The 57671-nt window shown below is 31.3% G+C and carries 55 protein-coding genes and 5 tRNA genes (2 of these 60 running past the window's edge); 28 read left to right on the top strand and 32 right to left on the bottom strand.

The window, feature by feature from the left end; all coding sequences use genetic code 11:
* The 3 genes in view from E4J94_RS04900 to E4J94_RS04890 are tightly spaced (at most 7 nt apart) and all read right to left on the bottom strand, a layout consistent with a single transcriptional unit that may run on beyond the window.
* Positions 1-616: the 5' portion of a Gfo/Idh/MocA family protein gene (locus tag E4J94_RS04900; protein ID WP_135834745.1), read on the bottom strand. It extends 389 nt beyond the left edge of the window; only the first 616 of its 1005 coding nucleotides appear in the window; the start codon lies at positions 614-616; the stop codon falls past the left edge of the window.
* Positions 617-621: 5 nt separating this feature from the next.
* Positions 622-2283, bottom strand: a complete 1662-nt coding sequence (locus E4J94_RS04895) for a DUF6909 family protein (protein ID WP_135834744.1) — start codon at positions 2281-2283, stop codon at positions 622-624.
* 7 nt (positions 2284-2290) lie between these two features.
* Entirely contained in the window at positions 2291-2869 is a 579-nt protein-coding gene (locus E4J94_RS04890; protein ID WP_135834743.1) for a DUF3109 family protein, read from the bottom strand.
* Positions 2870-2940: 71 nt separating this feature from the next.
* Here E4J94_RS04890 and E4J94_RS04885 point away from each other — a divergent pair, with 71 nt between their 5' ends.
* The 4 genes from E4J94_RS04885 to rsmI all read left to right on the top strand — a co-directional run bounded on the left by E4J94_RS04885 (position 2941) and on the right by rsmI (position 6240).
* On the top strand, positions 2941-4677 hold the full coding sequence (locus tag E4J94_RS04885; protein ID WP_135834742.1) for a 1-deoxy-D-xylulose-5-phosphate synthase: 1737 nt from the start codon (positions 2941-2943) through the stop codon (positions 4675-4677).
* Positions 4677-4949 (top strand): hypothetical protein, encoded by a 273-nt coding sequence (locus E4J94_RS04880; RefSeq protein ID WP_135834741.1) that lies wholly within the window; start codon positions 4677-4679, stop codon positions 4947-4949. Before E4J94_RS04885 ends, E4J94_RS04880 begins: the two co-directional genes overlap by 1 nt.
* Positions 4950-5010: 61 nt before the next feature.
* Complete coding sequence (locus E4J94_RS04875) at positions 5011-5505, top strand: DUF4252 domain-containing protein (protein ID WP_135834740.1); 495 nt, start codon at positions 5011-5013, stop codon at positions 5503-5505.
* Between the two features lie 60 nt (positions 5506-5565).
* Positions 5566-6240, top strand: a complete 675-nt coding sequence (gene rsmI / locus E4J94_RS04870; protein WP_135834739.1) for a 16S rRNA (cytidine(1402)-2'-O)-methyltransferase — start codon at positions 5566-5568, stop codon at positions 6238-6240.
* Here rsmI and recJ read toward each other — a convergent pair.
* From recJ to E4J94_RS04855, 3 genes are read right to left on the bottom strand one after another with little or no spacing between them, the layout of a single operon-like run.
* Positions 6237-7937: a single-stranded-DNA-specific exonuclease RecJ gene (gene recJ, locus E4J94_RS04865; protein ID WP_135834738.1), complete on the bottom strand. Its 1701-nt coding sequence runs from the start codon at positions 7935-7937 to the stop codon at positions 6237-6239. The two genes, rsmI and recJ, sit on opposite strands and share 4 nt — an antisense overlap.
* Positions 7938-7985: 48 nt before the next feature.
* Entirely contained in the window at positions 7986-8735 is a 750-nt protein-coding gene (locus E4J94_RS04860) for a uroporphyrinogen-III synthase (protein ID WP_135834737.1), read from the bottom strand.
* 7 nt (positions 8736-8742) lie between these two features.
* Complete coding sequence (locus E4J94_RS04855; RefSeq protein ID WP_135834736.1) at positions 8743-9417, bottom strand: DUF4271 domain-containing protein; 675 nt, start codon at positions 9415-9417, stop codon at positions 8743-8745.
* A 66-nt stretch (positions 9418-9483) separates the two neighbouring features.
* Here E4J94_RS04855 and E4J94_RS04850 point away from each other — a divergent pair, with 66 nt between their 5' ends.
* Together E4J94_RS04850 and E4J94_RS04845 are read left to right on the top strand one after the other, a co-directional pair.
* Entirely contained in the window at positions 9484-10206 is a 723-nt protein-coding gene (locus tag E4J94_RS04850; RefSeq protein WP_135834735.1) for a polyprenol monophosphomannose synthase, read from the top strand.
* Positions 10203-10595: a DUF4296 domain-containing protein gene (locus tag E4J94_RS04845; protein ID WP_135834734.1), complete on the top strand. Its 393-nt coding sequence runs from the start codon at positions 10203-10205 to the stop codon at positions 10593-10595. Before E4J94_RS04850 ends, E4J94_RS04845 begins: the two co-directional genes overlap by 4 nt.
* 78 nt (positions 10596-10673) lie before the next feature.
* Here the strand turns inward: E4J94_RS04845 and E4J94_RS04840 are convergent.
* The 3 genes from E4J94_RS04840 to E4J94_RS04830 form a co-directional block, all read right to left on the bottom strand.
* Positions 10674-10744 (bottom strand) — tRNA-Cys (locus E4J94_RS04840).
* 52 nt (positions 10745-10796) lie between these two features.
* Positions 10797-11153: a dihydroneopterin aldolase gene (gene folB / locus E4J94_RS04835; RefSeq protein WP_135834733.1), complete on the bottom strand. Its 357-nt coding sequence runs from the start codon at positions 11151-11153 to the stop codon at positions 10797-10799.
* A 70-nt stretch (positions 11154-11223) separates the two neighbouring features.
* Positions 11224-11826, bottom strand: coding sequence for a superoxide dismutase (locus E4J94_RS04830; RefSeq protein WP_038334988.1), 603 nt, complete (start codon positions 11824-11826; stop codon positions 11224-11226).
* Positions 11827-11959: 133 nt separating this feature from the next.
* Between E4J94_RS04830 and E4J94_RS04825 the strand changes: the two genes are divergently transcribed.
* Positions 11960-13165, top strand: coding sequence for a serine hydrolase domain-containing protein (locus E4J94_RS04825; protein WP_135834732.1), 1206 nt, complete (start codon positions 11960-11962; stop codon positions 13163-13165).
* Complete coding sequence (locus E4J94_RS04820; RefSeq protein ID WP_135834731.1) at positions 13140-13847, top strand: 3'-5' exonuclease; 708 nt, start codon at positions 13140-13142, stop codon at positions 13845-13847. Before E4J94_RS04825 ends, E4J94_RS04820 begins: the two co-directional genes overlap by 26 nt.
* Before the next feature lie 51 nt (positions 13848-13898).
* Here the strand turns inward: E4J94_RS04820 and E4J94_RS04815 are convergent, their stop codons facing one another.
* Entirely contained in the window at positions 13899-15320 is a 1422-nt protein-coding gene (locus tag E4J94_RS04815; protein ID WP_135834730.1) for a hemolysin family protein, read from the bottom strand.
* A gap of 210 nt (positions 15321-15530) precedes the next feature.
* Here E4J94_RS04815 and E4J94_RS04810 point away from each other — a divergent pair, with 210 nt between their 5' ends.
* Positions 15531-17234: an ABC transporter ATP-binding protein gene (locus tag E4J94_RS04810; RefSeq protein WP_135834729.1), complete on the top strand. Its 1704-nt coding sequence runs from the start codon at positions 15531-15533 to the stop codon at positions 17232-17234.
* Between the two features lie 132 nt (positions 17235-17366).
* On the opposite strand, the gene E4J94_RS04805 is transcribed toward E4J94_RS04810, so the two are convergent.
* From E4J94_RS04805 to E4J94_RS04785, 5 genes are all read right to left on the bottom strand, one after another.
* Positions 17367-17438 (bottom strand) — tRNA-Glu (locus tag E4J94_RS04805).
* A gap of 96 nt (positions 17439-17534) precedes the next feature.
* Positions 17535-17606 (bottom strand) — tRNA-Glu (locus E4J94_RS04800).
* A 290-nt stretch (positions 17607-17896) separates the two neighbouring features.
* Positions 17897-17968 (bottom strand) — tRNA-Glu (locus E4J94_RS04795).
* Positions 17969-17979: 11 nt separating this feature from the next.
* On the bottom strand, positions 17980-18234 hold the full coding sequence (gene rpsT, locus E4J94_RS04790) for a 30S ribosomal protein S20 (protein WP_038334974.1): 255 nt from the start codon (positions 18232-18234) through the stop codon (positions 17980-17982).
* Between the two features lie 94 nt (positions 18235-18328).
* Positions 18329-18400 (bottom strand) — tRNA-Glu (locus E4J94_RS04785).
* Positions 18401-18618: 218 nt separating this feature from the next.
* Between E4J94_RS04785 and E4J94_RS04780 the strand changes: the two genes are divergently transcribed.
* Positions 18619-19251 carry a C40 family peptidase gene (locus tag E4J94_RS04780; protein WP_246034257.1) on the top strand — a complete coding sequence of 211 codons (633 nt, stop codon included), beginning with the start codon at positions 18619-18621 and terminating at the stop codon, positions 19249-19251.
* Positions 19252-19326: 75 nt separating this feature from the next.
* Here E4J94_RS04780 and E4J94_RS04775 read toward each other — a convergent pair whose 3' ends face one another.
* From E4J94_RS04775 to E4J94_RS04760, 4 genes are read right to left on the bottom strand one after another with little or no spacing between them, the layout of a single operon-like run.
* A complete protein-coding gene (locus E4J94_RS04775) occupies positions 19327-20034 on the bottom strand; it encodes a rhomboid family intramembrane serine protease (RefSeq protein ID WP_135834727.1) in 708 nt (235 codons plus the stop codon).
* Entirely contained in the window at positions 20034-22595 is a 2562-nt protein-coding gene (locus E4J94_RS04770) for a DNA gyrase/topoisomerase IV subunit A (RefSeq protein ID WP_135834931.1), read from the bottom strand. Before E4J94_RS04770 ends, E4J94_RS04775 begins: the two co-directional genes overlap by 1 nt.
* A 4-nt stretch (positions 22596-22599) precedes the next feature.
* Positions 22600-23106, bottom strand: a complete 507-nt coding sequence (locus tag E4J94_RS04765) for a hypothetical protein (RefSeq protein ID WP_135834726.1) — start codon at positions 23104-23106, stop codon at positions 22600-22602.
* A 38-nt stretch (positions 23107-23144) separates the two neighbouring features.
* Entirely contained in the window at positions 23145-24995 is a 1851-nt protein-coding gene (locus tag E4J94_RS04760; RefSeq protein WP_135834725.1) for a DNA topoisomerase IV subunit B, read from the bottom strand.
* Between the two features lie 107 nt (positions 24996-25102).
* On the opposite strand from E4J94_RS04760, the gene E4J94_RS04755 reads away from it, so the two are divergent.
* Positions 25103-26242: a methionine aminotransferase gene (locus tag E4J94_RS04755; protein ID WP_135834724.1), complete on the top strand. Its 1140-nt coding sequence runs from the start codon at positions 25103-25105 to the stop codon at positions 26240-26242.
* 41 nt (positions 26243-26283) lie between these two features.
* On the opposite strand, the gene E4J94_RS04750 is transcribed toward E4J94_RS04755, so the two are convergent.
* From E4J94_RS04750 to E4J94_RS04740, 3 genes are all read right to left on the bottom strand, one after another.
* The gene (locus E4J94_RS04750) at positions 26284-27081 is read right to left on the bottom strand and encodes a T9SS-dependent choice-of-anchor J family protein (protein WP_135834723.1); all 798 of its coding nucleotides are present in this window, start codon (positions 27079-27081) and stop codon (positions 26284-26286) included.
* Between the two features lie 218 nt (positions 27082-27299).
* A complete protein-coding gene (ychF, locus tag E4J94_RS04745) occupies positions 27300-28391 on the bottom strand; it encodes a redox-regulated ATPase YchF (protein WP_135834722.1) in 1092 nt (363 codons plus the stop codon).
* Positions 28392-28473: 82 nt separating this feature from the next.
* Positions 28474-28875, bottom strand: coding sequence for a hypothetical protein (locus E4J94_RS04740; RefSeq protein ID WP_135834721.1), 402 nt, complete (start codon positions 28873-28875; stop codon positions 28474-28476).
* A 62-nt stretch (positions 28876-28937) separates the two neighbouring features.
* On the opposite strand from E4J94_RS04740, the gene E4J94_RS04735 reads away from it, so the two are divergent.
* Entirely contained in the window at positions 28938-29450 is a 513-nt protein-coding gene (locus tag E4J94_RS04735) for a thioredoxin family protein (protein WP_135834720.1), read from the top strand.
* Positions 29451-29483: 33 nt separating this feature from the next.
* Here the strand turns inward: E4J94_RS04735 and E4J94_RS04730 are convergent, their stop codons facing one another.
* Entirely contained in the window at positions 29484-30179 is a 696-nt protein-coding gene (locus E4J94_RS04730; protein WP_135834719.1) for an ABC transporter ATP-binding protein, read from the bottom strand.
* 243 nt (positions 30180-30422) lie between these two features.
* Between E4J94_RS04730 and E4J94_RS04725 the strand changes: the two genes are divergently transcribed.
* The 11 genes from E4J94_RS04725 to E4J94_RS04675 all read left to right on the top strand — a co-directional run bounded on the left by E4J94_RS04725 (position 30423) and on the right by E4J94_RS04675 (position 41863).
* Complete coding sequence (locus tag E4J94_RS04725; RefSeq protein ID WP_135834718.1) at positions 30423-31244, top strand: prephenate dehydratase; 822 nt, start codon at positions 30423-30425, stop codon at positions 31242-31244.
* The gene (locus tag E4J94_RS04720) at positions 31241-32383 is read left to right on the top strand and encodes a pyridoxal phosphate-dependent aminotransferase (protein ID WP_135834717.1); all 1143 of its coding nucleotides are present in this window, start codon (positions 31241-31243) and stop codon (positions 32381-32383) included. The genes E4J94_RS04725 and E4J94_RS04720 overlap by 4 nt, the downstream gene beginning before the upstream one ends.
* Complete coding sequence (locus E4J94_RS04715) at positions 32380-33228, top strand: prephenate dehydrogenase (protein ID WP_135834716.1); 849 nt, start codon at positions 32380-32382, stop codon at positions 33226-33228. The genes E4J94_RS04720 and E4J94_RS04715 overlap by 4 nt, the downstream gene beginning before the upstream one ends.
* Positions 33229-33314: 86 nt before the next feature.
* On the top strand, positions 33315-34394 hold the full coding sequence (locus tag E4J94_RS04710) for a bifunctional 3-deoxy-7-phosphoheptulonate synthase/chorismate mutase type II (protein WP_135834715.1): 1080 nt from the start codon (positions 33315-33317) through the stop codon (positions 34392-34394).
* A gap of 6 nt (positions 34395-34400) precedes the next feature.
* A complete protein-coding gene (gene rsgA / locus E4J94_RS04705; RefSeq protein WP_135834714.1) occupies positions 34401-35321 on the top strand; it encodes a ribosome small subunit-dependent GTPase A in 921 nt (306 codons plus the stop codon).
* A 111-nt stretch (positions 35322-35432) separates the two neighbouring features.
* Complete coding sequence (locus E4J94_RS04700; RefSeq protein WP_135834713.1) at positions 35433-35705, top strand: hypothetical protein; 273 nt, start codon at positions 35433-35435, stop codon at positions 35703-35705.
* A 133-nt stretch (positions 35706-35838) separates the two neighbouring features.
* Positions 35839-36288, top strand: coding sequence for a D-aminoacyl-tRNA deacylase (gene dtd, locus E4J94_RS04695; protein ID WP_135834712.1), 450 nt, complete (start codon positions 35839-35841; stop codon positions 36286-36288).
* A 20-nt stretch (positions 36289-36308) separates the two neighbouring features.
* Entirely contained in the window at positions 36309-38201 is a 1893-nt protein-coding gene (locus E4J94_RS04690; RefSeq protein ID WP_135834711.1) for a DUF3857 domain-containing protein, read from the top strand.
* 7 nt (positions 38202-38208) lie between these two features.
* Positions 38209-40215 carry a DUF3857 domain-containing protein gene (locus E4J94_RS04685; protein WP_135834710.1) on the top strand — a complete coding sequence of 669 codons (2007 nt, stop codon included), beginning with the start codon at positions 38209-38211 and terminating at the stop codon, positions 40213-40215.
* Positions 40216-40304: 89 nt separating this feature from the next.
* On the top strand, positions 40305-40631 hold the full coding sequence (locus tag E4J94_RS04680; protein ID WP_135834709.1) for a nucleotide pyrophosphohydrolase: 327 nt from the start codon (positions 40305-40307) through the stop codon (positions 40629-40631).
* A gap of 2 nt (positions 40632-40633) precedes the next feature.
* On the top strand, positions 40634-41863 hold the full coding sequence (locus E4J94_RS04675) for a 3-phosphoshikimate 1-carboxyvinyltransferase (protein WP_135834708.1): 1230 nt from the start codon (positions 40634-40636) through the stop codon (positions 41861-41863).
* 60 nt (positions 41864-41923) lie between these two features.
* On the opposite strand, the gene E4J94_RS04670 is transcribed toward E4J94_RS04675, so the two are convergent.
* The 3 genes from E4J94_RS04670 to era all read right to left on the bottom strand — a co-directional run bounded on the left by E4J94_RS04670 (position 41924) and on the right by era (position 45038).
* Positions 41924-43168, bottom strand: a complete 1245-nt coding sequence (locus tag E4J94_RS04670; protein ID WP_135834707.1) for a DUF445 domain-containing protein — start codon at positions 43166-43168, stop codon at positions 41924-41926.
* A gap of 84 nt (positions 43169-43252) precedes the next feature.
* A complete protein-coding gene (locus E4J94_RS04665) occupies positions 43253-44041 on the bottom strand; it encodes a universal stress protein (protein WP_135834706.1) in 789 nt (262 codons plus the stop codon).
* Positions 44042-44150: 109 nt separating this feature from the next.
* The gene (gene era, locus E4J94_RS04660; protein ID WP_135834705.1) at positions 44151-45038 is read right to left on the bottom strand and encodes a GTPase Era; all 888 of its coding nucleotides are present in this window, start codon (positions 45036-45038) and stop codon (positions 44151-44153) included.
* 221 nt (positions 45039-45259) lie between these two features.
* On the opposite strand from era, the gene E4J94_RS04655 reads away from it, so the two are divergent.
* A complete protein-coding gene (locus tag E4J94_RS04655) occupies positions 45260-45529 on the top strand; it encodes a hypothetical protein (RefSeq protein ID WP_135834704.1) in 270 nt (89 codons plus the stop codon).
* A gap of 58 nt (positions 45530-45587) precedes the next feature.
* Here the strand turns inward: E4J94_RS04655 and E4J94_RS04650 are convergent, their stop codons facing one another.
* Entirely contained in the window at positions 45588-46631 is a 1044-nt protein-coding gene (locus E4J94_RS04650; protein ID WP_135834703.1) for a hypothetical protein, read from the bottom strand.
* Between the two features lie 174 nt (positions 46632-46805).
* Between E4J94_RS04650 and scpA the strand changes: the two genes are divergently transcribed.
* From scpA to E4J94_RS04635, 3 genes are all read left to right on the top strand, one after another.
* Complete coding sequence (gene scpA, locus E4J94_RS04645; protein ID WP_135834702.1) at positions 46806-48938, top strand: methylmalonyl-CoA mutase; 2133 nt, start codon at positions 46806-46808, stop codon at positions 48936-48938.
* 76 nt (positions 48939-49014) lie between these two features.
* Positions 49015-49524 carry a hypothetical protein gene (locus E4J94_RS04640; RefSeq protein WP_135834701.1) on the top strand — a complete coding sequence of 170 codons (510 nt, stop codon included), beginning with the start codon at positions 49015-49017 and terminating at the stop codon, positions 49522-49524.
* A gap of 59 nt (positions 49525-49583) precedes the next feature.
* Positions 49584-52334, top strand: coding sequence for a TonB-dependent receptor (locus E4J94_RS04635; RefSeq protein ID WP_135834700.1), 2751 nt, complete (start codon positions 49584-49586; stop codon positions 52332-52334).
* A 47-nt stretch (positions 52335-52381) separates the two neighbouring features.
* Here E4J94_RS04635 and E4J94_RS04630 read toward each other — a convergent pair whose 3' ends face one another.
* Positions 52382-53104 (bottom strand): GLPGLI family protein, encoded by a 723-nt coding sequence (locus E4J94_RS04630; protein WP_135834699.1) that lies wholly within the window; start codon positions 53102-53104, stop codon positions 52382-52384.
* 84 nt (positions 53105-53188) lie between these two features.
* Positions 53189-54031 carry a siderophore-interacting protein gene (locus tag E4J94_RS04625; RefSeq protein ID WP_135834698.1) on the bottom strand — a complete coding sequence of 281 codons (843 nt, stop codon included), beginning with the start codon at positions 54029-54031 and terminating at the stop codon, positions 53189-53191.
* 177 nt (positions 54032-54208) lie between these two features.
* Here E4J94_RS04625 and E4J94_RS04620 point away from each other — a divergent pair, with 177 nt between their 5' ends.
* The gene (locus tag E4J94_RS04620) at positions 54209-54964 is read left to right on the top strand and encodes a tyrosine-protein phosphatase (protein WP_135834697.1); all 756 of its coding nucleotides are present in this window, start codon (positions 54209-54211) and stop codon (positions 54962-54964) included.
* A 28-nt stretch (positions 54965-54992) separates the two neighbouring features.
* Here the strand turns inward: E4J94_RS04620 and E4J94_RS04615 are convergent, their stop codons facing one another.
* The 3 genes from E4J94_RS04615 to E4J94_RS04605 form a co-directional block, all read right to left on the bottom strand.
* Complete coding sequence (locus tag E4J94_RS04615; protein ID WP_135834696.1) at positions 54993-56927, bottom strand: heavy metal translocating P-type ATPase; 1935 nt, start codon at positions 56925-56927, stop codon at positions 54993-54995.
* A 58-nt stretch (positions 56928-56985) separates the two neighbouring features.
* Positions 56986-57402 carry a Fur family transcriptional regulator gene (locus tag E4J94_RS04610; RefSeq protein WP_135834695.1) on the bottom strand — a complete coding sequence of 139 codons (417 nt, stop codon included), beginning with the start codon at positions 57400-57402 and terminating at the stop codon, positions 56986-56988.
* Positions 57403-57484: 82 nt separating this feature from the next.
* A protein-coding gene (locus tag E4J94_RS04605; protein ID WP_135834694.1) for a GH92 family glycosyl hydrolase crosses the window boundary here: on the bottom strand, positions 57485-57671 show its final stretch. Its footprint extends 2612 nt past the window's final position; 187 of the gene's 2799 nt are visible here — the last part of the coding sequence; the start codon falls outside the window, past its right edge; its stop codon occupies positions 57485-57487.

Here is a 57671-nt window from a genome sequence, read left to right as displayed (position 1 = left end):
ATTCTGTCACTTCTTGATGCGTAAAATTGAAACTTTTTGAATTTGTACAAATCACCTCATCAAACCAAAAATTCATGATATCAACAAAATGTGAAAATTGAGTGAATAATACTCCTCCATCCATCTCTTGATTTCCATGCCATTCTCGCAACTTATAATAATTCTTGTTACGGTTCCAATAGCAATTAATATTCACCATAAAAATATTTCCTAAAGAATTATTGTCAATCAAATTCTTTACATATTGCACAACTGGAGAAAACCGAAGTTGCATTGAAGTAAATACTCTAAGTTTTTTTTCTTCAGCAACTTTCAATATTTCTTTTGCATCCTCTACTGTTAATGCAATTGGTTTTTCAATCAAAACATTTTTTCCAGCTTTTAAGCAACGAATCGCATGTTCGCGGTGCAAACCATTTGGCGTAGCAATCACAACAACATCCGTTTCTTGATCTTCGTTCAGAAAACTTTCGAGTGTAGAATAACCTTTAATTGGTAAATCTTCTGGTAAATTAAAATCTATTACCGAAATTAACTGTGCATTTTCAGCTTCTTCTATCGCTTGTTGATGTACACGCCCAATATGACCGTAGCCTAAAATGGAAAAATTCTTCATTGAATTTATTTAATAATTTTTTCTAATATCTTTTGCGTGATTAGATATGTTGGTTTTACACCTGTTAATCCTAAACCTCCAGAAGCCAATGTACTTCCTGTTTCTAACGGATTATCAGAAGCGTAATATGCATACATTACTTTAACATCTTTATCGATGTGATGTCTAATTTTTGACGCAACTTGAATTGCTTTTTGATAATGCGCTCCTTCCATTTCTAATCCAATTGCTTGGAAAGACGAATTTTTAAAATACTCTAAAACGTCTTTATTTTGTAAAGATGTTCCTAAAACCGAAATCATTGGTCCTTCATAAACACCTAAACCTTGTCCTTCGAAATCTGCAGCAGTTAATTCGTTATCAAAAACATAATTATCTGTAGTTCCTTCGAAAACATGTGCTGTAGCAATCATAATATCACCTTTTATTCCTTCTAAGATTCCAGCTTTACCCATAATTGCAACAGATTTTACATTCATTTTGAATTTTACATCTCCAACTTTGTATGGTTTCAACAACTCATCCATCGCCTCAAATGCTTGCTCTCCAAAAGCATAATCCATCACTATAATCACTTCATTGTTCTTATCTTTTGCATAAGAAAACGCAGAATTTGCAACATTTACTTTAGATAAATCAATGATTTGAACATCGATATTTGTTCCTGATTGATCTTTGATATAAACTAAACCATTTTGTTGAGTGTATTCATTTAACGAATCGCGCAACATTTTGTTGTTTGCAGCACTTAAATCTTCATAAATTTCTACACCATCATTTTTATATTTTCTTTTCAATCCATCATATGCATACAACATGTTTGAAACACTATGCATATTAGCAGAAATGATATGGATATTTTTATCTTGAAGATTATTTTCGAACAATACACGTTTGATTTCATTCGCCCATTTTTCTCCAATCATATGATGACCAATCGATTCACGTAAAGTTGATGTAAATGTAATTTCACGTTTCTTAGTTCCGATACGATCTTGTTGACTTGTGTATCCCATCCAATAAACTACACGGAAAAAATAATCTTTATCGTCTGCTTTACTGAAATAATGATGAATTTCTTGTGTTTCTTCAAACGTTCTTCCTAAAATCGTAGATAAATGCATCAAAGCAACTTCACGTTCTTTTCGAGAAATTTCAACTTCATTGAATACAACATTTTCGATAAATTCCCACGCTCTACTTTTAGAAAGTGTTTCGTTACTAAATGCTCTATTTCTGATTTTATCCGCCTCATTGTATAAAAACGTTAAGTGCGTCAACACATCATAGATATCAGAACGACCGCGAGATATTTCGATATTCATTTGATCATCATCAATTCTATAGCAAAAACGACGACGTTTTGCAGGAATAATTGGTGTAAAAATAGAACGATCATAGCCTTCGTCAGATGTAAAAGACACATAAGGTGTTTCTACAATTCCTTCTGGTAAACGATCTAAAACGTACATCAATCCGCTTAATTCTACCTTGTTTGGATCTGTCATTGATCCGTAGATTTCGGGATTAATTTCAAATAATAAATTTCTTAATATTTTTCCAGGTGCACCTGACGGACGATACACTCCTCTATGAAATAAATGACGCATTGATATATACAATCTTTCAATAGCGTCCGTAGATCTTCTTGCTCTTGTTATTGACATAAATTTTTTACTTTTTTTGGTTGTTTAATTCTTGTTGAATGGCCATTAATTCATCATACCATTCTTGTCCAAATTTGCGAACTAATGAATCTTTTGCAAATGTTGCTACATTCACTTTCAATTCCTTTCCTAAGGTACAAGCATCTGCACAAATATCCCATACATCGTAGTTAACTGAAGTGAAATTTGAATATTCCTTAACACGAACTGGATATAAATGACACGAAATTGGTTTTTTGTAATCTACCTTTCCGTCTTCGTAAGCCTTTTCAATTCCACATTTTGAAAAACCATTTTCTTCGAAAACTAAATAAGCACATTCACGATTATTGACTAATGGAGTTACCCAATCTCCGTCAGTATCCATTGTGTACTTACCTTCTTGTTCAATCACCGCAATTCCTTCGGGACGCAAATAAGGTTTTACATCTTCATAAATATCGTCTAATACAGTTAGTTCGTCTTCATTCAAAGGAGCGCCAGCGTCACCTTCTACACAACAAATCCCTTTACATTTGTTTAGATTACAAACAAAATCTTCATTTAGTAGTTCTTCAGATACAAGGGTTTTTCCTATTTGGAACATGTTACATTAAATTTTGTAACATGCAAAGGTACGGAAAATTCCTCAGAAAAATGTAATTTTGTAAAAGAATAATGGATAATCTACTTTTAAAAATCAATCATCCTAAGGAACTTAGGACTTTTGAAGCGTCTCAATTAACTGCTTTAGCTCACGAGATGCGCGAGTTTATTTTGGATACTTTGAGTGTAAAACCAGGACATTTAGGTGCTAGTTTGGGTGTGATTGAATTAACGATTGCATTACATTATCACTACAATACACCTAAAGATTTGTTGATTTGGGATGTAGGTCATCAATGTTATCCACATAAAATTTTGACAGGTCGTCAACAAATTTTCAATTCACTTCGTCAAAAAGATGGTATTTCTGGTTTTCCAAATCGCGAAGAAAGTGAATTTGATACATTTGGAACGGGACATTCTTCTACATCTATTTCAGCAATTGTTGGGATGGCAACTGCGGATAAGATTAATCAGATCAATAGAAAACACATTGCAATTATTGGTGATGCATCAATTACTTCTGGAATGAGTTTCGAAGCATTGAATCATCTTGGATCAACAGATTTGGATGTTCTAGTTATTTTGAATGATAATGATATCGGAATTGATCCTTCGGTTGGTGGATTGAAAAAACATTTTAAATCTTTAGAAAATCAATCCGAAAATATTTTCTCCAATTTCGGTTTAAATTTTATTGGAACGATTGACGGACATAACTTTGCTGACTTACTGAATGCTTTCAATAAAGCTGATTCAATAAAAGGTCCAAAAGTTTTACACATCAAAACAATAAAAGGAAAGGGTTACGAAAAAGCAGAAATCGATCAAGTAAAATGGCATGCTCCAGGTTTGTTTGACAAAGAAACCGGTGAAATAAAATCGAAGAAAAAAGAAAAATCGTATCAAGATGTTTTTGGTGAAACCATGCTTCAATTACTCGAAAACAATCCACAAATTGTAGCGATAACACCTGCGATGTTAACAGGAAGTAATTTGGTAAAGTGTCATCAAGATTTCCCCGAACGTGTTTTTGATGTCGGAATTGCAGAGCAACATGCGGTGACGTTTGCAGCTGGTTTGGCGACGCAAAACACCATTCCGTATTGTGTGATTTATTCCACATTTTTACAACGTGCGTACGACCAAGTGATTCACGATGTAGCGTTACAGAATCTACCCGTTGTGTTTTGTATTGATCGTGCAGGATTTGTTGGTACAGACGGCGCGACGCATCATGGTTATTTTGATATTGCATATTTACGTGAAATTCCAAATATGATTATATCTTCGCCTCGAAACGAAAAAGATTTCAAAAATCTATTGTACACAGCGCAGTTTACAACTCAACCTTTTGCGATTCGTTATCCAAAAAATAATATCCAAACAAGTTATTCTAAAGTCGAAAAAATAGAAATCGGTAAATCTGAAATTATTTTTGAAGGAAAACAATTAGCAATTCTTTCAACTGGATTAATTAGTTCTCGAATTGAGGAAATTATCATTCAAAATAATCTTCAAGATAAAGTTGCTTTGATTGATTTTCCATTTATCAAACCTTTAGATGAATCTAGCTTAAAAGCTATTTCACTAAAATATTCTACCATTCTAACTTTTGAGGATGGAATAAAAAAAGGAGGTTTTGGAAGTGGAATTTTAGAATTTCTAAATTCTATTCATTACAAAGGAAATATCACAATTAACGGATATCCAGACAAGTTTATCGAACATGCTTCAATTTCTGAATTAGAACAAATGGTTGGTTTAGATAATTCATCAATATTGGAAATGATAAAAAGTTATTTGTAATGGAACACGAATATTTCAAAAATGCTTTAGATCTTTTTTTATTTGGTTTAGGTGTGCTGATTATAGCTATCATTTTAAACACCCCCTTTAAAAAGAAGAAGGTTAAACAAAATTTAAGTTTTGGATTAGAACAGAAAGACAAATTAGAGTATATTAATGATGGTCTCAGAATTATTAATACTACGAGATTAAAAAGTATATATTTATTTGCAACTGTTTTTATCATTGCATCAATTATTTATTTGATTTTAGGAATTATTGAATATTTTTAAACTTCATAATTTTCGGTACGAGAGTTGTTATAGCTTTCTCTAATTTATAAACACAACAACAATGAAAAAAATAATCGGTTTATCTTTTATAGCAGTATTGTTAACATTGCAATCTTGCGGCACGACAAGAAATATGCAAGAATTCTACACAAAATATGACAATCAATCTACTATAATTCCTTTACCTTCTTTTGCGTTGAAATTAGCTGGAAAAGCTGGTGGAACAGATTTATTTAATTATTTGAAATCGGCAAAAGTTTTTGTTGTTTCAGATGCTGGACAAGGAAAACAAAAAAGAATCATGAACGATTTGCAATCGTCTATGCGTGGGGAAAAATATGAAAACTTGGTAAAATTCAAAGCGAAAGATAGCCGTTTGAACATTTCATTACAAGAAGATGGCGGGCGAGTTAAGAAAATGATTTTTGGAATTAACGGTTTGCGAAATGTATTGGTTATCGATTCTAAATTAGATATTCCAAGAACAGATTTAGACAAAGTTTTGGACAAAGTTTCAGCTGAAGATATTGCAGATTTAGCAGATATTTTGAAATAATATAAGAAGCCAGCTAATTAGCTGGCTTCTTATTTTGAAATTACTTTGTAACTTTGTCGCATGAGTGGAAAATTATATTTGGTTCCGACGCCAATCGGAAATTTGGGAGATATGACATTTAGAGCGGTTGATGTGCTAAAAGAATCGGATGTGATTTTAGCAGAAGACACGCGAAATAGTGGTATTTTACTGAAACATTTCGAAATTTCTACTCCAATGCGTAGCTATCATATGCACAACGAACATCAAGCAACTGAAGATATAATTCGTCAGTTAAAAGATGGTCAAATCATTTCGATTATTACAGATGCCGGAACTCCAGGTATTTCTGATCCAGGTTATTTATTAGCAAAAGAATGTGTAGCAAATAATATCGTAATCGAATGTTTACCAGGCGCAACAGCTTTTGTTCCTGCATTAGTTGTTTCTGGATTACCAAATAACGAATTTACTTTTGTTGGATTTTTACCTGTAAAAAAAGGACGAAAATCTAAATTAGATTCATTAATAGAAGAAAAGAAAACGATGATTTTCTACGAATCTCCACATAAAATTGGACGCACTTTGAAGGATTTAGCCGAATCTTTTGGAGCTGAACGCAAAGCAAGTTTATCACGTGAAATCTCGAAAAAATTCGAAGAAACTTTACGCGGAACATTAACTGAATTAGCCGAAATAACCGAAAAAAGAAATTTGAAAGGTGAAATGGTTTTAATTGTAGAAGGAAATCATTAATCGTTGAAGCGAATATCTTTGATATTCAATTGCCAAGTTCCTTTTCCTTGCCAGTAATTCATTCCGATTGTGTACACCATATCAAATGATTGTCCTTTCTCTAATTTTGGTCCAAATTTCCCTAATTTGAAACCAATTGCAGGAAACGTAATACGTGTATCTCGCTGATGTACGTACAAACGTGCGTGTTCTTTACCAACTAATCGGAAATCGGTGGCTAATAAATCTTTCGAAATAAAAACAGGATTCATATTATCTGGTCCAAAAGGCGCCATTCGCATCACCGATTCCAAGAAAGAACGTGTCATATCATTAAAAGAAATCTCTTTATCGATCAAAATTGATGGCGTAAAATGTTTTCCATTCGACATTTCCTTCACTGTTTGATCGAATCTAATTTTGAATTCTTCAAAGTTTTCTTCTTTCATTGCTAAACCAGCAGCAGCCATATGTCCACCAAACTGTGTTAACAAATCTTTGTTTTTTTCGATTGCCGAATGTATGTCAAACTCTTGAATAGAGCGAGCTGACCCTACAATTTCGCCTTCATTATTCTTCGTGCAAACAATGGTTGGCTTATAATACAAATCAACTAATCGAGAAGCTACAATTCCTATTACTCCTTTGTTCCAAGATGCATCGTAAACAATTGTTGAATATTTTTCTTTGGTATTAATTTGATCCAATTGAAAGAGTGCATCATTCGTCATATCAATATCCAACGTTTTACGTTCGTTATTTAATGAATTAATATCATTCAAATATTTACGACAATCCTCCTCATCTGTACTTAACATAAAACGAACCGCTTCCGAACCATGTTTTATACGACCTGCAGCATTAATTTTTGGTGCAATAGAAAAAACAACATTCGAAATATTGACATTATTTTTAATATTGGTCGGAATTAATTGCTGAAAAGCCAAACGAGGTTCTGAATTTAATCGTTTCAAGCCAACATAAGCTAATACACGATTTTCTCCTGTAATCGGAACAATATCAGCCGCAATACTTACAGCAACTAAATCTAAAAGAGGTAAAAGATTTTCTTTTGGAAGATTGAATTTCTCCGTATAAGCTTGTACTAATTTAAAACCAACACCACAACCGCTCAAATCTTTGTAAGGATATCGACAACCTTTTTGTTTCGGATCTAAAACAGCGTACGCTTTAGGCACAGAACGATCTGGTAAATGGTGATCACAAATAATATAATCAATGCCTTTTGATTGGGCATATTTTATTTCTTCGTGAGCTTTAATTCCACAATCTAAAGCAATTACAAGTGAAATATTGTTTTGTATAGCGAATTCTATACTTTGTTGAGAAATTCCATAACCTTCATTATTTCGGTCTGGAATATAAAAAAAGACTTTCGAGTAGATAGAAGTCAGAAATTCGTAAAACAAAGTTACGGCTGTCGTTCCATCTACATCGTAGTCTCCAAATATTAAGATATTTTCTTCGTCATCAATTGCATTTTTGATACGTGAAACCGCATCAGACATTCCTTTCATCAAAAAAGGATCATGCAATTCGTCTAAGGATGGATTAAAATACGATTTGGCTTGAGCAAAATTCGTAATTCCACGTTGGGCTAATAAAATAGCAAGCACCTCTGATACGTTAAGGGATTTTCTTAAATCCTTAACAACTTCAGTATTGGGCTGTTCTTTTATTTCCCATCTTTTTTCCATCTCTTTAATTTACATATTTTTTAATTAGAGAGAAGGGTAAAGCGAATATTATTTTGATTTATTTGCTTCTTTCACGTATTTATCTAACGCCATTGTCATTGAAGGCGTTTGCGGTGTTGGCACCTCAATGTCTACACGTAATCCCATCTCTTTTGCTTGATCTACTGTCGATTTTCCGAAAACGGCAATTCTTGTATTTTCTTGCACGAAATCTGGAAAGTTTTCGAATAATGATTTGATTCCTGAAGGTGTAAAGAATACTAAAATATCGTATTTTACATCAGACAAATCAGATAAATCACTTGAAACAGTTCTAAACAAAGTTGCTTTTTGCCACGTTAATCCTAAACTATCTAATAAAGAAGGAACATTTGGTTTTAAAACATCAGATGCTGGTAACAAAAAGTTTTCGTCTTTGTGCTTTTTAAATAAAGGCACCATATCAGCAAAAACTTTTTCTCCAATATATATCTTACGTTTTCTATAAACAATATATTTCTGTAAATAGAATGCAATTGCTTCTGATTCACAAAAATACTTCATAGAGTCTGGAACAGTAAATCGCATTTCTTCTGCTAGACGAAAGAAATGATCAATAGCGTTTCTACTTGTAAAAATAACAGCAGTAACTTTACTAAAGTCGATCTTTTGTTGTCTTACTTCTTTAGCGTCTATTCCGACAACTTGGATAAATGGTCTAAAATCAATTTTGATTTTATTTCTTTTTTCAATCTCGTAGTACGGCGAGTTTTCTGCCTGAGGCTTAGGTTGTGATACTAATATTGATTTAACTTTCATAGTAATTTTAGATTACTTTACCTACAATTAATAGTTTTGCTAAAACCATTATAGGTAAAATTTCTAGGGTGCAAAGGTACAAAATATTATAATACCAAATTGATTTATTGTCACTTATTTGTTTGGCGTAAATGTGATAAATTTCGAATATTCTATTCAAAAACAACAAAATGAAGCCAATAATCATCAAATAATCTTTATTAACTTTTGTATAAAAAAACAGAAAACAAATAACCAATAAAAGCAAAACATTTTTTGCATTTACAAAACTTGAACTCTTCATAAAATAAGACACCGTACTTGATTCGTAAAAAACACGATAAAATACAACCTCAATAAACAATCTAAAAAGCATAATTATACTAATAACACCAAATGTAATTCCTACTTTAGATAAATAATTAAATTTAAAGTCTGGAACATGATTATAATTGATATCAAAATAAGATACTAATAATAAACTTATCAATAAAACCGTTACTCCATTCACAATAAAACTAAACAATGTTGTATTATCATCTGTAAAGCTCATATACTCGGTCTTATTATCAAGCGTCTTAAAATTCTTTACGAATAAGTATTTTGCTATGCACACTAATAACAAACATACTATCAAAACAATAAGTACTGTATCGTTACCTAGTGTATTTTTTCCTATTGAGATTAAATCGTTTGTTTTCATAATTTTTTCAAAAATACAAAACACTAACAATCTTATAACTATCTTTATGCCCACAAAATTATATTTATGTCGGACAAATTAGTTATTATCCCGACCTACAACGAAAAAGAAAACATAGAAGCCATTATTCGTACAGTTTTAGCTGTAGACGAAGCATTTGATGTGCTTATTGTTGACGATAGTTCTCCAGACGGAACAAATGATATTGTAAAACGATTAATTCCTGAATTTAATGGACGTTTGCATTTAGAAATTCGCACTACAAAAGATGGTTTAGGGCGCGCTTATGTGCATGGATTTAAGTGGGCTTTGGTAAATAATTACGAATATATTTTCGAAATGGATGCCGATTTTTCGCACAATCCAAATGACTTACCTCGTTTATACCAAGCTTTAGTGGATGGAGCTGATTTAGCAATTGGTTCTCGTTATTCTAATGGTGTAAATGTTGTAAACTGGCCAATGAACAGGGTTTTATTGTCTTATTTCGCATCAAAATATGTCCGCATTATTACACGTTTGCCTGTTCATGATGCAACTGCTGGATTTGTCGGTTATCGATCTAAAGTTTTAAAAACTCTAGATTTAGATAAAATTAAATTTAAAGGGTATGGATTTCAAATTGAAATGAAATACAAAACGTGGATTAAGAAATTTAAACTAAAAGAAGTTCCTATTATTTTTACAGACAGAACTTTAGGCGAATCAAAAATTAGTTCTGATATTATTGGCGAAGCCGTTTTTGGTGTAATTTCATTACGATTAAGAAATATATTTGGTAAATTATGAAAAACTTAATCTTTTTATCACTGATCATTTTAAGTGTCTTTAGTTGCGCACCAAAAAATTACGACAAACCCGAAGATCTTATCAATAAATCTGAAATGATTGATATTCTTACTGATTTATACATTAGTCAACAAGGATTACAAATGTTTCCGACTCAACAACAAGATCAAAGTATCGATTTAGCAAAAGATGCGGTAGATATTATGAACAGTTATAATATCACATTTCATCAATTTTCTGAAAGCTACAAATATTATATGATGCAGCCCGAAAAATTCAAAGAAATGCTGAATGATGTGAAAAAAAATCTTGAAGATAAATTGTCTGACGAAGAAAAAGAACGTCAAAAAAATCAGAAGAATAATTTGATTGACCTCAAAAAAGAATAACAAAAAACTCAAGTGATACACTTGAGTTTTTTTGAATATAAAATAAAAAAGCTCTAATCAATTTGATTAGAGCTTTTGAGGTTCCTAGCGGATTCGAACCGCTGTGGACGGTTTTGCAGACCGCTACCTAGCCTCTCGGTCAAGGAACCATTCCCGTTGTTTTGGATTGCAAATATAGCAATAATTTCAGAAAAAAAAAGTTTAATACGATTTTTCTAAAATAAGACTTACTTTTTCTACATGCCCACCAATAGGAGGATTCAGCTTAGATAATTTTACTTTTGCATATGTAACATTCGTAAGTTCTTGACCTATACGATCTAACACTCTTTTACAAACATGTTCCAAAAGTTTTGAACGAATACCTACTTCTTCCTTCACAATTTTATTTAATGAAACATAATCCAACGCATCTATCAACTCATCCGATTCTGTTGCTTTCGTAAAGTCTGCATGCGCTTCCAAATCAACCAAATAATCAGAACCAATACGTGATTCTTCATCTAAACATCCGTGATTCGAATATATTTTTATATTTTCTAAAATAATTACTCCCATAGTCCAAAGATAAAAAAAGACTTGCGTATTTCTACACAAGTCTTGTATTGTTTAATTTTTTTAAACCTTATTATTTTGCAGATGCAAATCTTTCCGCAACTTTATCCCAGTTAATTACAGAGAAGAAAGCCTCGATATAATCAGGACGACGGTTTTGGTAATTTAAGTAATAAGCATGTTCCCAAACATCTAATCCTAAAACTGGAAATCCTTGTACATCAGCAACTGGCATCAAAGTAGAATCTTGATTTGGAGTTGATGTTACAACTAATTTTCCATCTTTTACGATTAACCAAGCCCATCCAGAACCAAAGCGTGTTGCAGCAGCTTTAGAAAACTCATCTTTAAAAGCTTCAAAAGATCCAAAAGCAGCGTTAATTGCATCAGCAACTTCTGCAGTTGGTTGATTAGCACCACCTGGAGTTAAAATTTCCCAGAATAAATTGTGATTGTAGAAACCACCACCATTGTTACGAACAGCTGGTTTGTCAGTTCCTTTTGCTAAAATTTCTTCGATTGTAGCGTTTGCTAAATCCGTTCCTTCAATAGCAGCATTCAAGTTATTTGTGTACGCAGCATGGTGTTTGTCATGGTGAATTTCCATTGTTTTTGCGTCAATATGAGGTTCTAATGCATCAAATGCATAAGGTAATTTTGCTAATTCAAAAGCCATAATATTATAATTTTTAGATTTATTCTTGTATAAAGATATACAATAACTCAACAAATATGATTCCGAAATGATAGAATTTTAATATTATTTAATAGTAAAAGCTTATTTTAGTAAAAGATTCTAAATTTTTGAAATGAAAATACTTTGGAAAATAATAAAGTGGTTTATCATAATCATTTGTATTTTAATCTTAACTCTTTATGCAACAGGAAATGACTACATTTTTCGTGGTATAAAATTAACTTACATGAAAGGTGAAAAGACAGCAAATATCAACGATTACAAAGATTTTGACAACAATGTAATTTTGGCAGGTGCACCGCGAGTTTGGCATCAACATTTAGATTATAATCAATTTCCGTTGTCAGCTAACTTCGAAAAAGAGATGAACGATTTCGGAACTGCTGGATTAGTTATTATAAAAGATAATCAAATTTTGAGCGAATATTATTTTAATGGATATGCGCAAAATGATATTACCAATTCTTTTTCTATGGCAAAAACGTTTACAACAATGATGTTAGGGAAAGCAATTGAACAAGGTTATATCAAAGGTTTAGATCAAAAAATAACAGATTTCATTCCCGAATTCAAAAACGATAAATTTGGAGCTGAATGTACAGTTGGTGATTTATCTGCGATGACATCTGGTTATGATTGGGATGAAGATTATTATTTCCCACTCAATCCTACTGCTAAAGCGTATTATGGTGATGATATTGTTAAACAAATGTTGAGCAGAAAATTTGTTTCTCTACCTGGCGGACATTTCAAATATCAATCGAGTGACACACAATTATTAGGAATTGTGATTGAACGTGCGCTGAAAAATAAATCGTTATCACAATATTTTCAAGAAGAATTTTGGCAACCGATGGGTATGGAATTAGATGCACAATGGTCGAAAGATAATCCGAAAGGAATGGAAAAAACTTATTGTTGTTTCAATGCAACAACGCGAGATTTTGCCAAACTTGGACAATTATTATTGAATGATGGAAAGTGGTACGGAAAACAAATTTTGGATTCAGCATTTGTTCAGAAAATGGTTTTACCAAACAAAAAAGCATTCGAACCAAATGAACCACAAATTTATGGTTATTCAGTTTGGATGGATTACAATTACAAAACTCCTTTTTATTCAATGTTAGGACATTTGGGACAACGTATAATTGTGATTCCTTCAGAAAAATTGGTTGTTGTTCGAACAGGAAAAACACATAATGATCAGCCAAATAATCGTCCAATTGCAGATGGTGATGTTTATCGATTGGTAGATGAAGCGATGCGAATTAATCAAAAAGTGAAAGAAAATGATCCAACGAATTCCTTACAGTAAGATATTATTTTTAGATATCGAAACGGTTCCACAAACCGATGATTGGAACCTTTTATCCGAAAGAACACAAGCTCTTTGGGAAAAGAAAACAGCTTATCAACGCAATAATAATGAAATTTCTTCAGAAGAATTTTACCACGAACGTGCTGGAATTATGGCTGAATTTGGGAAAATAGTTTGTATTTCGGTCGGAATTGTTGTCAAAGATTCTTTTATTCACATCAAAAGTTTTTATGGACATGATGAAAAAAAATTGTTAGAAGATTTTAATTCAATGTTGATTGAAAACTTTTTCAAGCCTGATCATATTTTATGTGCGCACAATGGAAAAGAGTTTGATTTTCCGTATATCGCTCGCCGAATGATGATTAATCAAATAGAAATTCCAGCTATTCTACAATTATTTGGTAAAAAACCATGGGAAGTTCAACATTTGGATACAATGGAGTTATGGAAATTTGGCGATTACAAAAATTTTACATCGTTGGATTTATTGGCTAATGTTTTCGAAATTCCAACACCTAAAGATGATATCGACGGTTCTCAAGTCGCGCGCGTGTATTATGATGAAAACAATGTGGAACGCATCAAAGATTATTGTGAAAAAGATGTCGTAACTTTAATTAACGTTTTCCGTAAAATGCGTTACGACCAATCTTTACAACGAAAAGAAGATTTATAAAACAGAAAAAATCCGCTACAAAGCGGATTTTTTTTCTATATTTTTAAAAGATTAATTTTCATCATCTTCGGCTGAATCTGGCTCATCACGGAAGTTTTCAATCAATTCATCTTTTACTTTCAATTGAACTTGCTCAACAGAATTTCGATACATTTTGATAATTGTCCCTGTATATTCCTCCAAATCAACTAAATCTCCTTCGGCCAATTCTTTATCAGGATAACATTCAGAAATCAATCCAGCCAACGTATCATAATGTTCACTTTCCTCAAATCTAAACGGCATTAAACGGTTAATATCGCTTATCGCATTGTGAGCATTTACATTGTAAACTCCTTCTGAAACACGAGAAACAATAGGATCTTCGTTATCGTATTCATCTTGAATTTCTCCAACTAATTCCTCCAAAATATCTTCCATCGAAACAATCCCTGCAACTTCACCAACTTCGTTTGTTACAATGGCAATTTGCATATGTTTTTTCTGAAATTGTTTCATTACATTCTTAATCAACGCATTTTCTGAAATAAAAATTGGCTCACGCAACAATCCTTCAATTTCAGTTTGATTTGGATTTTCCAACAATTGCTTGATTAAGTCCTTAGCATAAATGATACCTTTTATATTATCAAATTCTTCTTCGTAAACAGGATAACGCGAATAACCTTCATTAATCGCATAATCCAATGCTTCTTTAACTGATGTATTAATATTAATTGCAGAAACATTTTTACGCAACGTTTGAATATTCATCACACGACGATCATCAAAATCAAAAACATTCTGAATTAAATTTCTCTCAGATTCCTCTATTGCTCCACCTTCAGAACTTTCAGTAATAATCATTTTCAATTCTTCTTCTGTGTGAATCTCTCCTCCATGAATAGGATGAATTCCTACCGCACGAAGAATCACATTTGCTAAACCATTCATTAATACAATAAGTGGTTTAAATACAAAATAAAATGCACGAAGTGGCCAAGCTACTGTAAACGTAGTTTTAGTTGGATACTGAATCGCGATAGATTTCGGCGCTAACTCACCAAAAACAATATGTAAAATTGTAATGATAACAAAAGCTGCTGGAAACGCAACATTATGCGCAATCGCTGTCCAAGAAGGAGAAGTTAATCCAACTACTTCAAAAAGTTTTACAATTACAGGCGTTAAGGAACTTTCTCCAACCCAACCCAAACCAAGCGAAGCTAAAGTGATACCTAATTGAGTTGCTGCAAGATAAGAATCTAAATGTGTAACGATTCGTTTTGCTGCATTTGAAGTTCTTTCGTTAATATCTTGATTAACTTCAATTTGTGACGAACGTACTTTTACGATTGCAAACTCGGCTGCAACGAAAAAACCATTTAATAAAACAAGGAAAATTGTAAGCAAAAGTTTTGCTACAGAAATTTCATCGGCGACATTGTGATTAGCGACTAAAAACAATGTCGAAATCTGGGAGTATGTATCCATTCTTCGAATTTAAAAAACTGACTTGTTATAAGTTTTTATAAGTCAGTAAATCAATACATCTAAATTAATAAAAAAAATTAAAAATCACAACGTTTTGATTCGTAGCAAAATTACAAAATTTATAAATATAAAATCTTAGAAATTATTGATTCAAGAAAATGACTAAAAAATCACTAAATTTCCACTTCATTTACCAAGCAATAATTTGCCATGCAAAAGCAAGATTTACATTATATTATCGAGGTCAAAAATTTATCGATTTCTTTTGGAGATAAACAAGTTTTGAATAACATCAATTTCAAAGTAGAGCAAGGTGACACATTAGGAATTGTTGGAGAATCTGGTTCTGGAAAATCATTAACATCATTGGCAATTATGGGTTTATTGTCACCAAATGCAACAATTCATCCCGAAAGTGAAATTCTTTTTCGTCAAGATGATAAAATGATCGATTTACTCAAGCTCTCGTCTAAAGAACTGGAAAAAATAAGAGGAAATGAAATAGGAATGATTTTTCAAGAACCAATGACTTCTCTAAATCCAAGTTTACGTTGCGGGGAACAAGTGGAGGAAGCGATTCGTTTGCATCAAAATTTATCGAAAGAAGAAGCTAAAAAGAAAGTTCTTCATTTTTTTGAACAAGTAAAATTACCAAATCCCGAACGTATTTATAAAGCCTATCCGCACGAATTATCTGGTGGACAAAAGCAACGTGTAATGATTGCAATGGCGATTTCTTGCGAACCAAAATTATTGATTGCCGATGAACCAACAACTGCTTTGGACGTTACAGTACAAAAAGCGACGTTAGATTTATTGAAAGAATTACAAGAAAAAAATAACATGAGCATGTTGTTTATTTCTCACGATTTGGGCGTGATTGCTAATGTTTGTGAAGAAGTTTTGGTGATGTTTCGTGGTGATGTTGTGGAACAAGGAAATGTAGAAACAATTTTTAATCATCCGAAAGAAAATTATACAAAAGGCTTAATCGCTTGTCGACCTCGATTGGATGAACGCGCGAAACGTTTACCTACGGTGAAAGACTTCTTAGAAAATCCAAATTTCGAAACTGAAATCTATACAGAAGAAGAACGCGAAGCTTTTCACGAAAAAGTTTATTCAAATCCTCCAATTTTAGAGGTTAAGAATTTGAAGAAATATTTCTATCCATCAACTTTATTTGGAAATGCAACAATCCCGAATGTAAAAGCTGTAGATAATATTTCATTCAAAGTTTATCCTGGTGAAACAATGGGCTTGGTTGGTGAATCGGGTTCTGGAAAAACAACTTTGAGTAGAACGGTTTTGCTATTGGAAAAACCAACTGCTGGTGAAATTTATTATAATGGTTTAGATATCACGAAACTGAAAAAAGAGGAAATTCGTAAATTAAGAAGAGAAATTCAGATTATTTTCCAAGATCCATATTCAAGTTTGAATCCTCGTCAAACTATTGCGCAAATTATTACGGAGCCAATGCAAGTGCATAAAATTGGTCAGAATAAAACTGAACGATTACAAACAGCTTCGTCTCTTTTACAAAAAGTAGGTTTATCAGATCAAGATTTGAACAAATATCCGCACGAATTTTCTGGCGGACAACGTCAACGCATTGGGATCGCTCGTGCTTTGGCTTTAAATCCAAAATTTATCATTTGTGACGAATCTGTTTCTGCATTGGATGTTTCTGTTCAAGCACAAGTTTTGAATTTATTAAATGATTTAAAAACGGAGTTTAGTTTTACTTATATATTTATCTCACACGATTTGGCTGTAGTAAAATATATGAGTGATCAATTGTTGGTAATGCAACACGGAGAGATGAAAGAATTGGACGATGCTGACAAGGTTTATGCACATCCTACAACAAATTATACTAAAGAATTAATAGAAGCGATTCCAAAGCTATAAAGGGAATCTGTATAAAAGCAAAAAGCGTTTGAAGTTTATTTTCCTCAAACGCTTTTTTATTGATCACAAAAAATCAATATAAACTAAACTATTTCAAAATAAAAAAAGCATTCAAATTTGAATGCTTTTTTGTAGTCCCTAGGGGAATCGAACCCCTCTTTCTAGAATGAAAATCTAGTGTCCTAACCGATAGACGAAGGGACCTCCTTTCGTATTATTGTGGTGCAAAAATAAACGTTTATTTTTTATTACCAAACAATTTTCGAAAAATTTTATACAATTTTTAATTAAGTCAATTTGTAGTCCCTAGGGGAATCGAACCCCTCTTTCTAGAATGAAAATCTAGTGTCCTAACCGATAGACGAAGGGACCACTTAATAATGAATTAATTAATTCGAATATTCTTTTTTTTGAATGAACGTCATTTTGTGTTGGGAGTTGTAGAAAAGTCGATGTATAATTCTAATAATTTGAACCAAGTTGAATTATACAGCGACATTTTCATTCCCGATTAATCATCTAAACAATATGATTAACCTTTACAAACAAAACACAAAAAACAATTTCCTTTACACAGTATTCTACTGGTTGTTTAATAAAACATCAACAACTATGAACAAGGAAAAAAAAGATTGCAATAATGCAATCCATCTATTAATTTGTAGTCCCTAGGGGAATCGAACCCCTCTTTCTAGAATGAAAATCTAGTGTCCTAACCGATAGACGAAGGGACCACTTTATTTTATTAAGCTAATCCCGCAATATGTTTCGCTAACTTTGATTTTAAGTTTGAAGCTTTATTCTTGTGAATAATGTTTCTTTTTGCTAACTTATCAATCATTGAAGAAACTTTTGGAAAAACTGTTTCTGCTTCATTTTTATCAGACTCAGATCTTAAAGCTTTAATAGCTGTACGAGCTGATTTATGATAATATTTATTACGATCGCGTCTTACCGCTGATTGTCTAATTCTTTTTAATGCTGACTTATGATTTGCCATAACTTAAATCTCTTTCTATTTTAGTTCGGCAAAGATATAAACAAAAATTCTATCTCGCCAAATTAATTTAATAATTTTCTAAAACACTTTTATGTAGCCCATAGGAGAATCGAACTCCTGTTTCCAGGATGAAAACCTGATGTCCTAACCACTAGACGAATGGGCCGCATGACGGCTTAACCACTTGTTGTGAAAAGCGAGTGCAAATGTATAACTTATTTTTATACTTCCAAATTTATTCAAAAGTTTTTTTAATAAAATTTATGTTAAAAAATGTTAAGGAAGTTAATTTTTTGTCAAAACAACTCTTACATATAATGAGTTATATTTTTAACAATTACTTTAGCGGTGCTATTAAAATTTATACAAACGAATTCTCAATATATGAAAGCATCGATATTAGGTGTAGCTGCAGTTGTTTGCACGATGTTTATTACATCATGTTCTTCTTTGACTCCTGTGAATGAAGCTACAGAATATTCTTCGAGAAGTTTCATCCCGAAACCAAGAGCAATTGAAGCTCAAGCTAAAATAATCAACAAACATGCCAATTTAGATGTTACTCCGATAGAAATTAATGACGAGGCAAAATCTATGGTAGTGTTAAATAGTGTTTTAGAAGAAACAAATGAATTATTTTCTGGATTTTTATTAAAAGAAGCTGAAACATATATTGGTACTCCATACCGATACGGAGGCACAACAAGAAGTGGTATTGATTGCTCTGCCTTTGTTAGAAATGTTTTCGAAACTTTTAATAAAAATTTACCTCGTGTATCTGCTGATCAAGCAAGAGAAGGTTTTACAGTAAGTACTGATGAAGCAAAAGAAGGAGATTTGGTTTTCTTCGCTACAAGAGGACGTGGTAGAGTTTCACATGTTGGTATTGTTCATGGAAGAAATAAGGATGGAGTGCTTGAATTTATTCATTCATCTACTTCTCAAGGCGTTATGGTGTCTTCTTTAAATGACAGATATTGGGGACCAAAATTCTTATATGTTAAAAGAGTATTATAATTAGATATAATCTATTTCATTATCATAAAAAAAGCTTCAAATTGAATTTGAAGCTTTTCTTTTATGATTATTTTACTATTTTCTACTTTCTTTCAATATGATTACAAACAAAACTATTAACGGAAGTATCATTCCTAAAATGTAATACGTATTGATTTGTAAAATCGTTGGGTAAGCTATTATTGCCGATAACATTCCTACAATTGCTCCACCTAAATGGGCAGAGTGTCCGATATTTCCTAAATTCGTTTTCATCCCATATACAGAGTATCCTAAATATAAGATTGCAAAAATCCATGCTGGAATAGGAAGTGCGAAAAATAATCTTAATTCCATTTCAGGAAAGGCTGCAATTGCTGCAAATAGGATTCCTGTTACTCCTCCAGAAGCACCTACAGCAGAATAATAGTTTTCTTTTTTATGAATTAACAAAGACAAAAGGTTTCCTCCAATAACAGCTGCTAAAAACACTAAAAGAAACATTCCATAACCTACATTTATCTTCGCATTAGAAAAATCTCCAAATAAAAACCCTTCTGGACTTGCAAAAAAACCGATAACAGGATTCGCAAAAAAATACAAGGTTAACATGTTAAACAATAAGTGTGTAAAATCTACATGCAAAAATCCAGAACTTAAAATTCTATAATATTCTTTATGATGTAAAATTGATCCTACTTGAAATTTATATTTATCAAAGAATGCATAATCATTAAATCCTTTCCAACTTATCAAAACATTAAGTCCAATTACGGCTAATGCTACAATTGAGATATCTCCCATTATTCTTCTGTTTTTTCTTCTTTATTTATATTATCAATCTCATCAAATAAGGTTGGCTGAGGCTCTTCCTCTTCTTCTAGCTCTTCTGGCTCTTCGAACGGAAGCGGTTCCAACACATTAATTTGTTTTAATTTATAAGTTGTCAATTGATTTCCTTGCGCTTTAATTCCTTTAACTGTAATAAATTCTTCTAAATTTATAACTTCTGGTTCTTTTTCTAAACCTTTTACTTTCGGGAAAATCAACTCAATAACTGGTAAATAATCTGTCGAAACAACTTTAATAGATGATTTACCATCTTCTAACATATAAAAAGCTTGTGGAGAAAATGTATCTTCTAAAATGAATCGTTTCACAAAATAGCGATCTTTTTCTGCATCATAATACACGCAAGAAATCGGTTTTGCAGGTTTCCATTTCTCGATAATTTCTAAATCTTCGTCAAAACGATTACTCAAATCGAACGAAACTAACTTTGCTTCACCTTTTTTATTAATTGTTAAAATTTTATCATCACCTTTAAATGAACCTAATAAAAGTCCCAATCCATCTGCATTTAAACGTTTTGTATCGGTATCAAACCAGATTTGACGAGGCGCTAAAGTCGAAACTCCCTCCTCTTTCAATTCTACTTTTTTGATTGGATATTTTGTAACTAAATTACCTTTCGATGCACGACCCTTAATCGATAAATCAGCAAAATTAATATCGAATTTTAACTTTTTGATTCGTTGATGTGTTTTCAAAATAATTGATACTACTTCTGCCTCACCATTTGGATTTGCAGAAAAATACAATACTTCCGAACCTTTGTTTCCTGCTGTTAAATCGTATTCTTTATCACGCGTAATTCCTGTAACGGCAAAACGTTTTTGATAAGCCGGACCATTTTTTCCATCACGATAGATCAAATTATAAATAGTACGCTTGTCGTTTTTATGCCAAATTCCGACATGAATAATTCCTTTTCCAACAAAAGTTTTTGCATCAACTTTTGTCACAATCATCGAGCCATCATGTTTAAAAACAACAATATCATCAATATCAGAACATTCGAATAAATATTCGTCTTTTTTCAATGAAGTTCCAATGAAACCTTCAGATCTATCGACATAAAAACGTGTATTAGCAACCGCAACCTTCGTTGCATCAATCGTATCAAATGTTCTAATCTCCGTTTTGCGTTCTTTTCCTTTTCCGTATTTTGTTTTTAGATTTTTGAAATAATCAATCGCATAATCAATCAGATTTGCTAAGTGATGTTTTACATTTTCAATTTTTTCTTCCAATGATTCAATAAACTGTTGTGCTTTATCTAAATCAAATTTAGAAATACGTTTGATTCGAATTTCTGTTAAACGAGTAATATCTTCTTCTGTAACTGGACGAATTAAATGCGCAATATGTGGTTTCAAACCTTTGTCAATGGCAGAAATAACTCCTTCCCAAGTTTCTTCTTCTTCGATATCGTGATAAATTCTATTCTCAATAAAAATTCGTTCCAATGAAGAAAAATGCCATTGTTCTTGCAATTCGTCCAACTCGATTTCTAATTCTTTTTTCAACAATTCAACTGTGTTGTTTGTATTGTGAATTAAAATTTCAGAAACTGTTAAAAATTCAGGAGTTTGTTCATTAATCACACATGCATTTGGTGAAACTGAAATCTCACAATCTGTAAATGCATACAACGCATCAATTGTTTTATCAGGGCTACTTCCAGGAACAAGATGAATTAAAATCTCAACTTCCGCAGCTGTATTATCTTCAATTTTTTTAATCTTGATTTTACCTTTATCATTGGCTTTCAAAACCGAATCAATCAAAGATCCTGTCGTTGTTCCATACGGAATTTCCGTAATTTTTAAAGTCGTTTTGTCTTCTTGCAAAATCTTTGCACGAATACGAACTTTACCACCGCGCAATCCATCATTATAGTCCGAAACATCAATCAATCCAGAAGTTAAAAAGTCTGGGAAAACTTGAAATTTCTTTCCTTTTAAATGCAAAATTGACGCATCAATTAATTCATTGAAATTATGAGGTAAAATTTTTGTTGACAAACCAACTGCAATTCCTTCTACTCCTTGTGCTAAAAGCAAAGGAAATTTGATAGGAAGATCAATAGGTTCTTTATTTCGTCCATCATATGACGGTTGCCATTTTGTAGTTTTCGGATTATAGACAACTTCTAAAGCAAATTTAGTTAATCGAGCTTCGATATAACGTGATGCTGCCGCTCGGTCGCCAGTATAGGTATTTCCCCAGTTTCCTTGCATATCGATCAACAATTCTTTTTGACCAATTTGTACCATTGCATCAGAAATAGCCATATCACCATGTGGATGATACTTCATTGTATTTCCTACAATATTAGCAACTTTATTGTATCGTCCGTCTTCCAATTCTCGCATAGAATGTAATATTCTGCGTTGAACTGGCTTCAATCCATCATAAATCGACGGAATTGCTCGTTCTAAAATTACATAAGAGGCATAATCAAGAAACCATTCTTGGTACATACCAGAAACTTTCTTGATGCTCTCTTGGTTGTCTTGCATCATGTTAAATAGCTACTTCTACATTATCTTTAATAGTACAATTAGATGTTACAATTTTATCTAATTCTGTCAAGATAATATTAATATTCCGATTAGAAATAAATGCTAAACGAAACTTTATTTTTGTTAAACTGTTCGGATTCTTTTTACTATTAATATAAAAGATAAGATTTTTAGAAAAGATTCCTTTCTTAATATCATACTTAATCAATTTATACTTTGGTAAATCGATTTTGTTATTTTTTGAATCTAAGAATGATAAAAATCCAACATTCTTTGTTTCAAAGGTTATTGTTTCACCTTTTGTATCCATTGCAAAAAACTGGTTTCCACTTTTATAACTTACATAAACTAGTAATCCTATAAAAATAGAAACAACATAAGGTGGTATAAAATGATACTTGTGAAGTAAAACACCAGTATACATAATGAGGTTTAGGATGATTAAAATAACGATTGTAATATTCAGTATTTTAAATAACTGAACTACATTTTGATTATTTTTCTTCATAATTCGATAAGTTTTAGGTTAAGTCGGTTGGTGGTTATTTAATTCTTTATAGTTTCTATGGCTAAATTGTTAATAATAAATTCTTGTCTTGTCGGAGTATTTTTCCCCATATAAAATTCTAAAAGACTATCAATCGTTTGATCTTTTCCAATCATTACAGGTTCTAAACGAATATCTTTTCCAATAAAATGTTTAAACTCATCTGGTGAAATTTCTCCTAATCCTTTGAATCGTGTAATCTCAGGATTTTTTACTTCTTCCAAAGCTTTTATTCTTTCTGCTTCAGAATAACAATAACGTGTTTCTTTTTTATTTCTTACACGAAAAAGTGGCGTTTGCAAAATATACAAATGTCCTTCTTTGATCAATTCAGGAAAAAATTGCAAGAAAAATGTGATAATCAACAAACGAATGTGCATTCCGTCAACATCGGCATCAGTTGCAATTACAACATTATTGTAACGTAAATCTTCTAATCCTTCTTCGATATTCAACGCAGCTTGTAAAAGATTAAATTCTTCATTTTCATAAACAATTTTCTTTGTCAAACCATATGAATTCAACGGTTTTCCTCTCAAGCTAAATACAGCTTGTGTTTCTACACTTCTACTTTTGGTAATTGATCCACTTGCCGAATCTCCCTCTGTAATAAAAATAGTTGTATCTAAACGCAATTCAGCTTTCGGATCGTTATAATGTTGTCGACAATCGCGCAATTTTTTGTTATGTAGACTAACTTTCTTAGCTCGATCACGAGCTAATTTTCGAATTCCAGAAAGCTCTTTTCGTTCCGTTTCTGATTGTTTAATCTTACGTTCTAAAGCTTGCGCAACTTCTGTATTTTTATGTAAAAAGTTATCAAGATTCGTTTTGATAAAATCATTTACAAAAGTACGAACTGTTGTCATTCCTGGTCCAATTTCGTTCGAACCAAGTTTAGTTTTAGTTTGAGATTCAAAAACTGGCTCAATTACTTTAATCGAAATTGCTCCAATAATTGATTTTCTAATATCAGCTGGATCATAATTTTTATTATAAAATTCGCGAACAGTTTTCACAACAGCTTCTTTGAAGGCTGTTAAATGCGTTCCTCCTTGTGTTGTATTTTGTCCATTCACGAAAGAATAATATGTTTCTGAATACGATTTTGAACTATGCGTCATTGCTAATTCAATATCTTCTCCTTTCAAATGGATGATATCATAAATCGTTTCCTCTTCTATATTATCTTTCAATAAATCTTTCAAACCATCTTTCGAAAAGAATTCTTCTCCATTGAAAATAATTTTCAATCCAGGGTTCAAGTAAACATAGTTTTTCAACATCTTGTCTACATATTCTTTTCTGAATTTAAAGTTCAAGAAAATTGATTTATCTGGAACAAATGTAATTTTAGTTCCTTTTCGCAAAGATGTTTCTTTTTCATCTTCTTGATTTGACAAAATCCCTTGTTCAAATTCAGCTATACGCGTTTTTCCATCACGAATAGATTGTACTCGAAACGATGTTGACAACGCATTTACCGCTTTTGTACCAACACCATTTAAACCAACCGATTTTTTGAAGGCTTGCGAATCATATTTCCCCCCCGTATTCATCTTGGAAACGGCATCAACCATTTTCCCAAGCGGTATTCCACGTCCATAATCACGAACCGTCACCTCATCTTCGCGCAGATTAATTTCAATTGTTTTCCCTGCACCCATCACAAATTCATCGATACAGTTGTCCACAATCTCTTTTAACAAAATATAAATTCCATCATCTTGAGACGAACCGTCTCCCAGCTTCCCAATATACATCCCAGGTCGCATACGAATATGTTCGCGCCAATCAAGGGTTTTGATATTATCTTCCGTATAATTTACTTGTAAATCTATTTCTGACATTTGAGTTGTTGAGTGTTAAACGAGTTTTACAAAAATAAGAAAAAAATTCCTAAAAATATTAAGGTTCATTGTTTTGATTTTGAGCAAAATCAACCTAATTTGTCGTTATGATTAAATCTAAATTACCTAATATTTCAACAACCATTTTTTCAGTAATGAGTCAATTGGCAAATGAACATCAAGCGATTAATTTGGCGCAAGGTTTTCCTGACTTTAATGCAGATTCTGAATTAATTAGTCGTTTAAATTTTTATTCGACACAAAATTACAATCAATACGCGCCAATGACTGGCGTCGAAAAATTACGTATACTTCTTTCAGAAAAATATTCTAGTATTTATCAATCTGATTACGATTTTCAGAATGAAATCAATATTACAAGTGGGGCAAGTCAGGCGATTTTTAATATTATTTCTACATTAATTCATCCAAATGATGAAGTCATTATTTTTGAACCAGCTTACGATTTATATCAACCAACTGTAGAGTTATTTGGAGGAAAAATTGTTTCAATTCAGCTAAAATATCCTGAATATTCAATCGACTTTGAAGAATTGAAGCAAAAAATTAATGATAAAACGAAATTGATTATCGTTAATAATCCGAATAATCCAACTGGAAGAATTTTATCCGAAAATGATTTAAAACAATTTGAACAAATCCTAAAAGATTCAAATTGTTATTTGCTTGCAGATGAAGTTTATGAACACATTACATTTGATGGAAAATCGCATCAAAGTTTTGCGAAATTAAAATCGGTAAAAGACAAGGTTTTCATTGTGGGTTCTTTCGGAAAATTATTTCACATAACTGGTTGGAAAATCGGTTATATTTTAGCTGAAAAAGAATTGATGAAAGAATTTAGAAAATGTCATCAATTCAATACTTTTTCTACGCATACGCCTTCTCAATATGCAATTGCAGATTACTTAGAAAACTCTGATCATTACTTGCATTTGAACGATTTCTTCCAACAAAAAAGAGATTTATTTGTAGATGGATTAAAATCCACAAATTTTGAAATTTTATCATCCGAAGGAACTTATTTTATAAGTGCAAATTATTCTAAAATAAGCGATTTATCTGATGATGAATTTGCAAAAGAATTAACAATAAATCACAAAGTTGCAACAATACCAATTTCGGCATTTTATCATGATAAAACAGATCACAATATTGTGCGATTTTGTTTTGCTAAAAAAGATGAAACACTTTTAATGGCGATAGAAAATTTAAAAAATTTATAGAAAAAAACGAGCTCTGTTTTTAAAGCTCGTTTTTTTTGATTTTATTTTTTTACAATTTTTCTCGAAATAACATTATCTCCAGAATAGAAATTAACTATATAAATTCCTTTTGGTAAAGAAGAAATATTGGCTTCTGATTGATGAACTTCCATTACAAATTTTCCTGTTACATCAAAGACTTTAATCTTCTTAACATTCTTTAATCCAGATATTTTAACAAAGCTATTATCTTGATAAACGACAATAGATTCTTTATTAATATCAGAAGTTGACAATTTTTCTTGAGTAATTTTTACATCATCCAAACCAATGTATAAGATATCACTACAATTATAATGTCTAAATACTAACTGAACATCTTCATTTGCATAATCAGAAATATCTACATTTACAATCTTAGCAGTGTCGAAATAACCTCCGTCTAAAGTTTCTTCAAAAACTGGTGTTTCTAAACCTGTAAAAGTTGAATTTGCTGGAATTACATAAACTGCGTAATGCTCTTCGTAAAACCCCTCTTCATTATCTGCTGCAGAAACTTTGAAAGTTAATTCAGTTTTACCTCCTTCAGGAATTTTAAAAACTGGACTTGTTAGTGTATTATCAGGTTTTAAAGCTCCAAAAAACCAAGACCAAGACCAAGCGAAATAGCCACTAAATGATGGAGCTTCTGCTTCTACAGCATCAACAAATTCCCAAGTGTCTTCATCTCCGTCTAAGTCTCCTATCGTCCATAAGGCTTGTCTTTCTGGAGTATCAAAATTTTCTTCAAAAACTACTGTTTGTGCAAAAAGTTGAGGAGTCACTAATAGACATCCTAAAAAAAATAAATTTTTAATCATATGTGTTAATTTTATAAAAAATAAATCTATAAAAAAAGGTTGATAAATTAGTTTTATCTACCTTTTTTTATCAATACTTTGAATTTAATTCATTTTACAACTCATTTTATTATATATTTTTTAAATATTTATATCACAATTATAAATAGGCTATTCATTTTAATAAAACAAAAAGCTCAATCTTTCGATTGAGCTTTTATATAGATATAATTTAAATCTTAAACATTAAACAAGAAATGCATAATATCACCATCTTGTACGATGTATGCTTTTCCTTCTACGTTCAATTTTCCTGCTTCACGACATTTAGATTCTGATCCGTAAGTAATAAAATCTTCAAATTTAATAACCTCTGCACGAATAAATCCTTTCTCGAAATCGGTGTGAATAACTCCTGCCGCTTGTGGTCCTGTAGAACCTTTTTTGATTGTCCAAGCACGAACTTCTTTTACTCCTGCCGTGAAATAAGTTTCTAAATCTAACAATGTGTAAGCAGAACGAATCAAACGATTAACGCCTGGTTCTTCTAATCCTAATTCTTCTAAGAAAATTTGACGTTCATCAAAAGTTTCTAATTCGTTGATATCAGCTTCAATTTGTGCTGCTAAAATTAACACTTCTGCGTGTTCATCTTTTACAGCTTCTTTTACTTTTTCTACCCATTCGTTTCCATCTTTTGCAGCAGATTCGTCTACATTACATAAGTATAAAACAGGTTTAGAAGTAATCAATTGTAACGAATCAACAATTTCTTGCTCTTTTTCGTCCAAGTCCATTTCACGAACATTTTTCAACTCTTCTAAATGAGCAATAACAGCTGTTAAAACTTCTACAACTTTTTGTTCGTCTTTATTTCCAGCTTTCGCTGCTTTTTTAGATTTATCGATACGTTTTACAACTGTATCCAAGTCTTTCAATTGCAACTCAATATCAATTGTTTCTTTATCACGCAATGGATTAATAGAACCATCAACATGTGTAATATTTTCATTTTCAAAACAACGTAAAACGTGAATAATTGCATTACACTCGCGGATATTTCCTAAAAATTGATTTCCTAAACCTTCTCCCTTACTTGCTCCTTTTACCAAACCAGCAATATCTACAATTTCTACAACTGCAGGCACAACGCGCTCTGGATTTACAATTGCTTCTAACTGATTTAGACGAGTATCTGGTACAGAAACTGTTCCTACATTTGGTTCAATTGTACAGAAAGGATAATTCGCCGATTGCGCTTTTGCATTCGACAAACAGTTAAATAAAGTAGATTTACCAACATTAGGCAATCCAACAATTCCACATTTCATATATGTTGTCTCTTTTTTTAATGATTGAATATTAGAAAGATGTTCTAATAATTTTGTGCAAAGATAATGATTTCCATTAAATTTATTTAACTGAAGAAACTCTGTTCAATTTTATGTTTAATACATTTCCAGAATATGATTTCATTTCACCATAAAAACAATCGCAAGTCGCATTATAAGTTAAATCATAATAATTAGAAGTTTTATCAAGATTTATCTTTCTGAATTTTAGTTGAGGAAATCTAAACACAACAGAATCTGTCACATCTTTTTCATAACCATCCTGAAAATCAAATTCAATTTTCAATTTTGATTTATTTCTTGAAACATCCATAATTGCATCACTTTTTGTCAAAGGAACTTCCACAACTTTCGATTTATAATCCAAAAAATCTTGTTGCCATTTTCCTTCAATTGTTTTCATCTTATTTGAAGCACAACTTGCCAGAAAAATCAAGAAAATAAATCCTAAAAATTGTTTCATAAGTGTTAATTTTTCATTGAAAATACAATTATTTATTTACATTTACTTAAATACTTATTTTAATGAAATTCAAAGTCTTAATCGTAAGTTTTATGATTTCTTTCGCAGGAATTGTAAACGCACAAACAGCAACAGAAATATTAACAAAAGCTCAAAATCAAGCGAAAGTTGAAAATAAAAATGTCTTTTTAATTTTTCATGCTTCTTGGTGTGGATGGTGTAAAAAGATGGAAAAGAATATGGACGATCCAGCTGTAAAACCATATTTTGATGCGAATTATGTCAAAACATTTATTACTGTTCAAGAACGTACAGAAAAGAAAAATTTAGAAACTTCTGGTGGAGATGCTGTTAATGAGAAATTAGGAGGAAAAGATCAAGGTTTACCTTTTTGGGTAATTTTAGATTCGAACGGAAAAGTCCTAGAAGATTCTCGCGTAAATGGCGAAAACATTGGTGGTCCAGCTTCTGAGGAAGAGGTAAATCATTTAATTACGAAACTTGAAAAAACAACGAAAAACGATAAAGTTGATCCAGAAAAAATCAAAGAAATTTTTATCTTGAAAAAGAAATAATTCATAAAAAAATCCGCTTTAAAGCGGATTTTTTTATTGTGTTAAAACATGAAAAGCTTCTTCCAAATTTTTATATTGTCCTTTAAATTCTTCTATCGATTGATCTGCTACAATTTTTCCTTTATTCAACAAGATTACACGTGAACAAAGCGCTTCTACTTCTTGCATAATATGCGTTGAAAGAATCACCGTTTTTTCTTTACCAATCTCTTTAATTACTTCTCTTATTTCAATAATCTGATTTGGATCCAAACCATTTGTAGGCTCATCTAAAATTAATATTTCTGGACTCGAAATGATCGCTTGAGCCAGTCCAACACGTTGTTTATAACCTTTAGATAATTGATGAATTTTCTTATGCTTTTCAGGTGACAAACCAACTTTTTCAATGACTTCATCAATTTTAGATTTAGGCACATTTCGAATATTTGTGACAAATTCTAAATACTCTTTTACATACATATCCATGTACAACGGATTATTTTCTTGCAAAAATCCAATCAACTTTTTCGATTCAATTGGTTGCAATGAAACATTAAAATCATTCACAGAAATTTCACCAGAATCTGCATTAATTGCATTGGTAATACTTTTCATCAAAGTCGATTTCCCTGCTCCATTTGGTCCAAGTAAACCAACAACTTCGCCATTATTTATCGAAAACGAAACTTTGTCTAAAGCCACTTGTTCACCGTATTTTTTTACTAAATCTGTAATGATTATTCCCATTTGATGAAAAATTTTCGATAAAATTAGCAAAAAAGATTTGGATAACTGAAAAATTATTTTTTAGATTTGTACGATAATTAGAAAAACGAAATGGCAACATTCAATTATTTTAACGCATTCTTTTTTTACTTTTTTGGATATTATCCACAAGAGCAGGGACTGCGTTGTCAAAATTGATTGTTAACATTCATAATAAGATAATATAAAGTCCCGCAATTTGTGGGACTTTTTTTGTGGAAAAAAATGAAAGAAAGAGTTGCAATACAAGGTTACATTGGTTCATATCATCACGAAGCCGCCAATTATTATTTAGGAAATGACATCGAAATTGTAGAATGCGACACATTCAAAACTTTAGCAAAGTCACTTGCAAAGGGAAAAGTTAACAAAGCAATTATGGCAATAGAAAACACGATTGCTGGAGCAATTTTACCAAACTATGCGTTGCTAACGAAATATAATTTGAAAGTTGTTGGAGAAATTTATTTATCAATTCAACATCAATTGATTGTCAAAAAAGGACAAACGTTAGACAATGTAAAAGAAGTTCGTTCGCACCAAATGGCATTGTTACAATGTGATAAGTACCTTGAAAAACATCCAACATGGCGAGTTGTAAATGATATGGACACCGCATTAACAGCCAAAGATATTGTAGAACAAGATTTGCATGATGTAGCTGCAATTGCCTCAAGAAAAGCGGCAGAAGTTTATGGATTAGATATTTTAGCTTCGAGTATTCAGACGTTTCAAGATAATTTCACTCGCTTTTTTGTATTGCAACGCGAGCACAATGATTACGAAGATTTCAATAAAGTTTCGATGCGTTTTTCGGTTCCACACCAATCTGGTGCTTTGGTTGATGTATTAAATCAAATTGCTGAATGTGGAATAAATATGGACAAAATACAATCTGTTCCGATTATTGAAAAACCTTGGGAATATTCTTTCCACATTGATATTACGTTCGAGCAAAAAGAACAATATTATGAATTACTTGGAAAAATTGCACGAAAATTAACGGATTTAGAAATATTAGGCGAATATAAACTGGGAAAAAAATGATAACAGAAGCCCAACGATTAAAAAGTGTTCAGGAATATTATTTCTCGAAAAAATTACAAGAAATAGCGAACATGAAAACCGACATTCCAATCATTTCATTAGGAATTGGAAGTCCAGATTTACAACCTCATCCAGATGTGATAGAGGAATTAATCAAAAGTTCACAAAGCGGAATAAATGGCTATCAAAGTTATCGTGGAATTCCAGAAATGCGCGAAGCTATGGCAAGTTTTTACAAAAACAAGTTTGATGTAGACGCCAATCCTTCTACAGAAATTTTGCCATTAATGGGTTCTAAAGAAGGAATTATGCACATTTCTATGGCTTTTCTGAATGAAGGTGATAAAGTTTTAATTCCAAATCCTGGTTATCCAACATATTCGTCGGTTACAGAATTAGTTCAAGCAGAACCGTTGTTTTACGATTTGAAAAATGAAAATGATTGGCTTCCAGATTTTGATCAGTTAGAAAAACTAGCCGAACAAAAACCGAAAATTATGTGGCTTAATTATCCTCATATGCCAACAGGAGCCAAAGCTCCAAAAGACGTTCTTAGAAAATTAGTAAAGTTTGCAACTCGTCACAATATCTTAATCGTAAATGATAATCCGTATAGTTTTATTTTGAACGATGAACCGACAAGTATTTTAGAAATAGATGGTGCAAAAGATGTTTGTATCGAACTGAATTCCTTAAGCAAAACCTTTAACATTGCAGGTTGGCGAGTAGGAATGGTGATTGGGAAAGAAAGTTTCATCAATTCTATTCTAAAAGTAAAATCTAACATGGATTCAGGAATGAATTTTGCTATACAAAAAGCCGCAACAAAAGCTCTTTTAGTTGATGATACTTGGTACAATGAATTGACAAAAGTATACACAGATCGAAGAAAAATTATTTGGGAAATAGCTGATCTCTTAAATGTAAAATATAATCCCAATGCAGCAGGAATGTTTATTTGGGCGAAGCTTCCAGAAGGAAAAGATGATAAAGAATTTATTGATGAAGTTTTATACAATAAAAAAGTATTTATCACGCCAGGAAGTATTTTCGGAAGTAATGGTGAAGGATTTATAAGATTTTCACTTTGTGCACCTGTCGAGAAGTTGATTGAAGTAAAGAAAAGATTAGAAGCATGAAAATAATTTCAGTAATCGGTTTAGGATTAATAGGAGGTTCTTTTGCTTTAGCATTAAAAAAAGTTGGTTTTGCCGAAAAAATAATTGGGGTAGATCAAAATATTGAACATCAAATTCAAGCTTTAGAATTAGGAATTGTGGATGAAATAGCTCCTTTGAATGAAGCGGTTTCTCAATCAGATTTAGTAGTAATTGCAGTTCCAATTAATACGATTCAAAAAGTTTTACCAGAGATTTTAGATCAAATTAATGATAAAACGATTGTAATGGACATGGGATCGACAAAAGCTGGAATTTGTAAAAAAGTCCTAAGTCATCCCAAAAGAAAACAATTTGTAGCAACGCATCCAATTGCAGGAACAGAGAATTCTGGACCAAAAGCTGCTTTTCCTGAATTGTTCTTAAACAAAGTTGCAATTTTATGCGATGTAGAAGAGAGCGAAAAAGAAGCGGTAAAAAAAGTGAGAAAAATTTATCAATCGCTTTGGATGAATGTCAAAATAATGACTTCAGAAGCACATGATGCGCACATTGCGTACGTTTCTCATCTTTCACATATTACATCTTTCGCGTTAGGACAAACAGTTTTGGAAGAAGAAAAAAATGAAGATGCAATTTTTGACATGGCTGGATCTGGTTTTGAATCTACAGTTCGTTTGGCAAAAAGTTCACCTGATATGTGGACACCAATTTTGATTCAGAACAGAGAAAATTTACTCAATGCTATTGATGCTTATCAAACTCAAATTTCTAAAATCCGAAAAATGATCGAAGAAAAAGATGCCAAAGATATTCATCAATATTTGAAAAGTACAAATGACATTCGTCGAATATTAAATAAATAGATCATTCAGAAATAAGTTCAGAATGACATAAAACAAAAAATTAGAAAAAATTTACTACCAAATAATTAATTAAATTTGTAAATATTATGGAAAATAATAACTGGATAAAAGAATACGAAAAACCAATGATCATTGCTGGACCTTGTAGTGCAGAAAGTGAAAAACAAATGATGACAATCGCCGAAGATTTGGACAAAGATTATGTTCAAGTTTTTCGTGCGGGAATTTGGAAGCCTCGTACTAAACCAAACTGTTTTGAAGGAGTTGGAGCAATCGGATTAAACTGGTTGAAAAAAGTAAAAGACGAATTCGGAATGAAAATCGCAACTGAAATTGCCAATGCAAATCACGCAAAATTAGCGTTAGAATATGATGTTGACGTTTTATGGATTGGTGCTCGTTCTACAGTAAACCCGTTTACAGTACAAGAAATTGCAGAAGCCTTACGTGATACAGATAAGACTGTTTTGGTTAAAAATCCTGTAAATCCAGATTTAGATTTATGGATTGGAGCTTTAGAGCGCTTAGAAGGTCAAGGAATTAAAAATTTAGGAGCTATTCATCGTGGATTCTCTACTTACAAAAAGACAAAGTACCGTAATAATCCACAATGGCAAATCGCTTTAGATTTCAAAAATAAGTTACCAAACGTTCCTATTATTTGTGATCCTTCGCATATTTGTGGTAATAGAACTGGTTTGTTTGATGTTGCACAACAAGCATTCAATTTTGAGTATAATGGACTTATGATTGAATCTCACAACAATCCTGATGAAGCTTGGTCTGACGCATCTCAACAAATTACACCAGCTCGTCTATTAGAAATCCTAAAAGACTTGGAAATTCGTCAATCGGATGATCCTGATTCAATTTACAAAACTGGAATTGAAAATTTACGTCACCAAATTGATGAATTAGATAATTCTATTTTAGATACAATAGCACAACGTATGAAAGTTGCAAACTCTATTGGAGAACTGAAAAAAGAACATAATGTGGCCGTTTTTCAACCCGATCGTTGGAAACAAATCAAAGATAATTCTGTAAAAGCAGGAGTCTCTTTAGGTTTATCTGAAGATTTTATTGATAAATTATTGCAAGCAATTCACCAAGAATCTGTTGCACAACAAAACCAAATTATGGTAAAAAAAGAAGAAAAAATTTAATACATATTGAAAGGAATTGTAATAAAATCTACTGGTAGCTGGTACCATCTTCGAACAGAAGATGGTTCTATCTATCAGGCAAGAATAAGAGGAAAATTCAGAATTGCTAACATCAAACACACCAATCCTATTGCTGTTGGTGATGAAGTTGATTTTGAAATTGATAAAGATGAAATTGCGGTGATTACGAATATTCATGAACGTAAAAATTATATCATCAGAAAATCAGTTAATCTCTCAAAAAAAACACACATCATTGCCTCAAATATTGATGTAGCTTTTTTAGTAGTAACACTTTCCAATCCAAAAACTTCTTTTGGTTTTATTGATCGATTTTTAATTACTGCAGAAGCTTACCATATTCCTGTTATAATCTTATTCAATAAGATTGATATTTATAATGAAGATGAATTGGCTGAATTAGAATTTTATAAGTCAATTTACAATTCCATTGGTTATGAAAGTATCGATATATCTGCTGAAACAGGATTAAATTTAGATTTAGTTAAAAATAGAATGAAACATAAAGTCAGTTTGGTTTCTGGGCATTCTGGTGTTGGAAAATCAACTCTATTGAATACTTTGAATCCTGATTTAAACTTAAAAACTCACGAGGTTTCTGATTTTAACAGCAAAGGACAACACACTACAACTTTTGCACAAATGTACGAATGGCCCTTTGGAGGTTTTATTATAGATACACCGGGAATTAAAGAATTTGGTTTAGTTCATATTGACAAATCTGAACTACAAGGTTACTTTCCTGAAATTTTAGAACTTAAATATAACTGTAAATTCGATAATTGTATTCATGTTAACGAACCAAAATGCGCTGTTCGTAACGCAGCTGAAACTGGAGAAATAGCAATTTCTCGATACGAAAATTATCTCACGTTTTTAGAAGAAGATATTTATATTGATAAATAAAGTTATAATAAAAAAGTCATTCCATATGGGATGACTTTTTTATTTTCACAAATTACGGTTTCACGTAAAAATAATTCATCATCTAATTTTATTTTTGTTAAAACAAATTAAATGAGCAGCTTAACCGTGCAAATTGCATTAGATTTTGTAGAATGTACAAAAGAACAAAAAGAAAAATTTTTAAGCCATTTAGAGCAACTTAATTGGAAGCCTTTAAATCCAAATAAGTTATGGATTACAGAATTTAGAAATGTTAAGAACGGAGAGAATAAATTAAGAAGTATTGAACAAGAATTGATCTTAGCAAAAGAGATCTCTAATTTATATGAATTAGATTATGCAATTATAGCAGATAAAGAAATCTATATTAACCAACTAATTTAAACGCAAAGCGATTACTTGCTTATCTAAATTACAACAAAGCGTTACAAAACATAAATGACATGAATTGTAACGTTTTTTTATGTGTTAATTTTTTCTTAAATTTCAACTAATTTTATATATATAAAGAGTATTTATGCGAGTGATTTTACAGCGTGTACAACATGCTTCTGTAATGGTTGATGAAGAAATAACTGGAAAAATTGAAAATGGAATTTTAGCTTTAGTTGGCTTTGAGCCTGATGATACTAATGAAGATTTTGAATGGATTTCGAAAAAAATTATTCAACTTCGAATTTTCAATGACGAAAATGATATTATGAATTTAGATATACAACAAACAAAAGGAGATATTTTGGTTGTATCTCAATTTACATTACATGCTTCTACGAAAAAGGGGAATCGTCCGTCATATATCAAAGCGTCAAAACCAGCTATAGCAAACGAACAATATCAATCTTTTTTAAATATTTTAGAAACAAATTTTAAACCTGTACAAAAAGGAATTTTTGGTGCAGATATGAAAGTCGAAATATTGAATGATGGTCCTGTAACCATTTTTATCGATTCAAAAAATAAAGAATAACTTAATTACACTAATATTAAATGAAACAAACTCTACTTTTTTCAACTTTTTTAATTAGTTCTTTCTCTTTTGCACAAAACTATGCTATCGATCAAATTCCAGCCGATTTGATAAAAGATGCTTATGCGGTTGTACGAAAAAATGATGAGAAAGTTGAACTTCTCAAAGTTGATGAACTAAAATACACGGAAGACGTTGTCGTAACTGTTTTGAGCAAAGCTGGAGACAACTATGTTGGTGCGCAAGCGAATTATGATCCGAATACAAAAATTGACTTATTCGAAGCTACTTTATATGATGTAAATGGAAAGGAAATTAAAAAATTCAAGACCAAAGATTTTGGTGATCAAAGTTATGTATCAGGTGGTCAAATGTACACAGATGATAGGGTAAAATATTTAAATTATACACCAACCAATTATCCTTATACGATACATTATAAAATTGTTACAACGAACAAAAACACACTTTGGATTCCTCGTTGGTCGCCAATACATTCAGCTAATTTATCGATCGAAAAGTCTACTTATCAGTTTGTCAATAAAACATCTTCAACAATTCGATTAAAAGAAGACAATTTTAAAGGATATGACATTTCAAAAACAGGAGACAACAATAATTTAAGCTATTCTTTAAACAAAATTTCGGCATTTAATGTAGAAGATCAGATGGTTGGTGGGCAAAAAATATTTCCTCGTGCTATTCTAGCTTCAAATCAAATTAATATCGATGGTGTTAAAGGAAATTTTGACAATTGGAATGATTACGGAAAATGGACTTTTGATAATTTGATTCGCACAAAATTAGATTTTACTCCTGCTCAAAAAACATTATTTCAAAATATGGTAAAAGATGCAAAATCGGATGAAGAAAAAGTTCAGATTTTGTACAAACATTTGCAAAATAAAGTTAGATATATTGGAGTTCAACTTGGTATTGGAGGACTTTCACCTTTTCCGAATTCATATGTCGAAAACAAAAGTTATGGCGACTGTAAAGCGCTTTCCAATTATATGATTGGAATGTTAGACGCAGTGAATATCAAATCTTATCATACTATATTATTTGCTGGCGATCCAATCGACATTGACGAACAAATGATGTATCAACAAGGAAATCATATGATTGTTTATGTACCTCTAAATGGAAAAGATATTTGGTTAGAAGCAACAAGTCAAACAGCTCCTTATAATTATTTAGGTGATTTTGCTGGAAACAGAAAAGTCTTGATTGTTGATGAAAAAGGTGGAAAAATTATTCCTTCACAACAATTCAAAACAGAAGATAATCAGTTATTCGTTAATGGAAATGCTACACTTTTAGCAGATGGAACATTAAATTTTAGTTTTTCTGAAATTTCAAAAGGATTGATTTACGAAAATTTTGCAAAATTTAATCAATTAAGCGAGAAAGATCTTGATGTTCGCTTAAAAAATCGTTTTTCATATTTACAAGGAATCTCGTTCAAAAAGAAAGAATTTAACAACGATTGGAACAATGCTATTTTCACTTCAAATTTTGATTTTTCAGCACCAAACTATGCTAAAACTCAAGGAAATAATATCATTCTAAATATTATTCCTATTAATAGAGAAGAGACTTCTATCAAAAAAATGAAAGACAGAAAGTTTGATTTCAACATCGAAACAGGATATGTTGACGAAGTTTCCTATACATTAACACTTCCTTCTGGTTATAAATTACCACAAAAATTTGATGCAATTACAGTGAAATCTGCTTTTGGAGAATATCAATTAGAAATCAATCCAAAAGAAAATAATGCATTCGAAATCAAACGAATTTACAAACAGTTCGCAGGAACTTTCTCGAAAGAAAAGTATAACGAATATGTAGAATTTCGAAGACAAATTGCAGGTTATGATAACACAAAACTACTTTTAGAAAAACTATAACACTATTATGAAAACAATATTTACTATCGTTGCTACAATTGCAACCATTTCCTGTTTTGCACAAGATGTGAAATTTGGAAAAATCTCAAAACAAGATTTTGAGAAAACAAAAAGCACAATTCAAACTGATGCTCCAGCTGAAGTATTATTTGCTGATGGAAATTATAAAGTTAGTTTTAATACCAATCAAGGTGGTGTTGAGCAAACAAAGAAAGTTTTCTATAGAGTAATTGTTTTTGATAAAGATAAAACACCAGATGATATTTTAAAGATTGAAATTCCTCTTTATAAAAGTTCAGGATCTGCTCAAGATAAATTGATTACATTAAAAGCTGTTACTTATAATCTTGAAAACGGGAAAATTATTGAACAAAAAGTTGAGAAAAAAGATATTTTCTTAGACAAAGTTCACCGTTTTATGGATAAACAAACATTTACATTCCCAAATGTTAAAAATGGTTCAATCTTAGAATATACGTACGAAATTATTTCGCCTTTTTACGGAAACACTGATACGTGGTATTTTCAACAATCTATTCCTGTAGTTGCGAGTAATTTCACGATGCAAAATCAAGAATATTTTAATTATCAACAAGATTTGAGAGGTTCTTTTGCTCCAAAAATTTCTACAAATTCTAAAGAAGATAATTATACAATTCACAATAAAAGAGAAAGTGATATCTACGGAAGGACAACTCAAAATTCAAGTATTGATAATGCTAAAATGAAAATCAATACCCAAACTTATACTTTAGCTAATTTGCCATCTTATTCTCGAGAAGCTTATGTGCTTAATCCAAGAAATATGTTGGCAAGTATTCAGTTCGAGTTAGCTTCATTTGTTGCTCCAGGAAGAACGTCAGAAAGTTTCTCTACAACTTGGGAAAGAATTGGAAAAGATTTGATGGATCATGAAGAATTTGGTCGTCAATTGAATGGAAATAATTTTTTAGATGAAACAGTAAATGCAACAATAGCTGGGAAATCTACAAATATTGAAAAAGCCCAAGCAATCTTCGAATATGTAAAAAATAATATAACTTGGAATGATTATTTAGGTCAATATACAGATAAGGGAATTAGAAAAGCATTTAACGAAAAATCTGGGAATTCTGCTGATATTAATCTTATACTTACAGCTATGTTGCGTAAAGCTGGATTAGACGCAAATCCAATTGTTTTGAGTACGTTGCAAAATGGTTTAATCAATTATTCGTTTCCTTCTCGTAGTAAATTGAATTATGTAATTGTTGGAGCAGCAATAGATAATGAGTTTTATTTAATGGATGCAACCGATAAAAATGCTCAAATAAATTTATTACCACTTCGAGCTATCAATGATCGTGGATTTATGGTAAATGATAAAGGTGTCAAAGAAATTCCTTTGCGTAATTCTGTAATGACAAACAATAAAATATCAATTACTGCTGATTTAAAAAGTGATGGAACTTTAGATGGAACCTTTTCTAACATTCGCGACAATTATTATTATATGTTTGATAAAAGTGAAATCGAAAATGATCCAAAAGCTTTTGAAAAAGAGTATATAGAAGATTATAATTTTGAAATTACTGATTTCAAAACACAAGACAATAAGCAGAATAATATTCGTCATCAATTCAAGTTTGATGATATAAAAGTAGATGTAGCTGGAAATAAAATATTATTTAATCCATTTTTATTTATTGCGAATACAAAACATAATTTAAATCTAGATCAACGTAATTATAACATTGAGTTTGGAGCACCAACTACGAATACAAATACGATTAAAATTAAAATTCCAGAAGGTTACAAAGTCGAATCTTTACCTACAGAAAAGCAATTTACAATGCCTGACCAAGCTGGTGGTTATGCATATAAAGTAATTGAAAAAGATGGTTTTATTGTCGCTCAAGCTCAAAAAGTAATTCCATACAGTACATTACCTGCTCAATACTACAAACCATTGAAAGAGTTTTTAACTAATATTATTAATGCAGAAAGTCAACAAGTAATTTTAGTTAAACAATAAAAAAACATTCCATTATCACAATAAAGCCAACTTCAAAAACGAGTTGGCTTTTTATTTTTGTACCTTTATCTTTTAAAATTTTAAATAAAATGAGCCTTAAACAAGCACAATTAGACGTTGATAATTGGATCAAAGAACATGGCGTTCGTTATTTTAATGAATTAACAAATATGGCACAGCTAACTGAAGAAGTTGGAGAAGTTGCACGTATAATCGCTCGTCGTTACGGAGAACAATCTGAAAAAGAATCTGATAAAAACAAAGATCTAGGAGAAGAATTAGCTGATGTTATTTTTGTAGCTCTTTGCTTAGCAAACCAAACAGGTGTTGATTTAGAATCTGCTTTCTATAAAAAATTAGATTACAAAACAAAACGTGATCATGATCGTCATCAAAATAACGATAAATTAAAGTAAGTATGATTGAAATTTCTGCTCTAAAATCTCCGATAAATAATCAATTAGCCATCACAGGATCTAAAAGCGAAAGCAATCGTTTGTTATTATTAAATCAATTATTTGAGAATGTTTTGAAATTAGAAAATGTTTCAAATTCAGAAGATTCTCAATTAATGCAGAAAGCTTTAGCAAACAAAACAGACTTAATCGATATTCATCATGCAGGAACTGCAATGCGATTTTTGACTGCTTATTTTTCTATTCAAGAAGGAAAAAAAGTTACATTAACAGGTTCTGAGAGAATGAAACAACGCCCAATCAAAGTCTTAGTAGATGCATTAAATGAATTGGGTGCAGAAATTTCATATCAAGAAAATGAAGGCTATCCACCTTTGTCTATTTTTGGAAAAAAATTAAACAAGAAATCAATCACTATTCCATCTAATATCAGTTCTCAATATATCACAGCCTTGTGTTTAATTGGAACAAAATTAAAAAATGGGTTAACGATAAATCTTGATGGAAAAATTATTTCTGTTCCTTATATTCAAATGACAATTCAGTTGCTGAATAAAGTAGGAATCGAAGCTAAGTTTGAAGGAAACACAATTCAAATTCCTTTTACAGAAAATATTAAAGTACAAACTTTACAAGTAGAATCGGATTGGAGTTCAGCTTCATATTATTATAGTTTGATTGCTTTATCAAAGAATTCTCAAATTAAAATTTCTACTTATTTCGAAGATTCTTTACAAGGCGATTCATCTTTACAACATATTTATGCAGATAACTTCGGTGTAACCTCAAGTTTCGAGAATGGTATCTTAAAGTTGAAAAATGATGAGAATTTTATTCCAAAACCTTTCGTCGAATTGAATTTAATCAATACTCCTGATATTGCACAAACAATTGCTGCAACTTGTGTCGGATTAAAAATGAAATGTAATTTAACTGGTTTGGAAACGTTGAAAATTAAAGAAACGGATCGTTTAGTTGCACTTAAAAATGAATTGGAAAAATTTGGAGCAATTGTTATAATCACAAACGATTCTTTAATGATTGATGGTTATCATGATTTTCAAAAAATACCTACTTTAGCAACTTATAACGACCACAGAATGGCTATGTGTATGGCTCCATTAGCACAAATTCACTCAATTCGAATTGAAAATGAAATGGTTGTAGAAAAATCTTATCCAACATTTTGGGAAGATTGGAAACAATTAGGATTCGAAATTAAATCAATTTAATAATATTCTAAATACTTAAATCAATTTAAATTGATTTAAGTATTTTTTGATTCAGTTCGTTTAATGAAAAACCATTTGCGTAATCGTGTAAATAACTAAACCAACAAGTCCTCCAACCAACGTTCCGTTAATCCGAATAAATTGTAAATCTTTTCCAACTTCCAATTCTAGCTTTTCGCTCAATTCTTTTCCTTCCCATTTATCAACTGTATTACTAATCAAACTTTCCACTTCTTTGACATTTCGTAAAATCATACGGTAAATAAAATGACGCACCCAACCATTAATTTTATCAATAATTTCTTGATTATCAGTCAAATTTTCAGCCAATTTTTTAATATTTTTTTTGATGTAAACTTGCATAGCTGAATTTTCGTCATCAAAACTTTCGGTCAAATTTTGTTTAATCGTCAACCACAAATCCAAAGCATAATCATTCAATCGTTCTTTTGTAATAAAATCATCTCGAAGCGATTCTAACCTAAATTTCCAATCGGAAGATTCTTTTATATTCTGAATGTTTTCTCGGATAATTCTTTCGATGTTATGACGAATTGGATGCTCTTTGTCCTCTTCAACCTCATCCAAAAAACTCACCACACCTTCCACTACTCCTTTCGATATTTTTTTACCAGCAAAAAATGAAATCACAGGATGTTTTTCGTTTAATTTATCTTTAATAATCAAATCACTTTCTAAGATATACTCTTTCGCTTTTGGAATAATTGCTTCTAAAATTTCGTCGTGTTTTTCCTTTTCTAAAATATATTCTAAACTTGATGAAACTAATTCAGGTAAATCAAATTGTTTTAAAATCTCATCACCTTTCAAGGTTACAAAATCAGCGACATCTTTATCATCTAAATCTTTGACAATTTTCTTCGAAAAATTAATTAATTCTTCTTGCAACATTTCTTGATTTGCAGATTTATTTAACCAATCTGCTGCATATTTTACAACTTCTAGTTTCTCTATGTATGGACGAATTGTAGATGGTGTCAAAAAATTCTCAGTTACAAACTGTCCCAAATTATCACCAATCGCATTTTTACTATTTTCGATCAGATTTGTATGCGGAATTTTAAGTCCAAGCGGATATTTAAACAAAGCCGTAACCGCAAACCAATCGGCAAGCGCACCAACCATTGCAGCTTCTGCAAATGCTTCCACATACCCAATCCATTTAGCAGGCAAATATTGACTTAGATAAACCATCAAAAAGTAAATAAAAGCCATCAAAATGAATAATCCTGTTGCAATTGCTTTGTGTTTTTTGAGGTTTTGTATTTTCTGAAGTTCCGTCATAAAAGTATTTTGAAAAATTTGTTGCAAAAATTTAGCCAATCAAAAAAGCGGAGAATTCTCCGCTCAAATTTTTACGTTTTTAATTTATTTACTTTCCTGAAAAACCAATAACGCAACATTTGCGCTTGATAATAATCGTTGGCTATGATTAATTGTAAACAACCTTTCGAAAGACGATAATTCACGGTGAACAACACCTAAAACATCAATGTTATTTTTTGTACAATAATTGATTAATCCACCTTCTACATCTTTATTTGGCTCAATCGTAATCATCGCTTCAGGATATTCTTCTTCCCATTCTTTTTTCACGCTTAACATTTGTGGAGTAATCGATTTATCATCAACATGCACAATGTTTAACAATTTATCGTAACGTTTTGTCACTTCTTCCATTTGCGCCAAAGCTTTTGCTTCTTTTTGATTGAACAATGTAGCGTAAGCAAAATTTCTTTCTTCTTTAAATTTCACATTATTTGGTACAACCAATACAGGGGCAGGAGAATTATTAATGACATTTACGGTATTAGAACCAAAAAACTTTTTACCTAAACTATTTTGTCCATTCGTTCCCATCACTACGTATTGTATATCATCTTTGTTGATAATATCCAAAATCATCAACAATAAATCTCCAACAACCAAAGAACTCTCTATTTTAACATGTTCAAGGTTATTTTCTTTTGCAATATTTTTAAGTTTATTGATATAATCTTCGAAGTTTTCTTCTGTTACTTCAAGATAATTTTTAAGATTAGATTGTACTGAAACTAGCTTAATATCTGTTTTAAGAACTTTTGCAAGGTTTAACGCATACAAAAAAGCATTGTTCGCTGTTTCCGAAAAATCGGTTGGAAATAGTATTTTAGCCATAATAATTAAATTCTAGAATAGATTTGTTCTATAAATTTACAACTAAAATTTAGGTAAAACCACAAAAAAAGTCTTGATTTCTCAAGACTTATCTATTTTTTAACCGTTTTTAATAACCAAAACGACGCAAATCATTTTCTTTGCTTCTCCAATCTTTTCGAACTTTCACGAAAAGTTTCAAGAATACTTTTTTATCAAAAAATTTCTCTAATTCTTCTCTTGCTTCTTTTCCTACTTTTGATAAAGACTCTCCTTTATGTCCAATAATAATTCCTTTCTGAGAATCACGCTCAACATAAATTTCAGCTTCGATAGAAATTAAATTTAAATCTTCTTTGAAACGTTCTGTTACTACCTCAACAGAATAAGGAATTTCTTTTTGATAGTTCAATAAAATCTTTTCGCGAATTACTTCGTTCACAATAAAACGCTCCGAACGGTCTGTTAATTGATCTTCTGGATAATATTGTGGACCTTCTGGAATAATTGCTTTGATCTTATTAATTAATAAATCTACATTCACGTTTTCTTTAGCCGAAATAGGTAAAATCTCTGCTTTTGGTAATAATTCATGCCAATATTCTACCGCTTCATTTAATCGATCTGGCGTAGCTGTATCAATTTTATTCAATAATAAAATAATTGGTGTAGATGTTTTTTGCAGACGTTCGAAAACTTGTTCATTTTTCAATCGTTTTTCTCCAATTTCTACTACGTAAAGAATCACATCTGCATCCACCAACGATTCATTTACTGCATCCATCATTTTTGTTTGCAATTCATAAGCAGGGTCCAAAACACCAGGCGTATCCGAAAATACAATCTGATAATCTTCTCCTGTCAAAATACCTTTGATACGATGACGCGTAGTTTGCGCTTTGTGTGTTGCGATAACCAAACGTTCTTTCATCAACATATTCATCAAAGTAGATTTTCCAACATTTGGATTTCCTATGATGTTTACAAAACCGGATTTAAATTTCTTTTCGTCTGACATTCTGCAAATTTAGTGATTTATATAATATTATTTCAGATTAATATGTTGAAGAAAAGATTAATATTCTAATGAAATTTTAATTTCATAAAATTGATTTTGGTCTGTATTTTGAATTATTCTAATTAAGTTCAAAAAAATATGACGAAAGTTATGGTTTATTGAAAAATATGATTAATTTCATACATGTGTTATGGGAGATTAAATTAACCAAAATTTAAAAAATGATGAAAGCAGAACTTATCGAAAAAGAAGAAGTAAGAAACTATAAATTTTTAGATGCACCGAAAGACGAGGTAACAGTAGAAGTGAGTAAATTGAATGGTGCTGTAAGATTAGGTAACGAATTCAAATCGAAAGCATATATTACATTTCAGACAGATCAAGGTCCAAAGAAAATTGAAACAACTGTTTGGTCGGTTACAGAAAAATTTTTACAAATAAAGAATGGAGTTTTGATTCCGATAAAATCTTTAATTGATATTCAATATTAAAAATTGTTTAGGTCTTAAATTAAAAAAGGGATACGATGATGTCGTATCCCTTTTTTAATTAATTATTTTTATTAGCTTCTTTCAATAATCTAATCAGTTCAGCTCTAATAGCAGCTTTGTCATTACTTTTCGGAAAATCTCCAATAAAAAATGTTTGTTCTGGAACTTCATAAGGTTCTAATTCACTTTTTGGAATATCAACATGTTCTGCAAATCTACTTTCAATGACTAAAGAAATTACATCATCTGTACTTTCTTTTTTCGGAAAGGCTATTACAATATAATTGTAATCTATATAAGATTTTAGCTTTTCTTCAATCAATTCTAAATTCACCACATCTTTTCCATTTAACTTACATTCATTTCCTGAAATCCATCTAAACTTTCGTTGATCATCAGAAACAACAGCTTGTCTATATAAATTTAACGACTCTTTTTCATAAGGAGAATTTAAAACTAAATTACCTTTTTCATCTTCGGAAAGTTCTATTTTATCTAAAACTGTATATTCTATTTCATCAATTTTCTTAACAGCAATTGGGAATCCATTCGCAGTAAATACTTGGTAAAAACTTGTTTTCGTTTGCTCATTCAATTTGTTTATCAAATCATCAGATAAATAATCACTTTCAATTGCAACTTTCTCTATTCGTGCTAAGTCCTCAAAAGAATTTTCAATCTGTGTTTTTGTTAAATAAGCATAATTTAAAGCGTAACCAATTTCATCTTGTCCTTCATCTGTCAATGGAATTTTAACTTTATCTGAATCTTCATGACAATATAAATCAAAACCTCCTTCTATAGCTTGAACCAAAGAAATTTCTCCTTCATTTTCTAAAACTGATGAATTTAAAAGTGTTGAATCTCCTTTTTTTAATCCTAAAAAATTATTTAATGAACGGAACGTTTCATTCACAAATCGAGGATCAAAATTAGAAACATAAATATTATCTTCTCTTGAATAATGAAAATTCACTGTTCCTTCTTTTACATCTATCTTTTTCATTAAATCAAAAATATCATTCTGCCATTGAAAGGTATTTTTATCCTCAAACTCACTCAGAATCTCAGGAATCTTTTTGTTACTAAATTCTAATCTCATAATAATTATTTTTGTGCGTTTTTAATATATTGAAAATCAAATACAATCAATAATTTTACCAAAAACTATACTTAATATTTTTTTTGATGATTTGTTCACAAAAAATTTAAAAAAACAACTTCCAAAAAAAGGTAATTTTATAAAATATAATGGATTATTATTTATCTTAGCAAGATGAATCACAAAACAGATTTTTCGAATTTAAGATTTAAACGAAATCTAAATTCTAATCCATCACATATAGAGTCATTTGAATTAGATAGTTTACAAGTCAAAAGTGATTACAATTACGATGATGTAAAAGATCTGAAACAGATTAACTTTCTACCTGGAGTTGCACCATATTTACGCGGTCCTTATACGACAATGTATGTTCGTCAACCTTGGACAATTCGCCAATATGCAGGTTTTTCTACTGCAGAAGAATCGAATGCTTTTTACAAAAGAAATTTAGCTGCTGGTCAGAAAGGACTTTCTGTTGCTTTTGATTTGGCTACTCACCGCGGTTACGATTCAGACCATGAGCGCGTTGTAGGAGATGTTGGTAAAGCTGGAGTTGCAATAGATTCTGTAGAAGATATGAAGATTTTGTTCAATGAAATTCCATTGGATAAAATTTCGGTTTCAATGACAATGAACGGAGCTGTTCTTCCTATTTTAGCTTTTTACATTGTAGCTGCAGAAGAGCAAGGTGTTTCACAAGAACAACTTTCTGGTACAATTCAGAATGATATTTTGAAAGAGTTCATGGTGCGTAATACATACATTTATCCGCCAACTCCTTCGATGAAAATTATTGCAGATATTTTCGAATATACTTCTCAAAAAATACCTCGTTTCAATTCTATTTCTATTTCAGGTTATCACATGCAAGAAGCTGGAGCTACGCCTGTTTTGGAAATGGCTTATACTCTTGCAGATGGTTATGAATACGTGAAAACTGGTTTGGAAGCAGGATTGAAAGTTGATGACTTCGCTCCTCGTTTATCATTTTTCTGGGCGATTGGAATGAATTTTCCTCAAGAAATTGCAAAAATGAGAGCTGCTCGTATGTTATGGGCAAAATTGATGCAAGAATTTGAGCCTCAAAATAAAAAATCATTAATGTTGAGAACGCACTGTCAGACTTCTGGTTGGAGTTTAACAGAGCAAGAACCTTATAATAATATTGGTCGTACAGCAATCGAAGCCTTAGCTGCTGCTTTAGGTGGAACACAATCTTTGCATACCAATGCATTGGACGAAGCAATTGCATTACCAACAGATTTCTCCGCTCGTATTGCGCGTAATACACAAATCATTTTACAAGAGGAAACTCAAATTTGTAGAACGGCTGATCCTTTTGGAGGAAGTTTTATGATTGAATCTTTGACAAATGAAATGGCGAATCAAGCGTGGGAATACATTCAAGAAGTTCGTGAATTAGGTGGAATGACACAAGCCATAGAAGCTGGAATTCCAAAAATGCGTATTGAAGAAGCTGCTGCAAAAAAACAAGCCAAAATTGATTCTGGTGAAGTTGCGATTGTAGGTGTAAATGCTTACCGCTCGAAATTAGAACAACAAGAGTTCGAAATTTTAGAAGTTGACAACACAGCTGTTCGTCAAAAACAAATTGATCGATTAAATCAAATTAAAGCGGAGCGTAATAGCGAAGCTGTACAAGATATTTTAACACAATTAACAAAAGCTGCTGAAACAGGCGAAGGAAATTTATTAGAATTATCTATCGAAGCAGCTCGTCGTCGTGTTACGTTAGGTGAAATTTCTGATGCATTAGAAGCGATTTTTGGTCGTCATAAAGCAATTACAAGAGGAATTCAAGGAGTTTATGCTATGGAAGCAGGTAAAATGAATAAATTTGAGGAAGCTCGTAATTTAGCTGACGAGTTTGCAGAAGAAGACGGACGCCGTCCTCGTATTATGGTGGCGAAAATGGGACAAGACGGTCACGATCGTGGCGCGAAAGTCGTTGCAACCTCTTTTGCGGATATGGGATTTGATGTGGATATTTCTCCATTGTTCCAAACGCCAGCAGAAGTTGCGAAACAAGCTGTAGAGAATGATGTTCATATTTTAGGAATTTCTTCTTTAGCTGCAGGACACAAAACGTTGGTTCCGGAAGTTGTAAAACAATTGAAAGAATTAGGTAGAGATGATGTTTATATCGTAGTCGGAGGTGTTATTCCGCGTCAAGATTATGATTATCTTTATCAAAATGGTGCAGATGCAATCTTTGGTCCAGGGACAAACTTGGCTGAATGTGCCTGCGAAATTTTAGAGAATTTATTGAAATCTTATAAATAAATCTATTTTAGTATGAGTATTCCTGTCTATTGACAGGAATATTTTTATATTTATACCACACAAACCTTAAAGCGAAATGAATAAAACTCTTCGAAATATTATCTTAATCATCTGTACAATTTTTATTATATGGTTTATTGGATACTTTCTGATTGGAGATTTTATCAGTTTAGAATTCGCGAATCATGACTTTGCAAAACTATTTCCAAAGCTTTTAACTTTTGCTTCGGCAGTTAGTATTTATGTGCTTTTCCTACTTTCTATCAAAAAGAAAGACGGATGGAGTTTTATGAATGTGATGAAATTTATCTTTGGAATTATCTTTGGATTTCTTCCACTTTTAACCTTCGAATATTATAGTATTGGAAGTTGTACAAATTGGAAAATTGAGAAAAAAATTCAAAAAACGCTTTATAAATCAAATTCTTCTGATTCAGAAAAAATTGTTTTAATCGAAACATTTTGTCCAGAATCTAACCTGAAAACAACTCAGGTAAAGCGAATTGTAGAAATTACGCCGCTTTTTATCACTACTTCTGAAATTGATCTAAATAAAATTTCGGATAAAAGTTGGAAAAAACTTTAATCAAAATTAAACTTTGCCCCAAATTTGATGTCTAACAGATGAAGTAACCTATTCATCTCATGACAAAATATATCCTATCATTTCTTTTTAGTCTTATAACGATTTTTTCTTTTGGACAAGAAAAAATCACAATTACTGGAAAAGTAACGGATGTGCTTAATTTTCCTTTAGCTGATTCTGAAGTTATTTTAGGAAACAAAGCCGATTCTACACAAATTTCTACTACATCTACAAATGATGATGGCACGTTCAGAATTGAAATTATTCTTCAAGATAAACCTGTTTATTTAATTATTGACGATCCTTTAGAAGGCGTTTTCAAGCAAAGTTTCGAATCGATAAAAAACAATATTGATCTTGGAACAATTATCATTAATCCGATGATTTATGATTTGGATGAAGTTGTAGTAACAAATGTGGAACCTATTGTTGTAAAACAAGATACAATAGAATATAATGCTGATTCTTACAAAGTAAAACCGAATGCAAATTTGGAAGCTTTGTTGAGAGAATTACCAGGTTTTGAGATGGATGACAGCGGAAATATTACAGTAAATGGAAAAGATGTTAATGAGATTTTGATTGATGGTGAACCATTTTTTGGAACGGATGGAAAAGTTGCGTTAGAAAATTTACCTGCAGATATTATCAAAAAAATTCAGGTTTCAGATTATAAAACGAAAAATGAAAAATTCTCTGGAGAACGTTCGAAATCGGATAAATCTTCACTAAATATTACCTTGAAAGAAGATAAAAAGAAAGGCTATATGCTGAAAGCAACAGCTGGTTATGGAACGGATAATCATTACGAAGGTAATTTGATGGCAAATTATTTTAAAGGTAAAAAGAAAATTAGTTTGATTGGTTCTTCTACTGATATTGCTGCTTCTGGAATGACAAGCGGTGAAGGTTCGCGTGGAAGAGGCGGAATGGGACGAAGAGGTTCTGATGGAGTAACAACAAATACTTCGATTGGATTGAATTATAATGATCAATTAAATGATAATTTGAAAATTGGTGCAGATTATCGTTTGAATCATTCGTTTTCAAAAAATGATCAATATAAACACATCGAAAATTTTGCACCTAAAAATATTTATACTTCTGATGCTAATTCTAAAAGCAAAAACGAATCGTATGGACATAATTTTGGAACAAATTTAGAATGGACGAAAAACAACACAAGCATTTATTTTTATCCATCATTTAGTAATTCATCATCTACAAACTCATCGATTTCAGATAGCAAAACATATTCAGATTTGGGTGATTTGAGAAATCAAATGAATCAAACTTCAAATGGAAAATCAAATTCGAATACATTTAATACATTATTATCACTTAATCAGAAATTCAAAAATAAGTCATATCTAGATTTTAATTCAAGTATTTCGATTGGTAAAACAGATCGAAATTCGTTCATCAATTCAACAACTTTATATACGAATGATTCAATTTCGGATATTTATCGAAACATCAATGAGAAAAATATTTCCAAGAATAATCAATACAATTTTGATGTAAAATATACGTATCCAATTACAGATTCTTTGAAAATTGCTGTTGGTTCTGCTTATAATTTAACCGATTCTGAAACCAATAATAGAACGTGGAATTATAATGATGTAACGGGAGAATATGACAATTTGAACAATGATTTGACGCGTTTTTATTCAACTAAATTGAATGAATTTAATCCGTATGCACAATTATTATTGAACAAAAATAAAATTTCAGCAACAGTTCGTTTGGGAGCAAATATCAACAATCAACAAAATTTTGGAACATTCAAAGCAGATGATTATCGTTCTATTCAAAACAAAACCTTGCCAGATATTTCGGGAAATATTCGTTATCAAAGCGGAAATAACTCGCTTTCCTTAATGTATAATTATCAAACAAGTTTAGCTTCTACATCGCAAGTTTTACCGATTTTAGATGAAACTGATCCGTTAGATGTTTTCAAAGGTAACCCAGATCTTGATCCAAATAAAGCGCATCAAATCAATTTGATGTTTAGCAATTTTGATCGTAAAACACGTCAAGGGTTTAACGCTAACTTAGGTTATACGTACAACGAATCGAATATTGTTAATTATACAGAAATGGATTATTCGATTTATAAACGAACTACAACATATGAAAATGTAAAAGGAAATTATCGTCTGAATGGTAACTTTTTCTTTAATAAACAATATCAAAAAGGCATCAATAAATTTAGAGTAAATGTAGGAATGTCGGCGAGTTATGCTTTAACGCAAGGTTTTAGAGATGCGGTGAAATATGAGCAATACAATACAACTTTATCGCCTACGTTGAGATTAAATTGGGATTATGGTGATTATTTAACGATTTCGCCTTCTTATCGTTTGAACTTCACAAATTCGAAATATGTGAATTATTCTATTGATAATCAAAATAATATTACGCACAATTTCGGAATTAAAACGATTTCTACTTTTCCTAAAAATTTGACTTGGACAAATGATTTCAGTTACAATTATAACTCGAGAATGGCAGCAGGTTTCAAGCGTGATTTCTTTTTATGGAATACTAGTTTGATGTACCGTTTCTTCGATGATAAGTTGGAAGCTGGGGTAAAAGTTTACGATTTATTGAATCAAAATAATAGTTATACGCGAACAATTAATGCAGAATCTACTGTTGATCAACGTAACAATGTCCTAACTCGATTTGTAATGTTCTCGTTAACGTTCAACTTAAATCAGTTTGGTGGTAAATCTACAAAAGGCGGAAACGGAGACCGACCAAGAGAAGGTGGCGGAATGCGAAGAATGGAAATGCAATAGTAAAATAATGTAACAAAAAAACGGCTCAAAATTGAGCCGTTTTTTTGTTAATCATCTTTATTAACTCCTGTTTTTTTGTTGATATTTTCTTGTATTTTTTGATAATATTCTTCTTCTATTTTATCAAATTCTGATGTCGAAATTACTTTTCCTTTTGCTGGTTTTTGTAGTTTCAGCTTATCGTCAATCAAAATTGATTCTAACTTATAAGTTGTATATTGATTTTCATCTTTCAAAGACGTTTTTTTCAATTCTAATAATAATCCTGGCAAACCATTGTATTCATCTGGACCACATTTTGATTTTATCAAAGGAACATACCACGCTTCTATGTTGAAATTAGCGTCAACAGCTACTGCTTTTCGCACATCATAACCTTTTATTTTTTTGGACTCTCGCGTAATACTCCATTTATAAGTCGCAATGGAATCTGAGATATTATACAATTTGGAATCCATTTCTCTCATAATTATTTTTGAATTCGTATCGAAATCATAAAAGCTTTCCAAATCTTTAAAACCACCAATCACTTTCATCGAATATTTTGGACCTTGAGAATTATCAATTCGTTCTATTTCTTTTGAAAGACATTGATTTGCATCGACAGAAAGTGCAATATACTTTGGTTTAGAAAACATTTCTTGTCTTAATCTTTTCGATTCTGGATTCGGATCATTCAAATTAATAAAATTCCGTCTTTCATATTCTACTTTAAATTTTTCTTGACCAAAAACTGAAATTGAGAATAATATCAAAAATATATACTTCATTTTAATGCAATTAGAAATTTAAAGATAACAAAAAAAGCTTCACCATTTCTGATGAAGCTTTCTGATTAAATATCCCTCTTGTTTTTAGAAAACTCTTACCAACAATTCTTGTTCTATTTTAGTGTGACAATCTTCTAATGCATTTTTCTCTGCCTTTCCAGCTTTCCAATGCGATGTACAATAAAATTCATCTTTTTTCCATTCTAAATCATCTTTAAAAAATGATTTTATTTCTTTTACAGATTTAGATTCTCCAGCAACATAAGCAAATCGTTTTCCGTCTTTTCGTTTAGGAAATTTCTGATTTTTTGTCAAACTATATAAAGCAGTTCCACTTCCTACATTTTGATTCACAATCCATTTAAATTCTAAATTTGCTTTCGTTTCAATTTGGTGAATATCATCTTCTGTTGGCACTTCTACACAAACAATCCCATTTGTTTTTGCAGGAAGCGACTCTATAATTGCCGAAATTACGGGCAAACCTGTTAAATCTGCAGCCAAGAAAATGAAATCTGTTTTTGGAGCCAAATCTTTCTTTTTCGACTTCATCGAAACTCCAATCATATCTCCAACTTTCGCCTCATTTGCCCAACGCGATCCAGGACCATTCAATCCATGATTTGCAATATCAATCACAATCACATTGTTTTTTGCATTAATATCGCGCAACGTATAGGTACGAGAAACTGGTTTAAATTTTTCTGATGGCGAAATCCATTTTTGGTTCTCTTCATCATACTCAGCATAATGAATATCGCGAATTCCAAGCGGTGGAAAAAGTAATTTACATGTTCCGCCCAACGTTGTATCCTTAAAAAAAGAAACATCATCATTCTCCAAATGAACGCGAATAAGATGTGGTGTCACAAACTCTTTCTTTTTTAAGATGAACTTCTCCTTCGCTATTTTCACTTTATCTCCCATTAGATTATTTAGATTTATTCTAATTCTAGGCGAATATAAAATAAATTTAGATTGAATAAAAATAATAAAATGTTAAAATAAAAGTTATACTTTTTTTAATATGATTTTAATATGATAACTAAATAATTAACCTTAACTTTTACATATCGAAAAAATAACCTAAAAAACGAACAGAAAATGGAAAATACTTTTTGCGAAATCTCGCTCGAACAAAGAACTCTTCCACTTGAAGGCGGATTTAATTGCAGAGATTTAGGTGGAATAATTAATACAAAAAATGAAATCATTAGAAAAGGATTGTTAATTCGATCTGATGATTTAGCAAATTTGACAGATGATGATTTGGAAATTTTGAACGATTTTCCAATTCGAACAATTATTGATTTACGCACGACTTACGAACGTTTAAAAAATCAAGATCACATTCCAAATAGTTGCAATCATGAGGTTCATTTGGATATTTCTTCTGGACATTTCGAAAATTTAGTGAAGCAATTCAAAGCAGGAATTTCAAATCCAAAAGAATTTATGTGTAAAATCTACGAGGATTTTGTTTTGGATAAAACGTGTCAAACGCAATACAAAAGCTTTTTTGATATTATTCAACACAAAAATAGAACGCCAATTTTATTTCATTGTACAGCTGGAAAAGATCGAACTGGATTTGCAACAGCAATGATTTTATCTGCTTTGAAAGTCGATTTAGATACAATTATGGATGATTATTTGGCTTCTAATATCTTTTTAGAACAAAAATATGCACACATCTTAAAAATCGATCCAAATTATAAATATCTAATTGATGTTTTACCTGAATATTTAGCAAGTTCTTATGAAGCGATTAATAAGAATTTTGGTTCAGTCGAAAATTATTTAACTGATATTTTGAAGGTTGATTTAGATTTGATGAAAGATTTATACATAAAAAAATAAGCGATCAATTGATCGCTTAATTTTTTATCTAAAATTTCATTCGTTGAATTCTTACCGCATTCAAAATTGCTAATAAAGCAACACCAACATCAGCAAAAACAGCTTCCCACATATTGGCAATTCCTTCGGCTCCAAGGAAAAGCACGATAATTTTAACGCCCATTGCTAAAATGATATTCTGTATGACAATCTTTTTTGTTTCACGACCAATTTTTATCGCCGTTGCAATTTTAGAAGGTTGATCAGTTTGGATTACAACATCTGCAGTTTCTATCGCAGCATCACTACCCAAACCTCCCATCGCAATTCCGACATCAGAAAGTGCTAGAACAGGCGCATCATTGATTCCATCTCCAACAAAAGCCACCACTTGATTTTGATCTTTTTTCAATGCTTCAACTTTCTCTACTTTTCCTTCTGGTAACAATCCACCAAAAGCTTCATCAACACCAACTTCTTTCGCGACTTTTTGCGTAATGGTATTTTTATCTCCACTCAACATAATCGTTTTCGAAACACCTAAAACCTTCATTTTATGAATCGCTTGTTGTGCATCTTTCTTTATTTTATCAGCAATCGTAATATATCCAGCATATTTATCATCAACCGCAACCACCACAATACTTTCTACAATATCATGAATTTCTTGCGGATACTGAATTGAGAAATGATCTAATAATTTAGTATTTCCAGCTAAAACTGTTTTTCCATCAACTTTTCCTTTCAAACCTTTTCCAGAAATTTCTTCCACTTCTATCGCGTTCAATTCTGATGGATGACTTGCGACAATCGCTTTCGCGATTGGATGTGTAGATTGCTTTTCTAAAGCCGAAACAAGATTTAAAAAATCATTTTCAGGGAGATTAGTTTCAATTTTTTGAACTTCGAAAACACCTTCTGTCATTGTTCCAGTTTTATCCATCACAACCGTGTTTACTTTTGCCATTAAATCTAAAAAGTTAGAACCTTTTACTAAAATTCCGTTACGTGAAGCCGCTCCAATTCCACCGAAGTAACCCAAAGGAACCGAAATAACCAACGCACAAGGACAAGAAACAACCAAGAATACTAAACCTCTGTACAACCAATCATGGAAATCATAATTGTCAACAAAAAAGTATGGAATAATCACCAAAGCTGCTGCCAAAAAGAAAACAATTGGTGTATATATTTTTGCAAATTTTCGGATAAATAATTCAGTTGGTGCTTTGCGAGAAGCTGCATCTTGAACCATTTGTAAGATTTTTGCAATCGAACTATCTTCAAATTTTTTAGTCGTTTGAATTTCAATTACATTTTCAAGATTTAACATTCCTGCCAAAACCATTTCTCCAGTTTTATACGTTGAAGGTTTACTTTCTCCTGTCAAAGCTGCAGTATTAAAGCTTCCTTTATCTGAAATCATAATTCCATCTAACGGAACTTTCTCCCCAACTTTAACTTGAATTGTTTCTCCAATTGCAACATCTTGTGGTTTTATTGTTTCAAAATTACCATTTCGTAAAACATGCGCTGTATCTGGACGAACATCTAATAAGGCTTTAATATTTCCTTTTGCCTTATTAACCGCCGCTTCCTGAAACATTTCACCAATTGTATAAAACAACATTACCGCTACACCTTCTGGATATTCGCCGATAATAAAAGCACCTAAAGTTGCAATTCCCATCAACGAAAATTCATTGAAGAAATCTAGCTTTTTGGCTAATTTAAAGGCTTCTCCCCAAACAGGAAATGCTACTATAATATAAGAAATGCCAAACCATATCAAACGAATAGTTTGATTATCAACAAACCAAGTTGGTTTTAAAACATATTGAACAAAAATCCCAGCAAAGAAAATAGCTAAACTGACACCTAATAAAATTTTACTATTATTGTGTTCGTGGTCATGACCTTCGTTATTGTGATCATGAGTATCTTTATGTTCGTCATTTGACGTACTACAACAAGCTTTAGACATAATTTAAAAATTTATATTTCAAAATTATAAAGTTCTTGCTGCAATCTGGTTGCAAAGTTTAGGATTTACATTGATCACATATTCCTTTCAGAATAAATGAAGATTGTTCGACTTCGAAATTTTTGGGTAGATTGATTTCTGGCAAATGAATATTTCTCAAACAAAACGTCTGATTGCAATTATTACAATGAAAATGAGCATGTGTAAACTCGGGTGTACATTTGCAACTCGACTCGCAAAGCGCATATTTTATAGAACCCGTTCCGTCCTCGATTGAATGAATTAATTTATTTTCTTCGAAAGTTTTCAATGTTCTATAAATTGTTATACGATCTGCTTGATCCATCTCAATTTCTAGATCAGCCAAACTCAGCGCAACTTCTGCATTCATCAGTTTATCCAAGACCAACAATCTCATCGCAGTCGGATTGATAGAACGATTTTGTAATGTTTTGTTTAAAATTTCTGTTTGCATTTTCTTCGATTTCGAATATAAAGTTACGAAAAAAGAGGCAAATCGTATTGATTTGCCTCTTTTTATAAATTTGAAAATTATCTTATTTGATTGTTATTTCATCAACGAAAATATAGGATTTCCCTTGAAAAGGTTCTGCTAAATGACCTTTTGGAAATGCACCATAATTTGTTGCTTTTACTTTAATATAACGTGCTTTTTCTGCTTTGAACTGAACTTTCCATTGATCAGAAAAAATATTATTATCAAATGCATCAACTTGTTTTTCT

It is taken from the genome of Empedobacter tilapiae, from assembly GCF_004785645.1.
GTDB lineage: Bacteria > Bacteroidota > Bacteroidia > Flavobacteriales > Weeksellaceae > Empedobacter > Empedobacter tilapiae.
The sequence above is the reverse complement of the archived record's forward strand: the minus strand, read 5'-3'. Positions and strand labels throughout refer to the sequence as shown.

Excerpts from the sequence above, each read along its gene's own strand:
- E4J94_RS04895 (WP_135834744.1), bottom strand. The coding sequence starts at position 2,283 with ATGTCAATAACAAGAGCAAGAAGATCTACGGACGCTATTGAAAGATTG.
- E4J94_RS04890 (WP_135834743.1), bottom strand. The coding sequence starts at position 2,869 with ATGTTCCAAATAGGAAAAACCCTTGTATCTGAAGAACTACTAAATGAA.
- E4J94_RS04885 (WP_135834742.1), top strand. The coding sequence starts at position 2,941 with ATGGATAATCTACTTTTAAAAATCAATCATCCTAAGGAACTTAGGACT.
- E4J94_RS04880 (WP_135834741.1), top strand. The coding sequence starts at position 4,677 with ATGGAACACGAATATTTCAAAAATGCTTTAGATCTTTTTTTATTTGGT.
- E4J94_RS04875 (WP_135834740.1), top strand. The coding sequence starts at position 5,011 with ATGAAAAAAATAATCGGTTTATCTTTTATAGCAGTATTGTTAACATTG.
- rsmI (WP_135834739.1), top strand. The coding sequence starts at position 5,566 with ATGAGTGGAAAATTATATTTGGTTCCGACGCCAATCGGAAATTTGGGA.
- recJ (WP_135834738.1), bottom strand. The coding sequence starts at position 7,937 with ATGGAAAAAAGATGGGAAATAAAAGAACAGCCCAATACTGAAGTTGTT.
- E4J94_RS04860 (WP_135834737.1), bottom strand. The coding sequence starts at position 8,735 with ATGAAAGTTAAATCAATATTAGTATCACAACCTAAGCCTCAGGCAGAA.
- E4J94_RS04855 (WP_135834736.1), bottom strand. The coding sequence starts at position 9,417 with ATGAAAACAAACGATTTAATCTCAATAGGAAAAAATACACTAGGTAAC.
- E4J94_RS04850 (WP_135834735.1), top strand. The coding sequence starts at position 9,484 with ATGTCGGACAAATTAGTTATTATCCCGACCTACAACGAAAAAGAAAAC.
- E4J94_RS04845 (WP_135834734.1), top strand. The coding sequence starts at position 10,203 with ATGAAAAACTTAATCTTTTTATCACTGATCATTTTAAGTGTCTTTAGT.
- folB (WP_135834733.1), bottom strand. The coding sequence starts at position 11,153 with ATGGGAGTAATTATTTTAGAAAATATAAAAATATATTCGAATCACGGA.
- E4J94_RS04830 (WP_038334988.1), bottom strand. The coding sequence starts at position 11,826 with ATGGCTTTTGAATTAGCAAAATTACCTTATGCATTTGATGCATTAGAA.
- E4J94_RS04825 (WP_135834732.1), top strand. The coding sequence starts at position 11,960 with ATGAAAATACTTTGGAAAATAATAAAGTGGTTTATCATAATCATTTGT.
- E4J94_RS04820 (WP_135834731.1), top strand. The coding sequence starts at position 13,140 with ATGATCCAACGAATTCCTTACAGTAAGATATTATTTTTAGATATCGAA.
- E4J94_RS04815 (WP_135834730.1), bottom strand. The coding sequence starts at position 15,320 with ATGGATACATACTCCCAGATTTCGACATTGTTTTTAGTCGCTAATCAC.
- E4J94_RS04810 (WP_135834729.1), top strand. The coding sequence starts at position 15,531 with ATGCAAAAGCAAGATTTACATTATATTATCGAGGTCAAAAATTTATCG.
- rpsT (WP_038334974.1), bottom strand. The coding sequence starts at position 18,234 with ATGGCAAATCATAAGTCAGCATTAAAAAGAATTAGACAATCAGCGGTA.
- E4J94_RS04780 (WP_246034257.1), top strand. The coding sequence starts at position 18,619 with ATGAAAGCATCGATATTAGGTGTAGCTGCAGTTGTTTGCACGATGTTT.
- E4J94_RS04775 (WP_135834727.1), bottom strand. The coding sequence starts at position 20,034 with ATGGGAGATATCTCAATTGTAGCATTAGCCGTAATTGGACTTAATGTT.
- E4J94_RS04770 (WP_135834931.1), bottom strand. The coding sequence starts at position 22,595 with ATGCAAGACAACCAAGAGAGCATCAAGAAAGTTTCTGGTATGTACCAA.
- E4J94_RS04765 (WP_135834726.1), bottom strand. The coding sequence starts at position 23,106 with ATGAAGAAAAATAATCAAAATGTAGTTCAGTTATTTAAAATACTGAAT.
- E4J94_RS04760 (WP_135834725.1), bottom strand. The coding sequence starts at position 24,995 with ATGTCAGAAATAGATTTACAAGTAAATTATACGGAAGATAATATCAAA.
- E4J94_RS04755 (WP_135834724.1), top strand. The coding sequence starts at position 25,103 with ATGATTAAATCTAAATTACCTAATATTTCAACAACCATTTTTTCAGTA.
- E4J94_RS04750 (WP_135834723.1), bottom strand. The coding sequence starts at position 27,081 with ATGATTAAAAATTTATTTTTTTTAGGATGTCTATTAGTGACTCCTCAA.
- ychF (WP_135834722.1), bottom strand. The coding sequence starts at position 28,391 with ATGAAATGTGGAATTGTTGGATTGCCTAATGTTGGTAAATCTACTTTA.
- E4J94_RS04740 (WP_135834721.1), bottom strand. The coding sequence starts at position 28,875 with ATGAAACAATTTTTAGGATTTATTTTCTTGATTTTTCTGGCAAGTTGT.
- E4J94_RS04735 (WP_135834720.1), top strand. The coding sequence starts at position 28,938 with ATGAAATTCAAAGTCTTAATCGTAAGTTTTATGATTTCTTTCGCAGGA.
- E4J94_RS04730 (WP_135834719.1), bottom strand. The coding sequence starts at position 30,179 with ATGGGAATAATCATTACAGATTTAGTAAAAAAATACGGTGAACAAGTG.
- E4J94_RS04725 (WP_135834718.1), top strand. The coding sequence starts at position 30,423 with ATGAAAGAAAGAGTTGCAATACAAGGTTACATTGGTTCATATCATCAC.
- E4J94_RS04720 (WP_135834717.1), top strand. The coding sequence starts at position 31,241 with ATGATAACAGAAGCCCAACGATTAAAAAGTGTTCAGGAATATTATTTC.
- E4J94_RS04715 (WP_135834716.1), top strand. The coding sequence starts at position 32,380 with ATGAAAATAATTTCAGTAATCGGTTTAGGATTAATAGGAGGTTCTTTT.
- E4J94_RS04710 (WP_135834715.1), top strand. The coding sequence starts at position 33,315 with ATGGAAAATAATAACTGGATAAAAGAATACGAAAAACCAATGATCATT.
- E4J94_RS04700 (WP_135834713.1), top strand. The coding sequence starts at position 35,433 with ATGAGCAGCTTAACCGTGCAAATTGCATTAGATTTTGTAGAATGTACA.
- dtd (WP_135834712.1), top strand. The coding sequence starts at position 35,839 with ATGCGAGTGATTTTACAGCGTGTACAACATGCTTCTGTAATGGTTGAT.
- E4J94_RS04690 (WP_135834711.1), top strand. The coding sequence starts at position 36,309 with ATGAAACAAACTCTACTTTTTTCAACTTTTTTAATTAGTTCTTTCTCT.
- E4J94_RS04685 (WP_135834710.1), top strand. The coding sequence starts at position 38,209 with ATGAAAACAATATTTACTATCGTTGCTACAATTGCAACCATTTCCTGT.
- E4J94_RS04680 (WP_135834709.1), top strand. The coding sequence starts at position 40,305 with ATGAGCCTTAAACAAGCACAATTAGACGTTGATAATTGGATCAAAGAA.
- E4J94_RS04675 (WP_135834708.1), top strand. The coding sequence starts at position 40,634 with ATGATTGAAATTTCTGCTCTAAAATCTCCGATAAATAATCAATTAGCC.
- E4J94_RS04670 (WP_135834707.1), bottom strand. The coding sequence starts at position 43,168 with ATGACGGAACTTCAGAAAATACAAAACCTCAAAAAACACAAAGCAATT.
- E4J94_RS04665 (WP_135834706.1), bottom strand. The coding sequence starts at position 44,041 with ATGGCTAAAATACTATTTCCAACCGATTTTTCGGAAACAGCGAACAAT.
- era (WP_135834705.1), bottom strand. The coding sequence starts at position 45,038 with ATGTCAGACGAAAAGAAATTTAAATCCGGTTTTGTAAACATCATAGGA.
- E4J94_RS04655 (WP_135834704.1), top strand. The coding sequence starts at position 45,260 with ATGATGAAAGCAGAACTTATCGAAAAAGAAGAAGTAAGAAACTATAAA.
- E4J94_RS04650 (WP_135834703.1), bottom strand. The coding sequence starts at position 46,631 with ATGAGATTAGAATTTAGTAACAAAAAGATTCCTGAGATTCTGAGTGAG.
- scpA (WP_135834702.1), top strand. The coding sequence starts at position 46,806 with ATGAATCACAAAACAGATTTTTCGAATTTAAGATTTAAACGAAATCTA.
- E4J94_RS04640 (WP_135834701.1), top strand. The coding sequence starts at position 49,015 with ATGAATAAAACTCTTCGAAATATTATCTTAATCATCTGTACAATTTTT.
- E4J94_RS04635 (WP_135834700.1), top strand. The coding sequence starts at position 49,584 with ATGACAAAATATATCCTATCATTTCTTTTTAGTCTTATAACGATTTTT.
- E4J94_RS04630 (WP_135834699.1), bottom strand. The coding sequence starts at position 53,104 with ATGAAGTATATATTTTTGATATTATTCTCAATTTCAGTTTTTGGTCAA.
- E4J94_RS04625 (WP_135834698.1), bottom strand. The coding sequence starts at position 54,031 with ATGGGAGATAAAGTGAAAATAGCGAAGGAGAAGTTCATCTTAAAAAAG.
- E4J94_RS04620 (WP_135834697.1), top strand. The coding sequence starts at position 54,209 with ATGGAAAATACTTTTTGCGAAATCTCGCTCGAACAAAGAACTCTTCCA.
- E4J94_RS04615 (WP_135834696.1), bottom strand. The coding sequence starts at position 56,927 with ATGTCTAAAGCTTGTTGTAGTACGTCAAATGACGAACATAAAGATACT.
- E4J94_RS04610 (WP_135834695.1), bottom strand. The coding sequence starts at position 57,402 with ATGCAAACAGAAATTTTAAACAAAACATTACAAAATCGTTCTATCAAT.